At 67.3% G+C, this 56,341-nt stretch carries 51 protein-coding genes (1 of these 51 only partly in view); 19 read left to right on the top strand and 32 right to left on the bottom strand.

Translation table 11 applies throughout. The features are described 5' to 3' along the window. Window positions 1-2,277, top strand: the 3' portion of a protein-coding gene (locus IEY28_RS00600; RefSeq protein WP_188993584.1) for a DUF5059 domain-containing protein. The gene continues 153 nt to the left of window position 1, outside the view; the window shows 2,277 of its 2,430 coding nt (coding positions 154-2,430); its start codon lies beyond the left edge, outside the window; the stop codon is at window positions 2,275-2,277. A 180-nt stretch (window positions 2,278-2,457) separates the two neighbouring features. Here IEY28_RS00600 and IEY28_RS00595 read toward each other — a convergent pair whose 3' ends face one another. Both IEY28_RS00595 and thsA read right to left on the bottom strand, forming a co-directional pair. Beyond that, entirely contained in the window at window positions 2,458-2,697 is a 240-nt protein-coding gene (locus tag IEY28_RS00595) for a hypothetical protein (protein WP_188993582.1), read from the bottom strand. 123 nt (window positions 2,698-2,820) lie between these two features. Then, complete coding sequence (gene thsA, locus IEY28_RS00590) at window positions 2,821-4,380, bottom strand: thermosome subunit alpha (RefSeq protein ID WP_188995651.1); 1,560 nt, start codon at window positions 4,378-4,380, stop codon at window positions 2,821-2,823. A gap of 198 nt (window positions 4,381-4,578) precedes the next feature. On the opposite strand from thsA, the gene IEY28_RS00585 reads away from it, so the two are divergent. Further along, a complete protein-coding gene (locus IEY28_RS00585; RefSeq protein ID WP_188993580.1) occupies window positions 4,579-5,388 on the top strand; it encodes an amidohydrolase family protein in 810 nt (269 codons plus the stop codon). On the opposite strand, the gene IEY28_RS00580 is transcribed toward IEY28_RS00585, so the two are convergent. Then, on the bottom strand, window positions 5,389-6,291 hold the full coding sequence (locus IEY28_RS00580; RefSeq protein ID WP_188993577.1) for a glycosyltransferase family 2 protein: 903 nt from the start codon (window positions 6,289-6,291) through the stop codon (window positions 5,389-5,391). It lies immediately after the preceding gene. Window positions 6,292-6,446: 155 nt separating this feature from the next. Then, window positions 6,447-7,151, bottom strand: coding sequence for a class I SAM-dependent methyltransferase (locus tag IEY28_RS00575; protein WP_188993575.1), 705 nt, complete (start codon window positions 7,149-7,151; stop codon window positions 6,447-6,449). 241 nt (window positions 7,152-7,392) lie between these two features. On the opposite strand from IEY28_RS00575, the gene IEY28_RS00570 reads away from it, so the two are divergent. The 3 genes from IEY28_RS00570 to IEY28_RS00560 are packed head-to-tail and all read left to right on the top strand — an operon-like array spanning window position 7,393 to window position 9,263. Further along, a complete protein-coding gene (locus IEY28_RS00570; RefSeq protein WP_188993573.1) occupies window positions 7,393-7,665 on the top strand; it encodes a winged helix-turn-helix domain-containing protein in 273 nt (90 codons plus the stop codon). Between the two features lie 47 nt (window positions 7,666-7,712). Beyond that, window positions 7,713-8,489 carry an MBL fold metallo-hydrolase gene (locus tag IEY28_RS00565; protein WP_188993571.1) on the top strand — a complete coding sequence of 259 codons (777 nt, stop codon included), beginning with the start codon at window positions 7,713-7,715 and terminating at the stop codon, window positions 8,487-8,489. A gap of 33 nt (window positions 8,490-8,522) precedes the next feature. Beyond that, window positions 8,523-9,263, top strand: coding sequence for a YkgJ family cysteine cluster protein (locus IEY28_RS00560; protein ID WP_188993569.1), 741 nt, complete (start codon window positions 8,523-8,525; stop codon window positions 9,261-9,263). Window positions 9,264-9,341: 78 nt separating this feature from the next. Here the strand turns inward: IEY28_RS00560 and IEY28_RS00555 are convergent, their stop codons facing one another. Further along, window positions 9,342-9,746, bottom strand: coding sequence for a TRAM domain-containing protein (locus IEY28_RS00555; protein WP_166968549.1), 405 nt, complete (start codon window positions 9,744-9,746; stop codon window positions 9,342-9,344). A gap of 231 nt (window positions 9,747-9,977) precedes the next feature. Between IEY28_RS00555 and IEY28_RS00550 the strand changes: the two genes are divergently transcribed. Next, complete coding sequence (locus tag IEY28_RS00550) at window positions 9,978-10,220, top strand: DUF7123 family protein (RefSeq protein ID WP_166968547.1); 243 nt, start codon at window positions 9,978-9,980, stop codon at window positions 10,218-10,220. Between the two features lie 57 nt (window positions 10,221-10,277). On the opposite strand, the gene IEY28_RS00545 is transcribed toward IEY28_RS00550, so the two are convergent. The 14 genes from IEY28_RS00545 to IEY28_RS00480 form a co-directional block, all read right to left on the bottom strand. Then, the gene (locus IEY28_RS00545; protein ID WP_188993566.1) at window positions 10,278-10,883 is read right to left on the bottom strand and encodes a winged helix-turn-helix transcriptional regulator; all 606 of its coding nucleotides are present in this window, start codon (window positions 10,881-10,883) and stop codon (window positions 10,278-10,280) included. Window positions 10,884-10,927: 44 nt separating this feature from the next. Further along, window positions 10,928-12,094, bottom strand: coding sequence for an SPFH domain-containing protein (locus IEY28_RS00540; RefSeq protein WP_188993564.1), 1,167 nt, complete (start codon window positions 12,092-12,094; stop codon window positions 10,928-10,930). Window positions 12,095-12,165: 71 nt separating this feature from the next. After that, window positions 12,166-12,759: an NfeD family protein gene (locus IEY28_RS00535; protein ID WP_188993562.1), complete on the bottom strand. Its 594-nt coding sequence runs from the start codon at window positions 12,757-12,759 to the stop codon at window positions 12,166-12,168. A 25-nt stretch (window positions 12,760-12,784) separates the two neighbouring features. Further along, window positions 12,785-13,132 carry a DUF7312 domain-containing protein gene (locus tag IEY28_RS00530; RefSeq protein ID WP_188993560.1) on the bottom strand — a complete coding sequence of 116 codons (348 nt, stop codon included), beginning with the start codon at window positions 13,130-13,132 and terminating at the stop codon, window positions 12,785-12,787. A 47-nt stretch (window positions 13,133-13,179) separates the two neighbouring features. Then, window positions 13,180-15,318: a methionine--tRNA ligase gene (metG, locus tag IEY28_RS00525; RefSeq protein WP_188993558.1), complete on the bottom strand. Its 2,139-nt coding sequence runs from the start codon at window positions 15,316-15,318 to the stop codon at window positions 13,180-13,182. Window positions 15,319-15,383: 65 nt separating this feature from the next. Then, window positions 15,384-16,064 (bottom strand): LiaF transmembrane domain-containing protein, encoded by a 681-nt coding sequence (locus IEY28_RS00520; RefSeq protein ID WP_188993556.1) that lies wholly within the window; start codon window positions 16,062-16,064, stop codon window positions 15,384-15,386. A 65-nt stretch (window positions 16,065-16,129) separates the two neighbouring features. Continuing rightward, window positions 16,130-16,711, bottom strand: a complete 582-nt coding sequence (locus tag IEY28_RS00515; protein ID WP_188993554.1) for a YqaA family protein — start codon at window positions 16,709-16,711, stop codon at window positions 16,130-16,132. Window positions 16,712-16,818: 107 nt separating this feature from the next. Beyond that, window positions 16,819-17,871, bottom strand: coding sequence for a tyrosine decarboxylase MfnA (mfnA, locus tag IEY28_RS00510; protein WP_188993552.1), 1,053 nt, complete (start codon window positions 17,869-17,871; stop codon window positions 16,819-16,821). 69 nt (window positions 17,872-17,940) lie between these two features. Next, window positions 17,941-18,798: an ABC transporter permease gene (locus IEY28_RS00505; protein ID WP_420842323.1), complete on the bottom strand. Its 858-nt coding sequence runs from the start codon at window positions 18,796-18,798 to the stop codon at window positions 17,941-17,943. 41 nt (window positions 18,799-18,839) lie between these two features. Continuing rightward, the gene (locus IEY28_RS00500; RefSeq protein ID WP_188993547.1) at window positions 18,840-19,808 is read right to left on the bottom strand and encodes an ABC transporter ATP-binding protein; all 969 of its coding nucleotides are present in this window, start codon (window positions 19,806-19,808) and stop codon (window positions 18,840-18,842) included. Then, a complete protein-coding gene (gene nosD, locus IEY28_RS00495) occupies window positions 19,795-21,171 on the bottom strand; it encodes a nitrous oxide reductase family maturation protein NosD (protein ID WP_188993546.1) in 1,377 nt (458 codons plus the stop codon). The genes IEY28_RS00500 and nosD overlap by 14 nt, the downstream gene beginning before the upstream one ends. A gap of 2 nt (window positions 21,172-21,173) precedes the next feature. Beyond that, on the bottom strand, window positions 21,174-21,926 hold the full coding sequence (locus IEY28_RS00490) for a hypothetical protein (protein WP_229783056.1): 753 nt from the start codon (window positions 21,924-21,926) through the stop codon (window positions 21,174-21,176). Window positions 21,927-21,954: 28 nt separating this feature from the next. After that, the gene (gene nosZ, locus IEY28_RS00485) at window positions 21,955-23,928 is read right to left on the bottom strand and encodes a TAT-dependent nitrous-oxide reductase (RefSeq protein ID WP_188993544.1); all 1,974 of its coding nucleotides are present in this window, start codon (window positions 23,926-23,928) and stop codon (window positions 21,955-21,957) included. A gap of 3 nt (window positions 23,929-23,931) precedes the next feature. Continuing rightward, window positions 23,932-24,432, bottom strand: coding sequence for a plastocyanin/azurin family copper-binding protein (locus IEY28_RS00480; RefSeq protein ID WP_188993542.1), 501 nt, complete (start codon window positions 24,430-24,432; stop codon window positions 23,932-23,934). Window positions 24,433-24,619: 187 nt separating this feature from the next. On the opposite strand from IEY28_RS00480, the gene hisS reads away from it, so the two are divergent. Next, window positions 24,620-25,930 carry a histidine--tRNA ligase gene (gene hisS / locus IEY28_RS00475; protein ID WP_188993539.1) on the top strand — a complete coding sequence of 437 codons (1,311 nt, stop codon included), beginning with the start codon at window positions 24,620-24,622 and terminating at the stop codon, window positions 25,928-25,930. Between the two features lie 241 nt (window positions 25,931-26,171). Here the strand turns inward: hisS and ppsA are convergent, their stop codons facing one another. Both ppsA and IEY28_RS00460 read right to left on the bottom strand, forming a co-directional pair. Continuing rightward, window positions 26,172-28,472, bottom strand: a complete 2,301-nt coding sequence (gene ppsA / locus IEY28_RS00465; RefSeq protein ID WP_188993537.1) for a phosphoenolpyruvate synthase — start codon at window positions 28,470-28,472, stop codon at window positions 26,172-26,174. Between the two features lie 86 nt (window positions 28,473-28,558). Next, complete coding sequence (locus tag IEY28_RS00460) at window positions 28,559-29,464, bottom strand: PhzF family phenazine biosynthesis protein (RefSeq protein ID WP_188993535.1); 906 nt, start codon at window positions 29,462-29,464, stop codon at window positions 28,559-28,561. A gap of 118 nt (window positions 29,465-29,582) precedes the next feature. Here IEY28_RS00460 and IEY28_RS00455 point away from each other — a divergent pair, with 118 nt between their 5' ends. Together IEY28_RS00455 and IEY28_RS00450 are read left to right on the top strand one after the other, a co-directional pair. Then, window positions 29,583-30,314, top strand: coding sequence for a GNAT family N-acetyltransferase (locus IEY28_RS00455; protein WP_188993533.1), 732 nt, complete (start codon window positions 29,583-29,585; stop codon window positions 30,312-30,314). A 33-nt stretch (window positions 30,315-30,347) separates the two neighbouring features. Next, window positions 30,348-31,043: a phosphoribosyltransferase gene (locus IEY28_RS00450; RefSeq protein WP_188993531.1), complete on the top strand. Its 696-nt coding sequence runs from the start codon at window positions 30,348-30,350 to the stop codon at window positions 31,041-31,043. A gap of 216 nt (window positions 31,044-31,259) precedes the next feature. On the opposite strand, the gene IEY28_RS00445 is transcribed toward IEY28_RS00450, so the two are convergent. After that, on the bottom strand, window positions 31,260-31,499 hold the full coding sequence (locus IEY28_RS00445) for a hypothetical protein (RefSeq protein ID WP_188993529.1): 240 nt from the start codon (window positions 31,497-31,499) through the stop codon (window positions 31,260-31,262). A gap of 78 nt (window positions 31,500-31,577) precedes the next feature. On the opposite strand from IEY28_RS00445, the gene IEY28_RS00440 reads away from it, so the two are divergent. Next, entirely contained in the window at window positions 31,578-32,273 is a 696-nt protein-coding gene (locus IEY28_RS00440) for an SDR family NAD(P)-dependent oxidoreductase (RefSeq protein WP_188993526.1), read from the top strand. Here IEY28_RS00440 and IEY28_RS00435 read toward each other — a convergent pair. Beyond that, complete coding sequence (locus IEY28_RS00435) at window positions 32,270-32,548, bottom strand: hypothetical protein (protein WP_188993524.1); 279 nt, start codon at window positions 32,546-32,548, stop codon at window positions 32,270-32,272. The two genes, IEY28_RS00440 and IEY28_RS00435, sit on opposite strands and share 4 nt — an antisense overlap. 304 nt (window positions 32,549-32,852) lie before the next feature. On the opposite strand from IEY28_RS00435, the gene IEY28_RS00430 reads away from it, so the two are divergent. Beyond that, window positions 32,853-33,503 (top strand): hypothetical protein, encoded by a 651-nt coding sequence (locus IEY28_RS00430; protein ID WP_188993522.1) that lies wholly within the window; start codon window positions 32,853-32,855, stop codon window positions 33,501-33,503. A gap of 6 nt (window positions 33,504-33,509) precedes the next feature. On the opposite strand, the gene IEY28_RS00425 is transcribed toward IEY28_RS00430, so the two are convergent. The 4 genes from IEY28_RS00425 to IEY28_RS00410 form a co-directional block, all read right to left on the bottom strand. After that, window positions 33,510-34,616 (bottom strand): site-2 protease family protein, encoded by a 1,107-nt coding sequence (locus tag IEY28_RS00425; protein WP_188993520.1) that lies wholly within the window; start codon window positions 34,614-34,616, stop codon window positions 33,510-33,512. Between the two features lie 76 nt (window positions 34,617-34,692). After that, window positions 34,693-35,703, bottom strand: a complete 1,011-nt coding sequence (locus tag IEY28_RS00420) for a segregation and condensation protein A (RefSeq protein WP_188993518.1) — start codon at window positions 35,701-35,703, stop codon at window positions 34,693-34,695. Window positions 35,704-35,888: 185 nt separating this feature from the next. Next, on the bottom strand, window positions 35,889-39,479 hold the full coding sequence (gene smc, locus IEY28_RS00415; RefSeq protein WP_188993516.1) for a chromosome segregation protein SMC: 3,591 nt from the start codon (window positions 39,477-39,479) through the stop codon (window positions 35,889-35,891). 18 nt (window positions 39,480-39,497) lie between these two features. Next, entirely contained in the window at window positions 39,498-39,836 is a 339-nt protein-coding gene (locus IEY28_RS00410) for a DUF7518 family protein (protein ID WP_188993514.1), read from the bottom strand. 329 nt (window positions 39,837-40,165) lie between these two features. On the opposite strand from IEY28_RS00410, the gene IEY28_RS00405 reads away from it, so the two are divergent. Genes IEY28_RS00405 through IEY28_RS00390 form a run of 4 tightly spaced genes read left to right on the top strand, consistent with a single transcriptional unit; the run spans window position 40,166 to window position 43,175 of the window. Next, window positions 40,166-41,179 (top strand): thiamine pyrophosphate-dependent dehydrogenase E1 component subunit alpha, encoded by a 1,014-nt coding sequence (locus IEY28_RS00405; RefSeq protein WP_188995649.1) that lies wholly within the window; start codon window positions 40,166-40,168, stop codon window positions 41,177-41,179. Continuing rightward, window positions 41,179-42,204, top strand: coding sequence for an alpha-ketoacid dehydrogenase subunit beta (locus IEY28_RS00400; protein ID WP_188993512.1), 1,026 nt, complete (start codon window positions 41,179-41,181; stop codon window positions 42,202-42,204). The genes IEY28_RS00405 and IEY28_RS00400 overlap by 1 nt, the downstream gene beginning before the upstream one ends. Window positions 42,205-42,207: 3 nt before the next feature. Then, a complete protein-coding gene (locus IEY28_RS00395; RefSeq protein ID WP_188993510.1) occupies window positions 42,208-42,468 on the top strand; it encodes a lipoyl domain-containing protein in 261 nt (86 codons plus the stop codon). Beyond that, complete coding sequence (locus IEY28_RS00390) at window positions 42,465-43,175, top strand: 2-oxo acid dehydrogenase subunit E2 (protein WP_188993508.1); 711 nt, start codon at window positions 42,465-42,467, stop codon at window positions 43,173-43,175. Before IEY28_RS00395 ends, IEY28_RS00390 begins: the two co-directional genes overlap by 4 nt. 56 nt (window positions 43,176-43,231) lie before the next feature. Here IEY28_RS00390 and IEY28_RS00385 read toward each other — a convergent pair whose 3' ends face one another. Further along, window positions 43,232-44,251: a sugar phosphate isomerase/epimerase family protein gene (locus IEY28_RS00385; RefSeq protein WP_188993506.1), complete on the bottom strand. Its 1,020-nt coding sequence runs from the start codon at window positions 44,249-44,251 to the stop codon at window positions 43,232-43,234. 312 nt (window positions 44,252-44,563) lie between these two features. Then, window positions 44,564-44,914, bottom strand: a complete 351-nt coding sequence (locus IEY28_RS00380; RefSeq protein WP_188993504.1) for a nuclear transport factor 2 family protein — start codon at window positions 44,912-44,914, stop codon at window positions 44,564-44,566. Between the two features lie 138 nt (window positions 44,915-45,052). On the opposite strand from IEY28_RS00380, the gene gatB reads away from it, so the two are divergent. Together gatB and IEY28_RS00370 are read left to right on the top strand one after the other, a co-directional pair. Continuing rightward, entirely contained in the window at window positions 45,053-46,570 is a 1,518-nt protein-coding gene (gene gatB / locus IEY28_RS00375; RefSeq protein ID WP_188993501.1) for an Asp-tRNA(Asn)/Glu-tRNA(Gln) amidotransferase subunit GatB, read from the top strand. 281 nt (window positions 46,571-46,851) lie between these two features. Beyond that, window positions 46,852-47,712: a hypothetical protein gene (locus IEY28_RS00370; protein ID WP_188993499.1), complete on the top strand. Its 861-nt coding sequence runs from the start codon at window positions 46,852-46,854 to the stop codon at window positions 47,710-47,712. Here IEY28_RS00370 and IEY28_RS00365 read toward each other — a convergent pair. Beyond that, window positions 47,709-48,260, bottom strand: coding sequence for a hypothetical protein (locus IEY28_RS00365; RefSeq protein ID WP_188993497.1), 552 nt, complete (start codon window positions 48,258-48,260; stop codon window positions 47,709-47,711). The genes IEY28_RS00370 and IEY28_RS00365 overlap by 4 nt on opposite strands. 144 nt (window positions 48,261-48,404) lie before the next feature. Between IEY28_RS00365 and IEY28_RS00360 the strand changes: the two genes are divergently transcribed. Both IEY28_RS00360 and IEY28_RS00355 read left to right on the top strand, forming a co-directional pair. Beyond that, complete coding sequence (locus IEY28_RS00360) at window positions 48,405-49,808, top strand: aryl-sulfate sulfotransferase (RefSeq protein ID WP_188993495.1); 1,404 nt, start codon at window positions 48,405-48,407, stop codon at window positions 49,806-49,808. Window positions 49,809-49,865: 57 nt separating this feature from the next. Further along, on the top strand, window positions 49,866-50,330 hold the full coding sequence (locus tag IEY28_RS00355) for a GNAT family N-acetyltransferase (RefSeq protein ID WP_188993493.1): 465 nt from the start codon (window positions 49,866-49,868) through the stop codon (window positions 50,328-50,330). Here IEY28_RS00355 and IEY28_RS00350 read toward each other — a convergent pair. Together IEY28_RS00350 and gltB are read right to left on the bottom strand one after the other, a co-directional pair. Further along, a complete protein-coding gene (locus IEY28_RS00350) occupies window positions 50,327-51,799 on the bottom strand; it encodes a glutamate synthase subunit beta (RefSeq protein ID WP_188993491.1) in 1,473 nt (490 codons plus the stop codon). The genes IEY28_RS00355 and IEY28_RS00350 overlap by 4 nt on opposite strands. Next, a complete protein-coding gene (gene gltB, locus IEY28_RS00345) occupies window positions 51,792-56,312 on the bottom strand; it encodes a glutamate synthase large subunit (protein WP_229783054.1) in 4,521 nt (1,506 codons plus the stop codon). The genes IEY28_RS00350 and gltB overlap by 8 nt, the downstream gene beginning before the upstream one ends. Window positions 56,313-56,341 lie beyond the last annotated feature (29 nt).

Genomic DNA, 56,341 nt, shown 5'->3' with positions numbered 1-56,341 from the left:
GCCGTCGCGGCGGAGTGGAACGTCTACCGGTCGCGCCTGTTCGACGCCGTGGCGCTCGGCCGCGCCGGTTTCCCCGGTGCCGGCGCCAGCGTCGCACAGTCGGTGTTCGCCCGGTTCGAGGGGGCCAACGGCGAGTACGGCGCGCACGAACGTCTCGAATCGACGTCCGAATCGGCCTACGGCGGCTTCGAGGACCGACTCGGCGCTGTCCAGTCGGCGCTCGCCGAGGGCGACGTCGAGGGCGCGACCGACGCCGCAAGCGACGCCGCCGACAGCCTCCAGACGGCCCAGCAGGCCACGGCCGGTCAGGGGGGCGCTCGCGCACTCGACATCCTGTGGCTCGGGTCGCGCGCGGCGAACGCCGAACTCGCTGCCCGCGTCGGCGCCTTCGGGGCGGCCAGCAGTATCGCCGAGTCGACGATGATCGCCTTCGAGGACGGACTGGTCTACGGGGCACTCGAATCGAGCGACAGCGAGGCCTACGAGGCCTTCGAGGGCGCACTCGACGGCATCGGTGCGGCCGCAGGTAGCGAGGACGCCGGTGGAGTCACGGAGCAGGCCCGCGCTGCGCTCGACGCCGCGGTACAGGGCGCGTACTCGCTCGCGCCCGACGAGCGAATCGCCCACGCCGGGCATCTCGCGGCGATGCAAGCCCGCGGCTGGGACGCGGCGGCGCTTACGGCCGCCGGCGGGCCGGGCACGGACTACGCCCACGCGGCGACGCTCAACACCTACCGCACCCGCGTGTACGACGCGGCGTGGCTGGCCCGCCGCGGCGAGACGGACACTGCCGCGACGATGGCCGAAGACGTCTTCGCACACTTCGAGGGCGCGGCCGCCCACGACGCCTTCGAGGCGGCCGACGGCGAGGCCTACGAAGGGTTCGAGTCGGGGCTCTCCGACCTCACTACGGCCATCGAGAACGGGGACTCGGAGGGCATCGAGCGCGCCGTCGAGACGGTGGACTCGAACCTCGTGACCGGCGTCGAGGCGCTCGCCGGCGAGTCCGCCCCCGTGCTCCAGTCGGGCTTCTTCAAGGCCCGCTTCGCGGACGCGCGCGAACTGTACCGACAGGACGAGAACGCGCAGGCCGCGGCCGTCGCCGAGGCCCTGTTCGCCCGGTTCGAGAACGACGAACTCGGCCTCCACGAGACGCTCGAAGGCGCGAGCGAAGACCTCTATCACGCCTTCGAGGAGGAGCATCTCGCCGGCCTCCAGACCGCCTACGAGGAAGGGGACGACGACGCCGTCGCGACCCACCACGAGGGCGTCCGCTCGGCGCTCCTGTCCTTCGAGGAGACCACCAGTCCCGCGCTCGCGAGCGGGTCCGGCGCGACGTACATGCAGGCGCTCGCATTCGACGCCGCCGCCGTCGATGCGCTCGGGGCCGACAGTCGGGCCGCCGACCTCGGCCGGCAGGCACTCTCCTTCTTCGAATCGGGCGCCGCCGGCTACCACGAAGCCCTCGAAGACGCCGACGAGGCGCTGTACGGCCGCTTCGAGGACGAGGCGCTGGCCGGCGTCGTCTCCGCCGCGGAGAACGACGGCGACGTGTACGCGGCCGCGAAGACGTTCTACGCGGCCGCGCTGGACTCCGTCTCGACAATCGTCGCCGCCAGCGGCGGGAGCGACACCGGCGCACCGGCCGTGGCGAGCGACGTGTTCGCCACGTTCGAGGAAGCGGCGGTCCACGACGCACTGGAGAGCGCTGACGCAGCGGCGTACGAGAACTTCGAGAGCGCGCTGAACAGCTACATCGAGGGACTGGAGGCCGGCGAGGCGAACCCCGCGGCGTTCGCAGCCGCGACGCGGACCGCGCAGTTCGCCGTCGTCGGCGCGAGCGACGCCGCATCCAGCGGTGCCGCTGGCGGCACGAGCGAGGGTAAACCCGAGACCGAGACGTCGCTCTCCGGCGGCCCGAACGTGGTCGAGGGCGTCCCCGAGGACGCCGACCACGTGGTCGACATGACGGCCGTCGCCTACGACCCCGAGAACCTGACCGTCAGCGTCGGCGACAAAGTGGCGTGGACGCACGTCGGCGGGGAGCCCCACTCCGTCACGGCCTACGAGGAGGAACTGCCCGACGGTGCGATCTACTGGGCCTCCGGCGGCTTCGAGAGCGAGTCGGCCGCCCGCGAGGGCTGGGAGAACGGCGAGGGGGCCGTCCAGTCCGGCCAGAGCTACGTCCACACCTTCGAGACGGTCGGCGAACACGGCTACGTCTGCATCCCCCACGAGGCCGCCGGGATGGAGGGGACCGTCGTCGTCGAGGAGTGAGCGACCGCGTGTCGGTGTGCCGGCCGACCGATACGTTTTAGTGTTTTAGGCCCACCTAAACAAACACATGGTGAACCTGCCGGCACGGTGGCAGTCGAACAGGCGCCGCCCGAGCGACGAGAGGGTCGCCACCTGCCAGCCGACGGTCCCAGACCGAGCGATGGGAGGTGTTCGCTGAACTCATCGGAGTACCCCGTTCCGATCCTCGCGGCGACGGCTACCGTGGGCACGGTTCGTCGGTCCGACCGGACCGGCGGCGTCGCCGCACCACGAGTTCCGACTCGTGTCTGTCCCATTTTCATTCGCTGTCCCAGCGATTTCGGGCGTCGACTCGACGCCCAGTACTCGTTCCACGACTTCCTCGACGGTCAGTTCTTCGAGCAACACGTGCCTGCAAAAAATCGGCCGGTCTGTCGTCACGAACGACCGCGTTACGGCCGTCGGGTCGACTCGAAGTCTCGTCGACGTAGGCCCTCGGGCCAGAACCCTCGGGTGTCTAACTCGCGGCGATGCCGCTCGTGATCGAGGTCGCGAGCGACCTCGCTAGCTCGACGAGATGACGTCGTCGATGCGGACGATCATCGTCGACGCCTCGGTCGCGGAGTCGATGGCCTCGCGCTTGACCGCGGCGGGGTCTAAGATGCCGTACTCGACGGGGTCGCCGATGACGCCCGTCTGGCCCTCGCTGATGACGCCGGCGATGCCCTCGCTCTCGTGTTCCGAGCGGAGGTCGACGAGCGCGTCGATGGCGTCGAGACCCGTGTTCTCCGCGAGCGTGCGGGGGAGGACGTCGACGGCGTCGGCGAACGCTTCGACGGCGAGCTGTTTGCGGCCCTCGATGGACGCCGCCGTCGAACGGATGTGGTCCGCGATGGCGATTTCCGTGGCGCCGGCGCCGGGGACGACGCCACCGGCGTCGAGCGCGGCGACGACGACGTCGAGCGCGTCGTTGAGCGCGCGCTCGATCTCGTCGACGACGTGGTCGGTCGAACCGCGGGCGAAGACGGTCACCGACTCGGCGGCCGCCCCGCCCTGGATGAAGGTGACTTCCTCGTCACCGTGCTTCTGGACGCTGATGCTGTCGGCGTGGCCCAGTGCGTCCTCGTCGAGTGCGTCGACGGAGCCGAGTCGCTTCGCACCGGTCGTCTCGACGACGTCCTTCGCGGTCGAGGAGCTGACGCTCTCGACGGCGAGGACGCCGGCCTTCGCGAGCTGGGAGGCGACGCGGTCCGCGACGTCGTCCGTGACGAAGACGACGTCGGCACCGGAGTCGACGACGGCCTGCGCGTAGCCGCGGAGTTCCTCCTCCTCGGCGTCGAGCGCGGCGTTGAGCTGGTCGACGTTGGTGACGTTGTACTCGGCGTCGACGTTGCTCTCGCGGACGTCGAGTTCGGCGTCGATGACGGCGACGCTCGCGTCTTCGACCGAGGTGGGCATGTTGTCGTGGACAGGGGTGTCGTCGATGATGACGCCCTCGACGAGCTCCGTCGCGGACGTGGCCGCGCCCGTCTGGGTGTGGACCTCGATGCTGTCGCGGACGACGCCGTTGTCGGTCTTGGCGTGGCGGACGGCCTCGACGACGACCTCGGCGAGGCGGTGGGCGTCGACGTCGCCGGTGCCCTTCCCGGTCATCGAGGACTCGGCGACTTCGACGAGCGTGTCGTCGTCGAGGTCGACGTCGAGCACTTCCTCGTCGATGGCTTCCTGCGCCAGCTGGGAGGCCTCGTGGTACCCCTCGACGATGGTCGTCGGGTGGACGTCGTCGTCGAGCAGGTCCTCGGCCTTCGCGAGCAGTTCGCCGGCCAGTACGGACGCCGTCGTCGTGCCGTCGCCGACCTCGTCCTCTTGGGTCTCGGCGACTTCGACGATCATCTGTGCGGCCGGGTGCTCGATGTCCATCTCCGAGAGGATGGTGGCGCCGTCGTTCGTGATGACGACGTCGCCGCTGTCGGAGACGAGCATCTTGTCCATGCCGCGGGGGCCGAGCGTGGTACGTACCGATTCGCTGACGGCCTTTCCGGCGGAGATGTTCGACGACTGTGCGTCCTTTCCGTGTGTGCGCTGGGCGTCCTCGTCGAGAATGAAGAGGGGCTGGCCGCCCATGCGTCGCTGGCCAGATGACATAGCTGTGTAACCTCACCTAAATCATCGTAAGCGGTTCTATATAAAGCTTTTGAAGGTGCGCCCCATCGAGACCGCACGCGACCCGCAGACGAGACACCGATACACCGGTCTTCTCGGCGTCTGTTGGCCGCGAACGGCCCGATGATTTAATACGAGGTTCCGCACACAGTGGGGTAGATGCTGGAGTTGGAACACGGGTTCCGGGTGGTCGACGTCCATACGCGGGTGGAGCCGGACGAACAGCGCCGGCCCCGGCCCGGACTGGGCGACCCCGAACAGCTCGAACGAGAGATGCACCAGGCGGGGGTGGTCCGGAGCGTCGTCCACCCGGACGCCCGCGAGGAGGGGTATCTGAAAGCGAACAACGCCGTCGCTCGCATGACCGTCGAGCGACCACTGATAGCGTTCGCCAGAGTGAACGGTGCCAGAGACGCCGGGAGCGGACCCGGCTCGACCCTACGGAACCTCACCAGCAGTCGGGGAGAAGACCACACCTCCCCGGAGGACGTCGAACAGTACGCCTACGACGACCGCTTTGCCGGGTTCAAACTCCACCCGCCGAAAGACGGGCTTCCCGACGAGGACGTACTCGCGCGACTGGCCGACGTCTCCCTGCCCGTCCTCGTCCACGGGGGCGAAGCCTTCCCACCGAGCGCCGTGGCGAGCGAGTTACTCGAGTACGATTTCCCGGTCATCCTGTCACACTTCGGTGCCCACCCGCTCCGACGAGACCTGATGGACGAAACCATCGACCTGCTTAGTCGATACGACGACCTCTATCTGGACACGAGCGTCGTCCGCTACCGGGACCCGCTCGAACGAGCCATCATGGAACACCCCGACCGAGTCCTGTTCGGGAGCGGCGCACCGAACGCGCACCCGAACGTCGCGGTGATGGAGATACTCACACTCGACGTGCCCGAGGACGCGATGAAGAAGGTGTTCTCGAACAACCCGGGTCGCGTCGTCGAGGAACTCGCGCCCTGATCACCGCCGGTCGTAGACCGTGACCGCTCGGTCCGCACGGATGGACCGTCCGTTGGGGTTTCTGGCGTCGCTCCGGTCCCGGTACCGCGCGACCAGTCCGTCTTTGCTCCCCAATCCGAGCCCTCGAAGTACGTCTCGGCCGGTGCCGAGCCACTTCGACGGGGGCGTCTCGCCGCGAGCGACGTCTTTCAGCGCCTCGGCGGCGTCGATGCCGGCGTGACTGAGCATCCGGCGTGCGACCGTCGGGCGGACCCCGTAGTTCTTCAGCAGGCGGTAGGCCAGCGAGCGGTACTTCCAGTTCCAGTCCGTCTCGCGGATGCCGCCGTCGGCCTCGAACTCACGGCTGACGCACATCTCGGCGTCCCAGCCGACGGTGTAGCCACGCGCGGCCAACCTGTGGGCCACGTCGCGTGACCCGCCGATCTGCAGGTACTCGTCGAACCCGTCGAGCGCGTCGATGGCCGTCCGGCGGAACGCGACGTTACCGGGATTGAAGTACGTCACGTCCCGGCCGGCGATGGTCCGCGTCTCCTTCGACTCGGTCGTCATCCCCGCGACGAGTTGCTCGTGGGTCGGGCCGGTGACCGCCACGCTCGAGTCGACACCCGACCGAACCGCCTCGGCCCACCCCGATTCGACGGAGAGTCCCTGACTCACGATGGCGACAGCGTCGCCCGTCGCCCGGTCCAGTCCCGCGTTCCGCGCGACGTTGACCGAGCGGTCGGCCACCTCGACCAACACGTCGACGTCGTCCCTGTCACGGACCATCCCCGTCGTCCCGTCGGCGGACGGGCCGTTGACCACGATGGTTTCGGCGTCGGGCACCTCCTCGGCGAGTGCGTCCAGACTCCCGGCCAACTCCTCGCGGCCGTTCAGCGTCGGGACCACCACCGATAGCTCCATACGTCTCGATACCGCTCTGGAAGCGCTTAAAAGTCGCGGGCCGGAGCGCCCGTCTCGCGTAAAATACGGTGTCGAACGGCTGTTCGTGGGTAACTGCGTCGTACTCGACAGGTCAGAACCGCGTGCAGCCCTGAGAGTGCAAGCCGTGAGCGCGATTAGACGTGGGTGTTCCAGTAGGACACCGAGGCCAGCTTGTCGCCGAGTGGCGTCCCACCGATGGCAGTGTCGATAGAGCGGAACGAGGCGGCCAGTTCGTTCGGTATCTTGCGGTAGAACCCGTAGGGAAGCACCCAGTCGTGAGACTCCTCGGTGAGTTCCAGTCCCGCGCCGTCCAGCAAGCGGTCTATCTCCCACCGGGAGTAGAGCCGCGACCCCATCGGGAGCGCCCAGTTGTACAGCGACCGCGTCGAGAAGCGGTTGAACGTGTCGAAAAACACCTGTTCTTTGGCGACCCGGCGCATCTCGGCCAGAAACGCCGCAGGCGTATCCGCGAGGTGGAAAAAGCGCATCGCCAGCACCGTATCGAAGTAGTCGTCGGGGTACGGAAGGCGGGCGGCGTCGCCGCGCATGAACTCGACGTGGTCGGCGACGTCGGCGGCCCTTGCTTTCTGGCGGCCCTGCTGAAGCATCGGCCCGGAGATGTCGAGGCCGGTGATGTCGGCCCCGCGTTCGGCCAACATCACGGTAAATCGGCCGGTGCCACAGGCGACTTCGAGAACCTTCTTGTCGTCGACGGGACCGATGGCGTCGAGCACCGCCCGTTTCTCTCGGCGGTCGATGAGACGGCCACCACGAGAGAACCGTTTGGCCTCGTACTCTTCGGCCACGGTGTCGGCCTGGTACCACTCCTGCCCTTTCACGCTACAATCGTCGCCGCCGGGGGGATAAAACGATACTGGAATCGGAGTTCAGTGTGGCCGTCACCGCCCGCGAGGTGGCAGTCACGGGCACCGAACTGTGTGCTCAGCCATCACTGCATCGACAGGACGGACCGGAGGACGGCGCGTCTGTATAAGGCCCCATTATACACATTTCACAATCCGTATTGTTTGGTCATACATATAGCCAAGTTTTACCAGTGTAGTTGGACCAGCGTTCAGTATGAGCACGACTACCACCGAAGACGTAACTGCCTCCCCGTTCAGCGAAGACGAGTTCCGCGAGCGCCTGCGCGAACTCCCACCCAGCGCGAAACTCGTCGCGAAAGTACTCGAAGACGACGCACCGCTCTCGCAGGGCCAACTCGCGGAGTCGTCGCTCCTGCCAGACCGGACAGTCCGATACGCCCTGAACCGGCTAGAAGAGTCCGAACTCGTCGGTTCTCGATACAGCTTCACCGACGCCCGAAAGCAGGTCTACTTCCTCACCGCGTAACCGCCGACCCGCCGGAGTTTTCCTCGCGCGCGGTCACGCACTACCAGATGACGTGGACACGGCTCGACGTTCCAGTAGCGACGCGCGCCCCGACAGGCCAGACGGCCGCGTACCTCGGTGCCGGGCCGGACGCGCTGCTCGTCGACCCCGCCGGCCGGACCGATGCACTGAGCGACGCCGTCAGCGACGCCTCGGTCGGCCACGTCGCGGTCACGCACCACCACCCCGACCACGTGGGCGGGGTCGCCCACTATGCCCGCGAGACGGGGGCGACCGTCTGGGCGCGTCGCGGGCGCAAAGCGGCGTTCGAGGCTGCGACCGGTGTCGCTCCGGACCGAACCTTCGTCGAAGGGACGACGATACCGGCCGGCGACGGCGTCGACGTCGTGGACCTGCCGGGCCACGCGCCGGAACACGTCGGGTTCGCTACCCGACCGGGCGTCGTCAGTGGCGACGTCGCCGTCGCCGAGAGGAGCGTCGTCGTCGGCGCGCCCGAAGGGGACGTTCGGGCGTATCTGACCTCGCTCCGCCGCCTCCACGCCCGGAATCCGGCCCGGTTGTTCCCCGGGCACGGACCCACCATCGCGGACCCGCGACGGGCCTGCGCGCGACTGCTCCGCCACCGTCTGGACCGCGAGCGTCGCGTCCGGGCGGCCGTCGAGGCCGGTGTGACGACTGTAGGCGACGTGCTCGACCGCGCCTACGAGAAGGACCTGACCGGCGTCCGTGACCTCGCTCGGGCCACCGTCGTCGCCCATCTGGAGAAGTTGGCCGTCGAAGGGACGGTACGCTGGGACGGCCAGCGGGCACGGCCGGCCGACTGACGCCTTTTTGGGCGTCGACACCAACGGGGAACCATGGAGTCTCTCGAATCCGAACTCGAACGCGCCCGTGACCTCGACGTCGCGGCGCTCGCCGACGCCATCGAGACTATCGGGTTCGAGTGTACGCGCTGTGGGGCCTGCTGTAAGGCCGGCGAGACGGCCTGTGGCGACGGCGACAGCGACACGGCCGGGGAACCCGGACCACACACGGCGACCGTGTTCCCCGACGAGATACGACAGTTGCAGTCGACGGGGGACTACGACTTCCGGGATATCGCCCGGCCGATGCCCTACGGCATCGAGGAGTCACCCGACGGGCCGCAAGGCGAGACGTTCGAGTGGGCGCTCCAGACCGACGACTGCGGCGACTGTACGTTCTACGCCGAGGACGACGACGGCGTGGGCGCGTGCACGGTCCACGAGGACCGACCGCTCATCTGCCGGACCTATCCGTTTAGCGTCGCGCTGGGTGGGACGAGCCAGCCGATGGGCGAGGCCGTCGACAGCGTCGCGCTGGAAGGCCAACGGGAAGCCGGTGACACCGACGACGAAGGTGGGATGGTTCGAGCGCACGAGTGTGAGGGGTTGGGGCGTGACATCTCGCGGGCGGACGCGGAGGAACTGGCCGCTGCGCTGAAAGAGCGGGCCATCAGAGAACTCGAAGAAGCCGTCGGCGTCCGCGACAACTACGAACCCACGGACGTGGACGGCGTTGTAGTCCACGACTCGGAAGGGCAGAAACGGCCCGACGGGACGCCGCTCGAGGACGCCTGAGGCCCCACGACACCCGAAAGAGAGAGAGAGAGACGACGCAGTCGCTGTGGGTCGGCGGTCGCGGAAGGGAGCCGTGACCTACACGTCCTCGTCGAGAATCTCGCCGACTGCGAAGTTCGATTTGACCTCGGTCACCTCTATCTTTACGCGCTCGCCGATGTCGGCGCCCGGGACGATGATGACGTAGCCGCGTTCGACGCGAGCGATGCCGTCGCCCTGCTTGCCGATGTCCTCGATTTCGACGTAGCGGGTCTCGCCCGGTTCGACCGGCGGCTGTGGCTGGTCCGGCGGCGTCTCCGTCTCGGTACTCTCGGCAGTCTCGTCGCTCTCGGCGTCCGCGGAGATAAGTGCGACTCGATACGTGCCACCGGCGTCGACGGCCCCCGTCTCGACTTCGCGGCGTGGCACTTCGACGACGTACCGGTCGCCGTCGTCGCTGACCTCAGCACTGAACAGACACAGGAGTTCGTCGGAGATTTCCAATGTAATAGACCTCCGTTCGGCATACTGACCGCCCACTATTAAAGAACTGCCGGACAGACTGAGATGCGTGGCTCGGTGCGTGTGTTTCCCCGACGTACCAACCGGGACGGTATCGACACTACAGCCGTCACCGTCGGCCGGACCTTAGCGCAAAAACCGCAAGACGGCGAGGCGTTAACCGACTGTACCAAACCCACTAAGGGTGCACCTACCGAACGAACGAGTGTAGCAATGAGCGCGACTGCACAGGCGGCCGACACCCCGCTCTCGGAGAAACAGCGACGTATCCTGGAGTACCTCCAATCGAACGCCGACGAACAGACGTACTTCAAGTCCCGCCTCATCGGTGACGAACTGGAACTCTCGGCGAAGGAAGTCGGGACGAACATGACGGCGATCGCCAGCGGCGACTACGACATCGACGTCGAGAAGTGGGGGTACTCCTCCTCGACGACGTGGATGGTCGAGGCCTGATTCCTGCCGGTTGCACCACCGTTTCTCGCCTCGCGTTCTCGGACTCGCGAGCGACCGCTACGGGTCGTAGCGGAACAGCGAGTCGGCCTCACTCGCCAGTTCGGCCGCGTCGCCGCCAAAGGAGTCCGCGTACCGAACGAGCAGTGTCAGAATCGTCTCCGGTTCGGTGATGGCGTACCCGTCCTCGCGTGAGAGGAGGCCCGCCGATTCGAGGTCGGCAGCGTAGTTGCTGATGGTCGGACGGGAGACGTCCAGCGCCGACGCCAGTTCGGAGGCGGTCACCGTCGGGTCCCGGAGCATGGTGACGAGCATCCCGCGGGGCGTCGCCCGCCGAAGGTAGCCCAGCGTCGTCTGCTCGAACTCGGTGAACTGGTCCGCCGGGAAGTACCGGCGGTAGTCGCCGTCCTTCTGCGAGGCGACGACGCCGTCGTTTTCGAGGCGGTGGAGGTGGTGTTGGGCCTCGCCCGTCCCCAGTTGCAGGTCGTCGCGAAGTTTCGAGAAGTGAGTGCCGGGGTGGGCGGAGACGTAGCCAGCGATGGCATCCGGCGCGTCGCTATCGCTCCCGTCGTCGGTAAAGCGGACGAAGGGGCTGGCGGCACCGAGGGCGGCGAAACGGCGGAGCGTCGCACGCTTGTCCTCGTCGACGCCGCCGTCCCGTGTCATAGTGGAGCAGAAGTGATTCTGCTACAAAACGTCTTCGGCTACGCTTATTCGTCGTCGCCCGTGGTGTCGTCGGGGCCACCGGCGATGTCCGTCTTCTCGCCGTCGATCTCCGCGTCCATCTGCTCGATCATCTCGTCGGCGCTGTCGAGGCCCGAATCCTCGCCGTGTTTTATCTTCTGGGCTTCCTGCTCCATGGCCTCGACGTCGACTTCGGCCTCCTCGTCTATCTGGCCGAGAATCTCCTCGATGTCGTCGAGTCCCAACATCTCGCGGGTCTCCTCGTCGAAGTCCAGCGCGTCGAGGACGTGGCCGTCCGCCTTGACGTCAGAGCCCGAGAGGTGCTTGCCGTAGCGGCCAACCAGCGACGTGAGTTCCTGCGGAAGCACGAACGTCGTCGACTCGGATTTGCCCATCTCGCCGAGCGTCTCCATCCCCTTGTCGATGACGGCGCGTTCGCCCATCGACTCGGCGGACTTCGCGCGCAGCACCGTCGAGATAGCGTCACCTTGCGCTTCCAGAATCTGGCTCTGTTTCTCACCTTGCGCGCGGATGATGTTGGACTGCTTGTCACCCTCCGCCGTCTCGATGGCGGAGCGGCGTTCACCCTGCGCTTCCAGAATCATAGCACGGCGTTTCCGCTCGGCGGAAGTCTGTTGCTCCATGGCCTGCTGGACGTCCTTCGAGGGGTTGACCTCGCGGACCTCCACGCTCTCGACCCGGACACCCCACTCGTCGGTGGGTTCGTCCAGTTCCTTCCGGATGCGGGCGTTGATCTCTTGGCGTTTGTTCAGCGTGTCGTCCAGTTCCATGTCGCCCAGCACGGCACGGAGCGTGGTCTGGGCGAGATTCGAGACGGCGCGCTCGTAGTTGTCGACTTCGAGGAACGCCTTCTTCGGGTCCATCACCTTGATGTAGACGACGGCGTCGGCGGTCACCGGCGAGTTGTCACGGGTGATTGCCTCCTGTCGCGGCACGTCGAGCGTCTGGGTCCGCATGTCGAATCGGGTGACGTCCGAGACGAAGGGATAGATGAAGTGAATCCCCTGATCGAGGATGCCACGGTACGTCCCGAGGACGGTGTAAGCACCTTTCTGATACGGGCGGATGATGACGACGCTGGAGTACACCAGCGCGATGGCCAAGAGGAGGAAGATCACCGTGACGAAGCCGATGATCCCACCAATCTGTAGCGGCACTATCGCGGGGAACATAACGGTTGAGACTCCGGGACGCTGAAAGAAAAGCCTTCGGTGCGTCTGTCACATACTGACTGTTCGCACGGTCACGCCCGCTCGGATTCGGTGTCTCGCTCCGGCTCGCTCGCCCGGTCACGTTCCAGCGCTCTGTCGATGTCGTCGTCGGTCGCGTTCACCGCCTCGACGGTGATGACGTTCCCGCCGCCGGGGTCGACGACCATCACCTCGGTGCCGACTTCGATGACGCCGTCGACGCTTCGGGCCTGATAGTAGGGGTTGAAGCCGCCGTCCTCCAGTTTCACCTCGCCGGCACTCTTCGTGACTCGTTCGGTGACGGTTCCAAATTGGCCCTGCAGCGAACTCGAACTCAGGGTTTGGCCGCGGTCGCCGCCGGCGAAGTCCAGTTGCCGGTACCCCCAGAGGGTCGCCGCCGTCGTCGCGAGGACGACGACCGCGAGGATGATGGGCGCGAAGATGCCGAGACTCGCCGGGATGAACAGGCCGACGAGACCGGCAGTCAACAGCGCGATACCGAGGACGAAAAAGTGCGTCCCCGGTGCGAGCGCCTCCGCGACGACCAGTCCGGCCCCGGCGAGAAACAGCAACAGCGAGAGCGACATACTGAACAGTGGGTCGACCTGGGCGGGGGCGAGAGAGAGCGAGACCAGGGGAACTACCATACGCTATCGTAGGGCGGGCGCAGGATTAAGTGTCGGGGTCGCTCCGAGCGAAGAGCGCGTAACAGACGGCCGCACCGACCGCGACGACGGCGGTAATCGTCGCGAGCGTCGTCGGCGCGTAGACGGCCGACCCGACGACCATCTGTCCGAGGACGAGCGTCGAGAGGTACACCCCGAGTGCGACGAACAGGACGTTCTCCAGCGACGGCGATCCGGGCGTTACCTCGGCGTCCGGCGCGAGTGCGCCCGCGACGGAGCCCTCTGTCTCGCCCTCGACGTCGATGACGTCGGCCTCCGTCGCGAACTCGTACTCCTCGACGAAGCCGTCGTCCGATTCGGCGACCCGGTCGTCGTCAGACCCGTCAGCAGCCATGTGCGACGGTCTACGGACGACAGCTACAAAAAGGGACGGAGAGCGCGTTACTGAACGCGCGTGCCGAGCGGCGCGTCCTCGTGGGTGGTCAGCAGGTCGGCCTCCTCGCCCGCGGCGAGTACCATCCCGTTGGACTCGATGCCGAACAGTTCGGCCTTCTCCATGTTGGCGAGCAGGATGACCCGGGTGCCCGGTAACTCCTCGACGTCGTGGAGCTTGGCGAGGCCGGCGACGACCTGTCGAACCTCGTGGCCGATGTCGACCTCGAGTTTGAGGAGTTTGTCCGCACCGTCGACCGGTTCGGCGCTGACGATCTCGCCGACGCGCATGTCGACCCCCTCGAAGTCCTCGAAGCCGATGCGCTCTTCGACGAGCGGTTCGAGGTCGGCGGCCGCAGCCTCGTCGTCCTCGCCCGCGTCGTCCGCGTCCTCACTCTCGTCGTCCTCGCTGGCTTCCTCGATGCGGGCCTGCAGTTCGTCGTTCAACTCCTCGATGTGGTCGTCCTCGACCTGTTCAAACAGTTCGTCGGGAGCGTCGAACTCGGCCGGCGGGGCCTCCAGCGCGGTGTCGAGCGAGACGTCCGCGACGGATCCCTCCTCGCCCAACTGCCCCCAGAGGCGTTCGGCCTTGCCCGGCAGGACCGGTTGCATGACGACGGCGACGGCCTTCGTCAACTGCACGCAGTCGCGGATGACCTGCTGTGCGCGGTCGGGGTCGTCGTCCACGAGGTTCCACGGTTCGTTGCGCTGGATGTACTCGTTGCCGTAGTTCGAGAGGTCGATAGCCACGTCGGCGAGCGTCCGCACGTCGTAGTCGCGCACGGTGGCCGCGAAGTCGTCCAGCGCGTCCTCGATACGGTCGCGCACGTCGTCGCTGACGCTGACGTCGGGCGTGCCGTCGTAGTTGCGCTCGGCGAACAGCAGCGAGCGGTAGATGAAGTTGCCGACGTTGCCGACGAGTTCGCCGTTGACCCGCTCTTGGAAGCGGTCCCACGAGAAGTCCACGTCGGTCTCTAAGCCCGCGCCGGTGGCGATGTAGTACCGGAACAGGTCGGGGTGGAAGCCGGCGTCTAAGTACTCGTCGGCCCACACCGCGCGGTTCCGGGACGTCGAGAGCGCGTTGCCGTCGATGCCGACGAACCCGGTGGCGAGGATGGTTCGTGGCTCGTTGTAGCCCGCGCCCCGCAGCATGGCGGGCCAGAAGACGGCGTGGTGCTGGATGATGTCGCGCCCGATGACGTGGATTATCTCCCCGCTGTCCTCGCTCCACTCGTCGTCCCACTGGGTGCCGTGCTGGGCCTCGCCGTCGACCTTCCAGACCTGCTCCCAGTCGTACGCCTCTTTGCCGACGCGCTCGGAGTACTGCTTCGTCGAGGCGACGTACTCGATGGGGGCGTCGACCCAGACGTACAGCACGAGGTCCTCGGGGTCGTCAGCGTCTTTGGCAGGATAATCGATGCCCCAGTCCATGTCCCGCGTGATACAGAGGTCCTGCAGTTCGCCCTCGATCCACTCGCGGGGCTGGTTCTGCGCGTTGTCCGTGCCCTCGACACGGTCGAGGAAGCCCTGTAAGTACTCCTGGAAGTCCGCCAGACGGAGGAACTTGTGTTCGCGGGCGCGGTACTCGGCGGGGTTGCCGGTGATGGTGCTGACCGGGTCCTCGATTTCGCCGGGTTCGAGGTGGCGCTGACACCCCTCGTCGCACTCGTCGCCGCGGGCCTGTTCGCCGCAGTACGGACAGGTGCCCTCGACGAAGCGGTCGGGGAGCGGTTGGTCCTCCTCGGTGTCCCACGCGACCTGAATCTCCTTCTCGTGGACGTGGTCGTTGGCTATCCACGAGCGGACGAACTCCTGGGTGAGTTCGGTGTTGGTCTCGTCGTCCGTGTGGCCGTAGTTGTCGAACTCGACGTTGAACTGGGGGAACGTCTCGGCGTACGTCTCGTGATACTGCAGGGCGAACTCGCGGGGTTCGACGCCCTCCTCGGCGGCGTTGACGGCGACGGGCGTGCCGTGCATGTCCGACCCGCAGACGAAGGCGGTCTGCTGGCCGAGACGTCGCAGGGCGCGCGAGAGCGCGTCCCCGTCGACGTAGGTCCGCAGGTGACCGACGTGCAGGTCGCCGTTCGCGTACGGCAGCCCACAGGTCACCACCGCTGGCTGGTCCGTCGGGAACTCGTCGTGGCTCATACCTGTCGTGTACCGCCCGCGGGTCAAAAGGGGGTTGGTTTGGCGCGCCGGAACGGCCCGCCGAGTCAGCTAGTCACGCTGACGCCACCGAAACTCGCGAGGCCGGTGACCACGAGGTCCACCGCCTCGTGTTCCTCCGGCGACCGGGTCCGCTCGTCGGCGGCGGCCCCGAGAATCGGCAGGACGTCCATCCGGACGTTCCACTCCCGTGGGACGACGACTTCGACGCCGCCGAAGATGGCCGTGGCGTTGATTGTCGCCGTCTCGCCCTCGGGAATCGCGGCGTCGCGGAGGTCCAGTTCGGCGCCCCCGAAGATGGCCGTGAGGTCCGCGCCCCGGAACGCCTGCGAGGCCGACCGCTGTTCGCTCCCGCCAAAGACGGCGAGGCCAGTCACCGTCCCCGCCGTCGTCTCGCGCGCTCGGGTTCTGAACTGACCGAGCAAGAGAGACACGCCGAAGAGGACGACCACGAGCGGCCAGAACTGCCAAACGTCACCCCACACGAGGTAGCCGAGCGCGACCGCCTGCCACGCTCCGGCGAGGAGGACGACCACGAGAGGGCCCGTAACGTTGCGGAGTCCGCTCGTCACCAGCGCGTACAGGCCGACGAAGACGAACAGGGAGGGGACGAACCGCAGGAGGTTCACCGACGGGTAGAGGCCGGTGGTCTGGCCCAGCAGGACCGCCCCGACGAGGACGACGAGTACCCCGACGAGGGTCTGAGGGGAGGGGGTTCTGTACTCCATGCTAGAGATTCGACCCCGGAGGCGATAAAGGGAGAGTGACGGGTCGTGACACGGAACCGCGACACTCAGAGCAACGCGAGCGTCCCGCCGGCCAGCCCCAGCGTGACGAGCAGGCGGCCGGCGCTGCCGGCGAACGTCGCCGCACCGAAGCGGAGGTAATCCTCCTCTAACACGGTGAAGGCGTAGATAGAGAGCGTATCGGGGAAAAACGGCACACACAGTGCCAGCGCGAGGCCGACGTAGCCGTAGCGCTGTGCGAGTTTGATGGTGTTCTTCTCCGACCACGCGATGATGTCGAACCGCGAGCGCTGAATCCACCGGACGAGCGGCCCGTACTCCTTGGCCTCCTGTCCGATGTGGAAGGCAAAGAGGCTCCCGACGGCCTTGCCGAACGCGCTGACGACGATGATGGCCGCGAGGTTCCCCGTCGTCGAGAAGCCGAGCCGGAGCGTCTCGGCCGGGACGAGGACCACCTCGCTCGGCAGTGGGAGCACGAAGGCGATGAGGAACGAGTAGACGGCGATGATGCCGAGCCCCGTCGGGCCGGTGGCGGTGCAGACGGCCCCCTCTAGAGGAGAAAGGGCAGAGCTTGTCGAACACTCGCCGACTAACGCAATCAGCATCGGAAGCGGGACTACCGAATCCACACTCGCCGATTACCCATACGGGGTCCTAAAGCTTGGTATGTGCGCTCCGGAGACATGGGTAGTGAGATTGCGACACCGATAGAAGGCGGTCCCGACGAGTGACACTCTCAGTACCAGTCTAAGTCCGCCACGAACGAGCGAAGCATCGACCGGGTGACGTGGGGCATACAGACGACCCGCATCTCGCCAGCGCCCGTCTTCGAGACGCGCCAGCCGCGCTCACGGAGTTCGTCGGTCATCGGCACCGAGAGGTCGGCGGCGACGAGGGGGAGTTCCACGTCGACGACGTCGTGGCCCCGGGCGCGCAACTGGTCGGCGAGCCAGCGAGCGTTCTCCATCGAGCGCTCGTACTGCTCGCGGTAGCCCACGGGCCACAGCGACTCCATCGCCGCGACGGCCGAGGCGACGCCGGCACCCGAACGCGTCCCCGTCAACGTCAACTGACTCGTCGATTCGAGGTAGGGCGTCTCGACGGCCAACTCGTCCAGTAGTGCCTCGTCTCGGGCGAGCAACCCGCCGGCGGGCACCGCCGCCTGCCCGACCTTGTGTGGGTCGATTGTCATCGTGTCCACGTCGGCGTGCCCGAAGTGCCAGTCGTGGTCGGTAAACGGGAGGTAGAACCCGCCCCACGCGGCGTCGACGTGACACAGCGCATCGGCGTCGTGGGCCAACTCGGCGATAGTGGGGATGGCGTCGACGTAGCCGTACTCCGTCGACCCGGCGACCCCCACCACGCAGACGGTGTCCTCGTCTATCAGTTCGGCCATCGCCGCCAGATTCACGCGGTAGTCCTCGGCCGGTGCCGTCCGCAACTCCACGTCGAGGACGTCCGCGGCTTTGGTGAACGAAAAGTGCGCGTGGACGGGGGCAACGACGTTCGGGTCGTCGGTGTCGGCGCGGTTGCGGGCGATGCGAACGGCCTGAACGTTGGCCTCCGTCCCGCCGGAGGCGACGTAGCCTGACGGGTCGTCGAGTCCCGTTACCTCGCCGAGGTAGTCGACGGCCTCGGTTTCGAGTCCGGAGACCGTCTCGTAGGTGCCGGGGTCGCCGGGGTTGGTCGCGAGAAAGCGCTCGGCCGCGTCGCGGGCCGCGGGGTGTGGGACGGTACACATCGAAGAGAGGACCCGGTCGAACTCCTGTGGCTCGGCCCGCTGAAGCATTCTATCGGTAGGCATGGGGGCGAGCGATTTAGCCGTTTTGCTCGGCCGTGTCCCGCCTCCCCTGTCGCCCTACAGCCGACGGCGACGGACGAGTCGGGCCGCGACGCCGACGGGAACGGCCACCCACGCCACCAGCGCGACGGCGACGGTCGGCGTCGAGAGGCCGGCCGCCGCCAGCACGCTCCCGAACCCGCCGGCGACGACGTCGACCTGTGCCAGCGCCAGCACGCGGAAGCAGTCGACGGGGTTGAGCAGGACCGCGGCGGCGACGGCCCGCCCGCCGAGGTCCAGCCCGGCGACGGCACCGAGCGCGACGAGGTCGTGCAACAGCGCCACCCAGAGCCAGACCGCCAGCGCGGCCCCGAGCGCGTGGGTCTTCTCGGTGGCGACCGTCGACAGCAACACGGCGACCCCGAGCATCGCCCACGCGGTCAGAACGGCCGCAAGCGCGGTGGCCGCGTAGGTGCCGATGCCGGCGACGCCGACGTACCACAGCGTGAGCAGAGCGCCCGGGAGAAAGCCCAGCAGCATCGCACCGGATAGCACGCCCGCACGGCCGAGGTAGACGCCCGCGACGACGCGAGCCTTCGACACCGGGAGCGCGAACAGCAGTTCGAGCGACCCCCGCTCGTGGGCGCCGACGACGGCGTCGTACCCCATCGCCAGCGCCGCGAGCGGGACCAGATAGACCCCGAGTTCGGCGATGGTCGCGACCACGGCGCCGAACCGGCCCGGCCCCACAGCAGTCGCCCCGAACTGGACCACCGCCCCGGAGAACAGGGCAAAGAGTAGCGCCACCCCGGCGGCCCAGCGGCTCCTGACGGCCAGTCGGTACTCGCGACTCGCGATGGCGAGGACGGGGCTGTCGGCCAGTCCGGCCCCCGAAACGGACCCGGCAGCGACCCCCGAGGCCGGTGCCGTGGCCACGCCGCCGTCCGCCGACGTGTCCGGGCCGTCCTCGGCGGGGGTCACGCGGTCTCACCGTCCGACTGGCCGCTGTCGTCGAGCGACGCCGGCGGCGCCGCGTCGACGGCCTCGTGAAAGGCCGCCTCCAGCCCCGGCTCGCGGACCGCGAACCGCTCGACGTCGTAGTCCGGCCCCAATCCGCAGACGAGGTCGTAGGCGGCGGCTGGCAGACAGTCGGCCTCGACGACCGTACCGGCCCGGGTGACCGACCCCGTCGCGTCCTGCCGCCGGAGATGACTGGCCGCGTCCTCGGCGGCCGTCGGGGTCGACAGCGTCAACCGGACGGTCACCGCGTCGCCGGCGGCACAGCGGAGCGACTCGACCGGCCCCGCGACTGCCACGTCGCCGTCGACGACGACGGCGGCGTCCGTACAGAGGCGCTCTATCTCCGAGAGCGCGTGGGAGGCGAAGACGATGGTCACGTCCGTCTCGTTCGAGAGGGATTCGATGACCTCGTGGAACGCCCGGATGCCCTCCGGGTCCAGCCCGGCGGTCGGCTCGTCGAGGACGAGTATCTCCGGGCGGCCGACCAGCGCCGTACCGAGTCCGAGCCGGCGGTTCATCCCGTTGGAGTAGCCGCCCACCCGCCGGTCGGCAGCGGCGGTTAGCCCCACGGTGTCCAGCACCCGTTCGACGTGGTGCTCGCGGCGCTCGGCCGGCGTCGACCGGACCCGCGCGTGAAAGCGGAGTATCTCCCGGCCGGTGAGGTTCGGTGGAAAGCCGGCGTCCTCCGGGAGATACCGGATCCGCCCGCGGACGGCCGTCTCGGTCGGGTCGCCGCCGGCGACCGTCACCTCGCCGGAATCGGGCCGGTTCAGCCCGGCCAGCAGTTTGAACAGCGTCGTCTTGCCGGCACCGTTGGTGCCGAACACGCCGAGGGTGGTGCCCCGGTCGACGGACAGCGAGAGCCCGTCGAGGGCCTGTACCTCCCCGTAGGCCTTCGATACGTCGTCGATGTCAATCACGCTCATAGTACGTCCTCCAGTTCTCGTGTGGCGGCTCGGTTAGCGGGCGGGCGTCGACGACCCCGGGCGACTCGACGACCGGGACCGACGACTGGGCCAGCCTGACGGCGTCAAAGGCCGGGCTGCTGGCGAACACCCGCGTCGCGGGCTGTCTCGCGGTCAGTTGCTGGACGGCGCCGGCGGGCTGGTACCGGGTGTCGCTGACGCCGTCGTCGTCGACGTCGGTCGGGGTCGCGCCCGACCAGTAGTTGCCCTGACTCTCGTTCCAGTACACCTGCTCGGACAGCACCGCCAGGACGGCCCGGTCGTTCCTGACGAAACTGTTGCCGTAGACGGTCTCTTCGGTGCTGCCGGCGGAGATGTGGACGCCCACGTCGTTGCCCACGACGAGGTTGTCCGCTATCTCGTTGCTGACGGAGTTGTAGACGAACAGCCCGTTCTCGTTGCCGACGAGGTGGTTCCCGCGTATCTCCGTCGCGTCGATGCTCTTGACGAGGATGCCGTGGCCGGACTGACCGGTGTTGTTGACCGCGACGTTGCCGACGATTTCGAGGTGCTTCGAGACCATCAGCGCGTAGCCCGCGTCGTTGTCGAAGGCGGTGTTGTTCCGCAGCACGCAGTCGTCGGAGTACATGTAGTGGACCCCGTAGCGGAGGTCCCACATCGTGTTGTTCGCCGCGACGACGTCTTTCGCCCAGTTGTAGTAGATGCCGTCCCGGACCGTCGTGATGTGGTTGCCCCGGACGACGACGTCCTCGGACTTCCATATCTGGACGCCGTTGCCTCGGGCGGTGAGTGGCGTCACCGCCTCGCGGCCGACGACGGTGTTGTCGAGGATGCGAGCGTCGCTGGCGTCGTTGAGCCAGATGCCGAAGGTCATCGCCGTCACGCGACTGTCCCGAACCGTCACCCCGCTTGCGTTGACGTAGATGGCGGCGTCGTTGTCGGCGGCGCTGTAGCCGCTGTTGCGCACCCAGAGGTCCCGCACGGTCACGCCGGACGCTTCGACGGCCAGCACCGTCCCCTCGCCACGGCCGTCTAGCAGCGCCGTGCCGGCACCGCTGCCCGCGAGCGTGACGTTCGGCGTGTCGACGACGACCGTCTCGTCGAACCGCCCGTCGAGGCGGACGGTCTCGCCCCGGTCGGCGGCGTCGACCGCGGCCTGCAGGCTCTCGTAGGTCTCCCCGTCGACCGTCGCCGTCCCGTCGGTCGTCGGCGCGGTGAACCCGTCGGTGTCGGGCACCTCGGGGTCGAACGCGAGGTCCCCGGCCGGCTGCTTGCTCCCGCTCGCGGCGACGGTGAGCACCGACAGGACCACCAGTACGGCCGTCGCGAGCGCGAAGGCCCGTTCGAGACGCTCCCGTGGCATCGTCAGCGGTCCCCCGTGTCGGCGTCGGTCGTCGGTCCGGTCGGCTCCTCGGCCCCGGTCCCCCGGTCGAGGAGTCGCTCGACGCGTCTACGGATCCGGCCCGGCAGTTCACGGACCGTCACCGGTTCGTCGCGGTAGAACAACGCCACGGCCAACAGGAAAACGGCGACCATCGCCATGTACGCGCCCGGCCCGAACCGGGAGACGCTGGTGATGTTGGCGACGCTGTAACGACCCCACAGCGGCGGCGTGAACCCGCTGACGCCCATCACGGGCGCGTCGGGGTCGAGCGTGTGGCCGGCCTGCCAGAGGCGGTACTGGATGTCCGCGACCAGCACGCCGAAGACGGCGACGGTACCGACGAACTGGTAGGTAAGCCCCCGCTTTAGCTTCTCGGTCGTGGGGGCGACGGCGACGAACACCGACAGCAGCGAGACGGCCACGAAGGCGACCGGCCCCAGCGACCACTCCGGCACGTCGATGGCCCGCTCCTGAACCGGGAAGTTCGGCTCGACGAACACCGGGTCGGGGTAGTAGAACCCGATGTAGTGGTTCAGCCGGGCCATCTCGGTGAAGTCGCCGGTGAGATGCGGGTAGGCGTAGAGCTGAACGTGCAACACCGTGTTGGGGTACTGGACCGCCTGGACGCTGATGCGCCACATCGGGAACGCCAGCGCGGCGACGAACAGCACCGCCGCTACGACCGGCAGGCCGCGCCGGACCTCACGAAAGTCGTCGAGGGTGGGTCGTTGCATGGCTAGTCACCTCCGTGATCGGGGTCGCTCACCCCTCGGCCGGTTCGACGAGCATCCTGCTGCGCATCTCCAGGTGCAGGGCGCTACAGAAGAACGTACAGTAGATCCAGTACACCCCGGGTTCGTCAGCGGTGAACGTGACCTCGCGCGTGTCCTGTGGCGCCACGGCGTAGTTGATGTCGTGTTCGGGGATGGCGACGCCGTGGATGATGTCCTGGATGCCCTCGATGTTGGTCGTCGTCAGGCGGACCTCGTCGCCCTCCTGAACGGTGAAGTCGGGGAGGCCGTACTCCGAGCGCTTGGTCGTCATCTTGACGTGGACGCTGTTCTCGCCGGTGCGTTCGACGCCGGAGGCCTCCTCGGTGATGTACGTCTCCTCGTAGTCCTCGGGGTCGTACACCTTCTTGGCGTCTATCTTGTCCTTGTGAGCGAAGACGCAGTCGTGGGGTTCGGGGTAGGCCGGGTGGTCGGCGACCAGTTCCATCTCCTTTTCGCCCTGCCCGATGTGGATGAGCTGGTCGTTGTCGGGCATGATGGGGCCGACCGGGAGGAAGCGGTCCTTCGAGAGCTTGTTCAAGCTCACGAGCCACTCCCCGTCGGGGTCGGTCGTCATCGCCTCGAGCGCCTGAATGTGGCCGGGGTTGTAGTGGACGTCCTGTCGCTCGATGATCGGCTCCTCGGAGCCCTCCTCGGCCTCGACGGCCGCCTCGATGTCCCACTTGACCGCCTGAGAGTCGATGAACAGCGACGTGTAGGCGTGGCCGTTGCCGTCGAAGGTCGTATGCAGCGGCCCGAGGCCCACGCGGGGTCGGCCGACGACCGCGTCGGCGGGATCCTCGACCTCCGGCAGTTTGTTGAGGTCGATGATGGTGACCGTCGGCGAGAGCTTCCCGGCGACCATCGCGTAGTCGCCGTTCGGTTCGACCTCGACGCAGTGGGGGCTCTTCGGCGTCGGGATGTACTTCACTATCGGCCGGTCGCCCTGATTGAGCGGGCTCTCCTTCGTGCCGTCGACGATGGGGATGCCGTTGACCTCCTCGTAGTTGCCGTTCTCGACGGCCTGCTCGATGGCGGGGATGTCGAAGGCCTTCACGTCGTCGCGGTCGTCGCGGGTCATCCCCTGGATGGAGGTGGCCTCCTCGCTGTTGTACGCGGAGGCGATGACCCACCGCCCCTCCTTACCCGAGTCGTTGATGTCGAGGTTGCCGTCGACCTTGACCTGCCACTGGGTCTCCATCGACTCGGGGTCGACGGCGGCAAACAGCGCCGTGTAGCTATCGGGATCGTCGAGGTCGCGCCCGTCGTTCGGGAGCGGCGCGCGGAACTCCCCGTTGCCGAAGACGTACTTCGTGTCCGGCGACAGCACCGTACAGCCGTGGATGGCCTGCATGTTCGGGACGTCCGTGATGGCGTCCGTCTCGAAGTACGTCAGGTTCACCCGGGCGATGCGCCCGTTGGCCTTGTCGTTGACGTAGAGGTACTCGCCGTCGTAGTCGCCGTCGGTCTCCGAGAGGTTCGGGTGGTGGTTGTCACCCCACGAGTAGCCACCGCTGTCCTCGAGCAGTTGCTTCGTATCGTCGGTGTAGCCGTAGCCGCTCGCACAGTCGGTGTTGAACACCGGGATGCGGGTCAGTTCCCGCATCGAGGGGATACCGATGACCCGGAGTTCCCCGGAGTGACCGCCCGACCAGAAGCCGTAGTACTCGTCGTGTTCGCCGGGCGCGACGGAGTGGTCGACCCCGCCACCGCCGGACTCGGTCGCCTGCCCGCCACCGCCGCCGTTGAGGCTGGAACAGCCGGCGACGGCTCCCATCGCGCCGGCCGCCACGCCAGCCTTCACGAAGTCCCGGCGGTTGAGCGAGAGGCCGGGGAGGCCAAGCGAGACGCCCCCGTCATCGTCCGGTTCGGGCGCGTCGACGTCCGAGAGGACGCTGTCGAGGGCCTCCTCGTACTCGTCGACGACGTCCGTCGGGTCGCGGACCTCGGCAGTGTCGTCGTGCATAGCTCACACCACCTTGATGGACCCGACCATCCCGTTCATCTCGTGGGGGATGCAGTAGTACTCGTAGGTGCCGGTCGTCTCCAGCGTGACCTCGTAGCTCTCGCCCGCAGGGACGTTGCCGCCCTGACTCTCACCGTAGCCGTCTTTCGCCGCCTGCTCGGAGTCGAACTCGCCCGAAGCGAAGTAGTCGGCCCCGTCGGGAATCTTGTCCTCGTAGGCCGTCACCGTGTGCCCGATGCTGCCGACGTTCTCGAAGGTGATCGTCGTCCCGGCTTCGACCTGTATCTGCTTGGGTTCGTAGGCCAGTTCGTCGGTCATCTCCACGGTGCTGGTCTGGGTCCACTCGTCGCCGCTACCGCCGTCGCCGCTGCCGCCGTCGTCGCCGGCCGACTCCGTGGTGTCGGAGTCGCCGCCGCTGGACCCGCCGCCGGAAGAGCACCCGGCGAGCGACGCGCCGACGGCCGTCACCGCAAGTCCACGCACGAACGTTCTACGCGAAGTCATGGTAGCTCACACCACTACCTCCCGGCAGGAATCACATATAAGGAAAACCGCGTTCCCGAGCGTCGGGGCCGTCCCCGAACACGTTCGTTGCGGTCACCACCCCCCGACTTGCCACGTCGTCCAGAGACCGTCGGTCCCCTCGTCAGGAACGGACAGGTTCAAACGCGCCCTGCCTGTACGCGGGTGTATGTACGACCGCGTCAAGGGTTTTCGCGACTTCTATCCCGAGGAGATGCAGGCGCGCCGGTGGGCCATGGACACCATCGAGGACGTGGCAACGCGCTACGGCTTCCGGGAGATCGGGACGCCCGCGCTCGAACCCACCCAGATGTACACGGACAAGAGCGGCGAGGAGATCGTCGAGGAACTGTACAGCTTCGAGGACAAGGGCGGCCGCAGCGTCGCCCTGACCCCGGAGTTGACTCCGACCGTCGCCCGGATGTTCGTCCAGAAGCAACAGGCCCTCTCGAAACCGGTCAAGTGGGTCTCGACACGGCCGTTCTGGCGCTACGAACAGGTCCAGCAGGGCCGCTTCCGCGAGTTCTACCAGACCAACGTCGACATCTTCGGCTCCTCTGACCCCGCCGCCGACGCCGAGGTGCTGGCCGTCGCCGTCGACATGCTCACCGACCTCGGCCTCACGGACGAGGACTTCCAGATTCGCGTCTCCCACCGCGACATCCTCGCCGGCCTGCTCGACTCCTTCGACGCCGAGGTGGACACCCGCGAGGCCATCCGCGCCGTCGACAAGCGCGCGAAAGTCGACCGCGAGGCGTACCTCGATGCGCTCGTCGAGGCCGGTCTGAGCTACGGACAGGCCGACTCCTTCGACGAGATGCTCCAGAGCGGCGAGGACGAACTGGACTCGCTGGCCGACATCACCGGCTCCGAGGCCGTCGCCGAGGCCACCCAGAACCTCCGGGCGGTCCTCGACGCGACCGAGGACTTCGGGGTGAGAGACCACCTCACGCTGTCGCTGACGACCGCTCGCGGACTGGACTACTACACGGGCGTCGTCTTCGAGTGCTTCGACTCGACCGGCGAGGTCTCCCGGTCGGTGTTCGGCGGCGGCCGCTACGACGACCTCATCGAAGGGTTCGGCGGCCAACCGACCCCAGCCGTCGGGTTCGCGCCGGGTCACGCGACGCTACAACTGCTGTGTCAGCGGGCCGGTGTCTGGCCCGAGGAAGGGCTGTCGACGGACTACTACGTCCTGCAGGTGGGCGAGACGCGGGCGACGGCCGCCCGGATCACGCGCGACCTGCGCGAGAAGGGCCACGTCGTCGAGACGGACGTCGCCGACCGCTCGTTCGGCGCGCAGATGGGCTACGCCGACGAGATAAACGCCGAGACGGTGGTCATCGTCGGCGAACAGGACCTCGCGAACGACGAGGTGACGCTCAAAGAGATGGACGAGGGCGAGCAGATTTCGGTCCCCGTCGACGCGTTCCCCGGCGAGTACGACCGCCCCACCTTCCAGGACTTCGCGGACGAGTGAGCCACCGCACCAGCGAACAACACCGTACTGCCCGTCGGAATCCCGCGGACGTGCCCGTCGAACGCGAGGTCGGTGTCACCGACCTCGTCTAACGTGGCGGCGAAGCCGCCACGCGCCCCGGGATGCCGAACGGGATGTAAGAGACGCCCTCGCTGATGCTCTTGGCCTCCGCCGTGGATGGCCGTGACATACCCGTCGGATGACGCGAACCGCAAAAATCTGGTGTCCGTCGACGCTGCTGTCAGCGAACCGATTCGAGCAGGAGGCGCTGTTCGACCCGCTTGACTTCGTGCTGGACGTCGCGAACGGCGTCGATGTTCGCGGAGATGGAGGTGACGCCCTCGTCGACGAGGAACTGGACCATCTCCGGTTTCGAGGCGGCCTGCCCGCAGATGCTCGTGGCCACGTCGTAGTCGCGGCAGGTACCGATGACTTGTCCCATCAGGTCCAGCACGGCGGGGTGGAGTTCGTCGAAGCGGTCGGCGACGTTGCCGTTGTTGCGGTCGACGGCGAGCGTGTACTGGGTGAGGTCGTTCGTCCCGAACGAGACGAAGTCAAGTCCCGTCTCACACAGGTCCTCGATGCACAGCGCGCTGGCGGGCGTCTCGACCATCACGCCCCAGTCGCGCTTCTCGGGGTCGATACCAACCTCCCGCATCAGCGACTTCGCCCGGAGGACGTCCTCGGCGTCGGTGACCAGTGGCAGCATCAACTCGACGTTGTCGTAGCCGAGTTCGTAGAGGCGCTCGAACGCCCGGAGTTCGAGTTTGAACTCGCCGGGGCGGTCCAGCGAGCGCCGGATACCGCGGTAGCCGAGCATCGGGTTGTGCTCGCTGGGTTCGTCCTCGCCGCCCTGTAACTGCCGGAACTCGTCGGAGGGGGCATCGAGCGTGCGTACGCGTACCGGCCGCGGGTAGAACGCCTCGGCGACGCTGCGGACGCCCTCGACGATCTCCTCGATGTAGGCCCGTTCGCCGTGGTCCTCGACGTAGCGGGCCGGCGTCTTGTCCGTCGAGAGGATCATGTGCTCGATGCGGAGCAACCCGACGCCGTCGGCACCCGTCGCGGCGGCCCGCTCCGCGGCCTCCGGAATCGAGACGTTGACCTTCACCTCGGTACCGGTCATGGGCTTGACCGGCGAGTGTTGCTGGTCGACCTCGGGCGTGGCCAGTTCCGACTGCTCGTCGTCGGCCTCGTCTATCTCGGTCCCCTGTTCGACGGTCCCCATGTCGCCGTCGATGGTGACTATCTGGCCGTCTCGGAGTCGTTCGGTGGCGTCGTCGGCCCCGACGACGGCGGGGACGCCGAGTTCGCGGGAGACGATGGCCGCGTGGCTCGTCATCCCCCCTTGGTCCGTGACGATGCCGGCGGCGCGTTTCATCGCGGGCACCATGTCCGGCGTGGTCATCTCCGTGACGATGATGTCGCCCTCCTCGACCTTATCGAGGTTGTCCAGTTTCGTCACGATGCGGACCTCGCCGGTCACCTTTCCGGGGCTGGACCCGATACCGGATAGCCGCACGTCGTCGGACTGGCTCTGCATCGACCCGCCGTCGGCGACGCCGGTGCTCTCGGAACTCTCGCCGGACGTTCCGGCGTCGACGCCCTCGTCGATGGTCGTTATCGGCCGGGACTGGAGGACGTACACCTCGCCCTCGTAGATGGCCCACTCCACGTCCTGTGGGGTGCCGTAGTGGTCCTCGACGCGGTCGCCGACCTCGACGAGGCGGTGGATCTCCTCGGGCGAGAGGACGCGTTCGTTTCGCTTCTCCTCGGGAACCGACCGCTCGACCGTCTCGCCGTCCTCGCCGCGGACGCACATCACCTTCTTGTCGGCGACGGTGACCTCCTCTATCTCCTCGGTCGCGCGGTCGACGACGTAGTTGTCCGGCGAGACGGCGCCGGAGACGACCGCTTCGCCGAGGCCCCACGCGGCTTCGAGGATGGCCGTGTCCGCGCCGGTCGAGGGGTGACTCGTGAACATGACGCCGGACTTCTCGGCGTCGACCATCTGCTGGACGACGACGGCGATGTCCACCACGTCGTGGTCGAACCCCTGCTCGTTGCGGTAGTAGATCGCCCGCTGGGTGAACAGCGACGCCCAGCACTCCTTGACGCGCCGGAGGAGGTCCGCCCGGGAGACGTTGAGGTAGGTGTCCTGTTGGCCGGCAAAGGAGGCGTCGGGGAGGTCCTCGGCCGTCGCCGAGGACCGCACCGCCACGTCCTCGTCACCCATCTCGTCGTAGGCCGCGAGCAGGTCCTCCCGAACCGATTCCGGCGCGTCGGTTTCGAGGATGAGTTCCTGTGCTTGCTCGGCCGCCTCCGCGAGGGCGTGCGAGTCGTCACTGTCGACGTCGACCACCGAGAACAACTCGTCGTCGATACCGGTTGCTTCGATGAACGACCGGTACGTGTCGGCGGTGACGACGAACGCCGACGGGACGGGTAGTCCCGCCGCGGTCAGTTCTCCGAGAGACGCCGCCTTGCCGCCGACCCGCGCTAGGTCGTCGGCACCGATTTCGTCGAGCCACAATGTAGGCATTGACTCATGTGCTGGTTCATGAACGACTGTTATGGACTTTCCGGTGCCGGCATCAACCGGGGGTCGTTCACTCGAATCCGAGCGAACTACACTTCGAGAATCTCGTCGTCCACGTCGACCACAGGCACCGTCAGTGACCCGTCGAGCGTCGTTACGGCCCGCCCACCGACCCACACTTCGAGTCCGTCCGTGTCGACTTTTACCGTGCCCGGCCGGTCGAGAAAGTGCCCCTGTTCGACGACCACCTGTTCGACGGTGCTGTCGATAGCACCGTACCGGCGGATGTACGCCCCGCAGGCCCCGGCGGCGGTGCCGGTCACCGGGTCCTCGGTGATACCCGCTCGCGGCGCGAACGCCCGTCCGTGGAGCGTCGACTGACCGCCGATAGTGTCGAACGTGAAGGCGTACACCCCCATCGCGTCGACCGATTCACAGAGCGACTCGATGGCCGACGGGTTCGGGTCGGCGCCGCTGAGATGCTGGAAGTAGTTGACCGGCACCAGTAGCCACGGGAACCCCGTGTCGCCGACGGCCAGTGGGAGGTCCGCGCCGACGTCCTGTAACGTCGCCACGTCGACGCCGAGAGCGTCGGCCACCTCGTCGAGCGCGCAGTCGACCTCACGAATGTCGGCCTCGCCTTGCTCCATCCACACCGTCCCGTCCGCCTTCGTCTCGACGTCGAGGACGCCGCGTTCGGTCGCCATCGTGTGTTGGCCGGCCTCGACGGCGCCGCGTTCGAAGAGGGCGGCGTGAGCCGCGATAGTCGCGTGCCCGCAGAGGTCGACCTCCTGTTCGGGCGTGAAATAGCGGAGTCGGCGGTCGGCGTCCTCGCTGTCGAGGACGAACGCCGTCTCGCTAGCGCCCAGTTCGCCGGCGATAGCCCGCATCTGGTCGTCGGTCAGTCCGTTCGCGTCCGGCACCACCCCGGCCGGGTTGCCCGCCATCGGTTCCGCGGCGAACGCGTCGACGAGCAAGGCCTGTCGCGTCTCCATGGCACCGTGTTGTGGGACCCCGCGGATAACAGTTCGTGCTACCCGACGCGATTACAGCTACGTCACATGGTAACAAACGACTAACGGTTAAGCGGTTCCTCCGTGAAGTGTAGCACGTATGACGGTACTGGAACCGCTCGCGTTCGAAACCGAGTCGGACAGGCGCATCTACCAGTTCGTCGACCGACACGGCGCTCCCGCGCTGGACGAGGTGCGAGACGCCGTCGACGTCCCCGACGACGAGTTCGACGAGCGTCTCGACTACCTCCAAGACCGGGGGTACGTCGAACGGCAAGACGGGACGGTGGAACTCGGGGTGGACGCCGGGGCCGAGAGGGAGTACGAGACGCCGGACGTCACGTACGTCGTCCGGCCGGCCCGCGAGGAGGACTTCGAGTCGCTCGTCGACACGATCCGGACCGTCACCGACCGGCAGACGTACGTCATCGGCGAGAACCTCGTCGAGGAGTTACAGTACGAGAACACCGTCACGCGCCACAACACCGTCTGGTCGCGATTGTTCTTCGTGGCTACCGTCGACGACTACATCGTCGGGTGGTCACACCTCACCCTGCCACAGACGGAGAAACTGCAGGGGACCGCCGAACTGACGCTCGGCGTGCGCAGGGACTACCGCGGCTACGGCATCGGCGAGCGCCTGCTGAACCGGGCGCTGGACTGGGCGGAAGCCCACGGCTACTGGAAGGTGTACAACAGCCTCGCGCGCACCAACGGCAACGCCATCACGTTCCTCGAACGGCACGGCTGGGAGCGCGAGGCGGTCCGGAAGAAACACTACCTGCTCGGCGAGAAGCGCGTCGACGAGGTGATGCTGGCGTACACGTTCTGAAACCGTTAAGGCCGCCCGTCCACGCCCTCCTGTATGGGCGAGCTACCGGAGGAGTTCCCGTGTACCATCACCAACTGGGAGTACATCTACGGGTTGTGCCGCGACGTGGCCGACGACGTGAAGGCCGCCGACTTCGAGCCAGACGTAGTCGTCGCGCTCGCGCGTGGCGGCTGGTTCGCCGGCCGCTGTCTGTGTGACTTCCTCGGGCTGGACGACCTCGCGAGCCTGAAAGTCGAACACTACGTCGGCACCGCCCAGCAGGGCGACGAACCCGAAGTCCGGTACCCGCTTGCCGACGGCGCCGTCGAGGGCAAGGACGTCCTCGTCGTCGACGACATCGCCGACACCGGCCAGTCCATCGAGACGGCCGCCGAGTGCGTGCGCGACCGGAACCCAAACAGCGTGCGGACGGCGACGCTCCAGTTGCTCCAGACCAGTGAGCACGAACCGGCGTTCGTCGGCGAACGGTTAGACGAGTGGGCGTGGGTCGTCTACCCGTGGAACTTCGTCGAGGACATGATAGAACTCCTCGCCGGCGTCATGAGAAAGAGCGACCAGCAGGTCCACACCGAAGACGACGTACGCAGACTCCTCCGGAAGTACCACGACGTGAGCCACACCGAGATGGAGATAGCCCAGCCCGACCGGTTCGACGAGGTGATGGCCGAGATGGTGCGCCGGGACGTGGCCGTCGCTACCGACGACGGCTGGCGACTCAGCGACGGCTAAAACGGGCCGTTCTGCGACGGGAATCGGTCTCAGTGACGGCGGCGGCCGTCGTCACGCACGTACTCCAGCGCGGAGACGAGTTTCTCGGTGTCGACGCGGCCCTCCGACTCTTCGAGGCGCTCGCGTATCTTCGTCGGAGTCATGTTCAGTGTTACCATACGCCCCGGCCCGGCATAGTTCTTTCTCTTTCCCCAACACGTCTGCGCCAAACCGGTTTCAGGGGCTCTCGGAATCTTCCTCGACCGGGATACTGACCGACTCGTAGTCGTCTTCGTGTGCCATCTCGGCCAGCGTGTATCCGACCGCGTACCCCGTCGACCCACCGACGAGACCGCCGATACCGGCCCCGACCGGCCCGCCGCCGGCCCCGACCACCGCGCCGAGGAACCCGCCGACCGTCGCCGACCGTTCGGCCGCACGCTCCGGGTCGTCAGTCACACAGGTGTCGTGAGACATACGCGGTCGTTCGGCCGGGGCGACCGAAATAGTTTCGTGCCCAACAGTTTCTTCGACGCGGAGTGTGTCCGGGACCGTATGCCACGAACTGCCGTCGTCGCTGGAGTCGGCCCCGGCCTCGGCGCATCGCTCGCCCGTCGGTTCGTCTCTGAGGGCTGTACCGTCGGCCTGTTCGCACGCTCTGAGGACTACGTCACCGACCTCGCCGACGACATCGGGGAGCGAGCCATCGCCGTCCCGACGGACGTCACGGACCCCGAGGCCGTCGCCGAAGGGTTCGAGCGCGTTCGGGAGGCGTTCGGCCCCGTCGACGTCCTCGTCAACCACGCCAGCGGCGGCGCGTGGAAGGGCCTGCAAGACATCTCCGACGACGAGTTCGCCCACGCACTCGACGTGGGGCCGACGGGCGGCCTCCACTGTTCGCGGGAGGCCGTCGCCGACATGCTCGACACCGACGGCGGGACGGTCATCTTCACCGGCGCGACCTCCGCGGTCCGCGGCCGCGGGGGTGCCATCGGCTTCAGCGCCGCGAAGTTCGCCGTCCGCGGGATGGCCGAGTCGATGGCCCGCGAACTCGGCCCGGAGGGTATCCACGTCGCACACGTCGTCGTCGACGGCCAGATTCTCGGCCCGGACGCCCCCGCCGCCGACCGCGACGCCGAGGAGTACCTCGACCCCGACGAGATAGCGGCGTCCTACTGGCATCTGGTCGAGCAGGACCGCTCGGCGTGGACGCTCGAACTCGACTTGCTGCCCCACGTCGAGTCGTTCTAGTCGTCGCTGGGCCGTTCGACGGTCCGCTCCTCGTGGAGTTCTATCCACTCCCGGAGTGGCTGTCGGATGCCGTCGACAGTGATGGTCACGTCGCCGTCGAACCGCCACCGCGCGCGCGGTGCGTCGTCGCCGAAGCGTATCGGCACGTCCACCTCCAGATTCTCGACTGACACCGCAAGCGCGTCCTCCCGGTCGACCGTCTCGTCGAGGAGGCGCTCTACCGCCGCACGGAGTTCCTCGAAGTCGGGTTCGGGAACTCCCGCTGACTCGCTCATATCACCGTGTTCACGCCCCCGCCTATTTCGTGTTTCCCCGGCCTCGGGGGTGCCACCCAACAGGCATACCTGCCCGGCCCCTCCCGGAGCCAACGACAGAGTTTCCGACGCCGTACCACATCGGCGGCCGCTACTACGTCGAGGACATCACCGTCGGTCGGTACCCCGACGGGGGGACGGTCCGGGACTGTGCTGGCTGTCAGGGCTACGTCTACGACGGCCCGTGGCACGTCGCCACCCGTGTGGCTCCGACCGGTCACGGCGGAACCCGCGGAGTCTTACCGACCCAGCCGATAGTGACCCCATGGAGCAGCGCACGGGTCGGTTCCGGGTCTATCGGGTCGTCGAGTCCGTCCCGCACAGCAACTTCTTCGATACTGACGCCACGCGCCTGTACACGGTGTACCAGTCGGGCTACGGCGAGCGGCAGGCACGCATCGACTCGCTGCGGACTGGCGACCTCGTCGAAGCGACGCTGGCCGGCAACCCGGACGACTCCGAGGAGGCGTGGTCCATCCAGTCCGTAGAGCGGGTCGGTGGCGTCCGGATGTCCTTCGCCGTCGACGCCGAGATGCCCGCCCTCGCCGAAGAACTCTGGTCCGAGGGACAGCGCCACCCGAGCAGTATCGTCATCGAGGAAGACGGGACGCCGGTCGCGGAACTGCACGTCCAACCCCGCGACCCGCTCCCCGGTGGGTCGTTCGTCCCGAGCGTCCTCACCGGCCTCGTCCCGATGGAGGGGACGCTCTCGGTCCTCCCGTCTATCGGTGGCCCCGCGACCCACGCCCTCTTTCTGGACCCCGACCCACCCGACGCCGACCGCTACTCGCGCCCGTTCGGCGTCGTCGTCCTGTTCGGCGAGGACGCCGACGCGGTGCTGACAGAGTGGCACGACCGCTACGACGTCGACCCCGAGGGAGACTCTCGGCCGACGTACGACCCGTACGGCATCTGAGCGCAGTCACAGCGAGATGGCGATCGGGACCGGGACGAAACACAGCAGGCCGAGGACGAGCGTCAGCACGCCGATGGCCTGCCGCTTCGGCCCGACGGCCGTCTCGTCAAGCGGCGTCACCGAGCCGACGCGGCCGAAGACCAGCGTCAGCACGCCCCAAAATCCCCACAGCGCCGCCGCGTCGCCGTTCTCGAAGACGAACAGGTAGCCCGCCAGTCCGAACAGCACCACCGGCACGGCCGTCTGGACGGCCGACATCCGCTCGCCGAGCAGCGACCGGGTGACGTGTGCGCCGTCGAGTTGCCCGACCGGGAGCAGGTTCAGGAACGTGACGAACGCGCCGACCCACGCCCCGATGACGACGGGGTTCGGGATGACCGCGGGGTTCGAGTAGACGACCTGTTCGCCCATGAGCGCCGCGATACCGCGAATCAACAGCGGGTAGCCGAGTTCTATCTGGGTTGCGACGCCGCCGGTGACCCGAATCGGGTCCATCGTCACGCCGACGGCCGTGACCACGACTGTGGCGGCGAGACCGGCGAGCGGTCCGGCGACGCCGATGTCGAACAGCGCGTCCCTGTCCGGCATGTTGTCGTTCATCCGGATGACGGCGCCGAGCGTCCCGATGACGTTGAACGGCAACGGGATGAAGTACGGCAGACTGGCCTGCACCTCGTGGTACCGGGAGAGCGCGTAGTGGCCGAACTCGTGGACGGCGAGAATGCCAAGCACCGCGGCCGCGAACGGCCACGCCTGCACGATGGCGGTCGGGTCGTCGGCGAGAGAGAGCCCGTACCACCGGCTCCCCGCGTACAGCGTCGAGAGCAGCGTCGCCACCGCCAGCACGACGTTCAGCCACGGGACGCCGTCGACCCCCAGCGACCGCTCGCTCGCCACGAGGACGTGTTCGCCCGTCTCGCGCTGGAGTCGGACGCGGTAGCCGCGCTTGCGGAACGTCGGACCCACCCGACGGAGTACCTGCTCGGACTCGGTCTGTGGCTCGCCGTAGTAGCGCACGCCGTCCTCCGCGTCGGGGTCTATCTCGTAGACGCGAAAGGCGTCGGCCAGTCGCTCGGGGTCCGGAAGCTCCGTCGGCGACGACTGCTGTGCCATTGTACACAGTAGGGACTCGACCCGTTTGAACCTGTTTGCCAGCCGGACGGATGCGAACGGACGGCCGGCGCGCCAGTTAGTCCGCCAGTGCTTCCTCGGACCCGCTGACCGCGTTGGGGTCTCGAATCCAGAGGTCGCCGAACACGTCGTCCTGCTGGAGGACGACCTGTCCACGGTGGGCCAGAAACAGCAGGCCGAGGAACGTCTCGACGCGCGACCCGCCCGCGTGTTCGACCTCCTTGTACAGCACCTCGTCGCGGCCCTGGTCGTACTGCTCGCGGACCGCCGCGTACACGTCGTCGATGATGTCGTCTATCTGCTCGGCGTGGGCGGTGCCGGTCACGTCGGCGGCCGACGGCTCGTCGTCCATCCGCATGTCGTCGGCGCTCCGGTAGTCCAGTTCCTGGGTCCCGCGCTGGAACCCGCTGGGCGACCCGCTGGTGTCGTACTCGCGGGACTCCTTCCACCACGAGTCCCGCTCGGCGTCCCGCAGGTCCCGGACGAGTTCGTCGAGCGTCTGGGGCATCCCGCGGGCCCGGCGGCGTTCGAGTCGCCGGTCCATCTCCGACTCCAGCGCCGAGAACGGGTCCGGTTCCTCGATGGGAGCGTCCTCGGTCATCGCCTGCTCCCACGGCTCCGCCGGCGGGTCCTCCGGCTCGTCCTCGCCGAGCATCGCGTCGCTTTTCATCCGAACGAGGACGGAGGCGTAGAACAGCGCCCGCCCGCCGGTTCGCAGGTCACTCTCGTCGATACGGGCGAGGAACTTGTCGGTGACCTCGACCACGTCGATGTCCCACGGGTCGATTTCGCCGTCGTCGGCCAGTTGGACGAGCACCTCGACCGGTTCCGCGACGTCCTCGTCAGCGTCGCCGTCCGAATCGCCCGCCTCGTTCAGTAACTCGACGTCAGCCGGTTGCTCCTCCTGTTCCTCGGCTTCCTCGTCGTCCCCGAACAGCGACGACCCCGAGTCGCCGGGGCGTTCGCGGTCTTGCGGGTCGGTCCCCTCCCCGCGCGACTGTTTCGAGCCGCGTGGCGGCTCGCGGTCTTCGTGACCCGTGATGTCCAGCGGGATGTCGTCGTCGGTCATCGTCCGGACCCCCCGTAGCGGTGCGCCGTCGACGAATCGACCCGCTCGCTCGCGGGTCTCACCGCTCGCGTTCCCGAGGGCCCTCCCTCGCTAGTCATCGCTCACCACCGCCTCGCTCGCGGGTCACTTCGTTCACCGCTCGCGCTTCCGAGGGCCCTCCCTCGCGTTGCTCGGTCGGCCCCTCGCTAGTCATCCGCCACCGCCTCCTCTTCGTCGTCCGGCCCCTCGCCCGAGAGGTCGATACCGGTCACGGCGCTCACGTTGTCGCCCTGCATCATCACGCCGATGGCGCGTTCCGAGCGTTCCAGCAGGGCCGAGCGGTGCGAGACGACGACGAACTGGGCGTCACCGGCGAGTTCGTCGACCATCTCGCCGACGAGGTCGGCGTTGGCCGCATCGAGGAAGGCGTCCACCTCGTCCAGCGCGTAGAACGGCGCGGGGTTGTGCCGCTGGATGGCGAAGATGAACGCCAGCGCCGTCAGGGACTTCTCGCCCCCGGACATCGCCGCCAGCCGCTGGATGGGCTTGTCGCCGGGTTGGGCCTTCATCGTCAGGCCGCCCTCGAAGGGGTCGTCCTCGTTCTCCAGATGGAGGTGTCCCGTCCCGCTGGAGAGGCGCTCGAAGATGTCCTGGAACTGCTCGTTTATCTCGTCGAACGACTCCATGAACGTCTCCTTCTTGCGGGCCTCGTAGCTGTCGATGCGGTCGCGGATGCCCTCGGCCTCCTCGACTAACGTCTCCTTCTGGTCCTCTAAGTCCGCGAGATCGTCGGCCACGCGGTCGTACTCCTCGATGGCGCGCATGTTGACCGGTTCCAGCGCCTCCATCTCGCCGGTGAGCCGGTCGATTTCGGCCTCGACGGTGTCGTGGTCGGGGACGTCCTCGGGGTCGTAGTCGTCGACCTGCGCTTCGAGTTCGTCTATCTCCCACTCCAGCCGTTCGCGTTCCTCCGTCTCGTCCTCTAGGTCACGTTCGACATCGGTGACCTTCGACTGCTGTTCGTCGCGGGCCTCCTTCGCGTCCTGGAGGTCCTCACGCAGGTCCTCGCGCTCGCCTTTCAGGTCGGCGAGTTCGTCCTCTAAGTCCGCGACTTCCTGCTCTTTCTCGGCTTTCAGTTCCCGCTTCGCCTCGACCTGTGCTTCCAGGTCGGCGATGCGCTCTTCCTTCTCGGCCTTGCGGTTCTGGGCGGTCTCGATGTCGTCGTGGAGGTCCTCGATGGCGTCCTCGGCGTACTGCTTTTCGAGTTGCAGTTCGTTGAGTTGGGCGTCCAAGTCGTCGAGTCGGTCCTCCAGCGCGTCTATCTCGCCCTCGATGGCCTCGCGTTCGTCGGTGAGGTCGGGCAGGTCCGAATCCTGTACCTCGGCCTCTAGCTCCTCGATGTCGGCCTCGATATCGGTGATCGCCTCGTTCTTGGCCTCGATGTCGGCCTCCAGTTCGTCCATCTCGTCGGCGACCGACTCGCGGTCGGCAGCGATGTCTTCGAGGGCAGATTCGAGCGTCTCGATTCGCTCGCGAGTCTCTTCGAGTTGGGTCTCCTTGCGATCGATGCTCGTCTCGATGTCCCGGACCTGTTCGGTCGCGTCGGATTCACGGTCGCGGGCGTCGTCGAGTCGGTCCTCGACGTCCCGCAAGTCGTCGCGCACGTCCGCGCGTTCGTCCTCCAGTTCGTTGATGCGCTTGGCGACGCGTTCGAGTTTCCCGGCGCCGCCGGAGAACGAATACCGGGTCCCCGAGGAGGACCCGCCGGTCATGGCGCCCGATTTCTCGACGAGGTCGCCGTCCAGCGTCACCATGCGGTACTCGCCCATCAGGTCGCGGGCGGTGTCCATGCTGTCGACGACCACGGTGTCGCCCAGCACGTACGAGAAGATGCCCGCGTACTCGGGGTCGAAGTCCACGAGGTTGTACGCGAAGTCGACCACGCCGTCGGCGCTGGGCAGCGACGGGAGCGAGCGGTTCTGCATCTGCGTGATTGGCAGGAACGTCGCTCGCCCGGCGTTGCGCGCCTTGAGGTACTCGATGCAGGACTGCCCGACGCCGTCGTCGTCCACGACGACGTGGGCGAGTCGCCCCCCGGCGGCCGTCTCACAGGCCGTCGCGTACTCGGGGTCGACGCCACCCAACTGCCCGACGGTGCCGTGGACGCCGCTTCGATCGGCGTTCAGGATGGCCGTCACCGCTCGGCCGTACGAGGAGTCCCCGTCCTCGCCGGCCTTCGCTTCGAGTTGAGCGTACTCCTGCTGTTTGGCGCTGATCTCGTCTTCGAGGTCGTCTAAGTCCGACTGGAGTTCCCGCTTCTCGGCACGCAGGTCGTCGACCACCTCACCGATGGTGGCCTTGTTCTTCTCGGCTTTCTCCAGTTCCGTCTCTAAGTCCTCGATGTCGGCTTCGAGGTCGGGAATCTCCGCCTCGGCCTCCTCGATGGCGGCCCGCTTCTCGTCTTCCTCGTTGGAGCGGCGGCGGGCCTCGTCCAGCAAGCGGTCCTGCTCTCGCTGGAGGTCGTTCCGTTCGCTCTTCAGTTGCTCTAGCGTGTCGCGTTTCGCTTCGAGTTCGTCCTTTATCTCCTCGAACTCCTCGCCGATGTCGTCGATGCGCTGCTGGACGTCGGCGAGCGAGGCCTCCTTCTCGGCGATCTCGGCCTTGACGTTCGACTTCTCGACTTTCGTCTCGCGGACGTCCGACTCGAGGTCGTCGATGGTTTCCTGCTTGCGGTCTATCTGGACGAACGCCTGTCTGCGCTCGTTCTCGGCGTCCTCGACGGCCTCCTCTGCGGTCGCTATCTTGTCTTCCAGCCGCGAGATGTCGCCCTTGATCTCCTCGATGTCGCGCTTGATCGCGAGTTGTTCGTCCTCGCCTTTGCGCTCTATCTCCTGATTGAGTTCGTGGAGTTCGTCTTCGAGGCGAACGACCTTCCCCTGTCGCGAGTCCAGTTCTGCCTGAAGCTCCGCGAGTTCGGCCTCCAACTCGGCGATGCGGTCCTCGACGGCGTCGAGTTCCTCGCGCTTGTCTTCGAGTTCTGCGGCCTTGCGGTACCCCTCGTACTCCTCCTTTTCTTCGCGGAGCGACTGGTACTCCAGTGCCGTCTCGCGTTCGTCCTCCAGTTGGTCGAGACGGGTCTGTTTCTCCTCGATTCGCAGTTCCGCCTCGTCGATGCGCTCTTCGACGACGTCCAGTTCCTCGAAGGCGTCGGCCTTCTTCTGGTCGAACTGGGCGACGCCGGCTATCTCGTCGATAATCTCTCGACGAGACCCGGGCGTCATGTTGATTATCTCGGTGACGTCGCCCTGCATCACGACGTTGTACCCTTCGGGCGTGACGCCCGCTTGGGCGAGCAAGTCCTGAATGTCCGAGAGGTTGACCGAGCGGCCGTTGATGTAGTAGTACGAGTAGTAGTTGTCCTCGGTCTCTTTCACCCGGCGCTTGATCGAGATCTCGTCGACGTCACCGACGTCTTCGGTGCCGGCGGCGTTGACGACCTGTGCGCGTTCGAGGGTCCGGTCCTCGTTGGCGAGGATGACCTCGACGCTGGCCTGCCGGTCGCCAGAGACGTCGACGTCCTCGTCCGCGTGGCCGGGGTTGTAGATGAGGTCGGTGAGTTTCTCGGCGCGGATGCCCGAGGTGCGGGCGAGTCCGAGCGCAAAGAGGACGGCGTCGATGATGTTCGACTTCCCGGAGCCGTTCGGGCCGCTGATGGTAGTGAAATCTTCGTAGAACGGGATGCGAGTCTTCCGCCCGAAGCTCTTGAAGTTGTCGAGGACGAGCTCTTTGATATGCATGCGGTAGTTGGCCGTCTCCTACGCGACGATGATGTCGGACCCGGAGTCCTCCTCGGACTCCGACTCGGACGCGGCCTCGGCCTCCTTGTCGGTGTCGTCGGTGGCCTCCGTGTTAGGTGTGTCGGCCTCCGGCGTCAGAATCTCCTCCTCGTTGGTCGTGGTCTCCTCGGACGCTACGGCTTCGTTCCGGGCGCTGCCGTTGTGGGCGTCGGCCCCGAAGCCGCTGTCCTCGTCGACTGTGTTCTCCAGTTCGCGGAGGCGGACCTTACACTCGACGAGTTCGTCGGTCAGCCCCTCGACCGAAGCCTGCAGTTCCTGAACCTGCTCTTCTAGTTCCTCGACGCGGTTGCCGCACATATCACAATCCCAGCCACGCTATCGTCATAAACTTACGTCAGACATTGGCAGTGGATCTGATACGTCGGACCGAACGCCCAACGCTGCCGTAGGGCCCTCGGTAGCGGTGTCGACGGGGGACTGTCGCCTCGGTCGGAGTCCAATGTTCGAACGGCTGATAGTGACCGACGAGAGAGGTGGCCGCGGAGACAGTTGCTCGAATCGGTCCGTCGCCCGAGCGGTGCGCGGCCCGTCCGCGACGCCGTCCGGTCGAACCCCCTATCGTTATATGTAGCTCAGTCTAAACTTCACGTTGGGCTACCATGGTATCAGTTAGCGAATTACAAGAGATGTACGTCGACATGGTGACGGCCCGCCATTACGAAGAGCGGTTGCAGGAGGAGTATCTGGAGGGGAAACAGCCAGCGTTCGACATCTCGGCCGGACCGATTCCCGGCGAGTTACACCTCGCCGCCGGTCACGAGGCGGCGGCCGCCGGCGTCTGTCAACACCTTCGGGACGACGACGCGGTGACGGCGACGCACAGACCGCACCACGTCGCCATCGCGAAGGGCGTCGACCTAGAGCGGATGACCGCCGAGATATTCGGCCGCGAGACGGGCCTCGGCAAGGGGAAGGGCGGCCACATGCACCTGTTCGACCCCGACGTCAACTTCGCGTGTAGTGGCATCATCGCGGAGGGGTGCCCACCGGCGGCCGGTGCGGGACTCGCCGCGAAGAAACGCAACACCGACAGCGTCGCCGTCGCCTACCTCGGCGAGGGGGCCATCGACCAGGGGGCGTTCCTGGAGTCGCTGAACTTCGCGGCGGTCCACGACCTGCCGGTCGTCTTCGTCATCGAGGACAACGACTGGGCCATCAGCATGCCCAAGGACCGCGTCACGGACGTCGAGAACGGAGCCCAGCGGGCCGGTGGGTTCGACATGCCGGGCGTCCGCGTCGACCACGACGACGCCGTCGCTATCTACGACGCCGCAAAAGAGGCCATCGGCCGCGCCCGCGACCGGAACGGGCCGACGCTCATAGAGGTGCAGGTCCACCGGCGGATGGGCCACTTCATGGGCGACCCCGAGAGCTACCGCCCGGAGGAAGACCAAGAGGCGGCCGCCGAGCGAGACAGCATCGCCCGACTGGAGGCCGACCTGCAGTCTCACGGCGTCGACGAGGAGACTATCGAGGAACTGCGGGACGACGCCCACGAACGCGTCGAGGACGCAATTGACTTCGCGAAAGACCAGCCGGAACCGGACCCGAGCGCGGCACACGAAGATATGTTCGTCAATCCACCGAGCGGCGTGACAGACACGGAACCGGAGTACGACCTCGCGGGGGGTGACGACTGATGGCACAGAAAGAACACTCGAAGGTAATCGAACGCGAACTGACCATGAGCAGGGCGATGGTCGAGGCCATCGCCCACGAGATGCGCGAGAACGAGGAGGTGTTCTACATGGGCGAGGACGTCGCCGACTACGGCGGCATCTTCGACTCCACGCAGGGCCTCTTAGACGAGTTCGGCTACGACCGCATCATGGACGTTCCCATCAGCGAGACGGCCTACCTCGGTGCCGCCGTCGGCGCCGCACAGGAGGGGATGCGGCCCATCGCCGAACTGATGTTCGTCGACTTCTTCGGCGTCGCGATGGACCAGATATACAACCAGATGGCGAAGAACACGTACATGAGCGGCGGCAACGTGAGCGTTCCGCTCGTGTTGACCGCCGCCGTCGGCGGCACCTACAACGACGCCGCCCAGCACTCCCAGACGCTGTACGGGACCTTCGCGCACGTGCCCGGGCTGAAAGTCGTCGTGCCGTCGACGGCCTACGACGCGAAGGGGCTGATGCACAACGCCATCCGGGACGACGACCCGGTGATGTACATGTTCCACAAGCGCCTGATGGGCATCGGGTGGCTCCCGGCCCCCGACGGGCCGAAGACCCCCGTCCCCGAGGAGGACTACACCATCCCCTTCGGGAGTGCGGACGTGAAACGCGAGGGCGACGACGTGACCATCGTCACCCTCGGCCTGCACGTCCACCGGGCGCTGGAGGCGGCCGAGTCGCTGGCCGACGACGGCGTCAGCGCGGAGGTGGTCGACCTGCGGTCGCTGGTCCCACTCGACACCGACACCGTCGTCGAGTCCGTCGAGAAGACCGGGAACCTCGTCGTCGTCGACGAGGACTACCGCTCGTTCGGCGTCACGGGCGAGATCGTGGCCAGCGTCGCCGAGGAGAACCTCGGCGCGCTCGACAACGTCGAGCGACTCGCCATCCCGGACGTGCCGATTCCGTACTCGCGGCCCCTAGAGAACGAGGTCGTCCCGGACGTGGCCGACATCGAAGCGGCGGTCGAACGGACACAGTGACCGATGAGCGGGGACACAGACCGGGTCGAGGTGACGGTCGGAGAGTGGCCCGACGACGCCGACAGCGACGAGGGCGTCGTCGTCAACTGGTTCACGCGGGAGGGCGCGAGCGTCACCGAAGGCGAGAGCCTGTGTGAGGTCCAGATAGAGAAGGTGAGTCTCGACGTCCTCGCGCCGGCCGACGGCACGCTCGTCGAGGTCGTCTGCGGCGAGGACGACGAGTTCGCACGCGGCGACACCCTCGCGTGGGTGAGTCCAGCATGAGCGACGACGAAGCCGCGGAACGAACCGTCCGCGAGGAGCGGTCGCTGAGTCCGATGCGCAAGACCATCGCCAGTCGGTTACAGGAGAGCTATCGGGAGGCCGTCCACGTGACCGTCAATCGCAGTGTCGACGCGGAGGGGCTGTTGAGCGCCGTCGCCGCCGCAGACCCGACCGAGGACGGCGTCAGCCCCTCGATGGTCGACGTGCTCCTCTGTGCGCTCTCGGACACGCTCGACGAACACCCCGCGTTCAACGCCACGTTCGAGGACGAGACGCACGTGCTGTACGAGGAACACAACGTCGGCGTCGCCGTGGCCATCGACGACGGCCTCGTCACGCCCGTCGTCGCCGACGTCGGGTCGAAGTCGCTGGGCGAACTCGCGAGCGAGCGTCGCGAGTTGACCGAGCGCGTCGGAGACGGCGACTACACGATGAGCACGTTCCGCGGCGGGACGTTCACGGTGTCGAACCTCGGGCCACTCGGGGTCGACTCGTTCGACCCCATCATCAACCCGCCCGAAATCGCCATCCTCGGCGTCGGGCGCATCACCGAGCGGGCCACCCAGAACGGCGACGGCGACGTCGTCTTCCGGCGACAGATGCCGCTGGACCTGAGCTTCGACCACCGGGTCGTCGACGGGGCGGACGCCGCCCGGTTCCTCGGGACGCTCGCAGAGCACCTCGACGCGGCCGAACAGTACGTCTGAGACGCCGCGTCGAGGCCGCACCGACATCGAAGAAGCGGCGAAAAGAGAGAGAGCGGTTACTGTACGTACTGTGCGCCGGCCTCGAACGCCCGCGGATAAGCGTCGACCATCTCGAAGCGCCGGAACTCCTCGGAGAGGATTTCCAGACCCCACGGCCCGTCGAATCCGCCGGCGCGGACGGCGCTCACCCAGTCGGAGATAGGGAACTCGCCCTCGCCGGGAAGCTTTCGCAGGTTGATGGTCTCTTCGAGGAAGGACATCGTGGTCTCGACGTAGCCGTCGTTGAACTCCACGGCCACGATGTCGCCGCCGGAGAGCGAGCGGATGTTCTCGAAGTCGACGCCGAGTTTCATGTTGTGCCACAGATCCAGATAGAGGCCGCCGTTGTCGGTCTGTGAGGTGGCTTCGAGCGCCTGCGGGATGGTCTGGACGTTGGGGTCCACCGGGAAGAACTCCAGTCCGACCTCCGCGTCGACCTGTGCGAACTGGTCGCTCACCTGTGCGAACCGCTGCTGGAGGTCCTCCATCGCCACCGGATAGCCGTTGATGTTCCCTATCTTGATGTGGTTCGCGCCGAGGACGTCGGCCGCTTCGAGCAGTAACTGCCGCGTCTCCTGTTCGGCCTGTCGGCGCGGGTCGTTCATCGCTAAGGGCCACTCGGTGAGGAACTCCAGCTCGACGAAGTCGATGTTGTTCTGCTGAAGTACGCTGTTCAGTTGTTGGAGGCCCTGCGTCCTGTTCTCGGCCGCGAACTCGAAGTCGAGGATGTGCTGGATGTCGGGTGCGATGAGGCCGATAGCGTTGAACCCGACTTCGTTGAGCATCTCCGCTCGTCGGGCGATGGGCCACGGACTCCAGTTCCGGTGGCCGTGTGCCCCCCTGAACGGCGTCGTCCCGCCAGAGTGCATCCACGTGTTCGCCAGCAGATCCGCGTCGCCTTGCTGTCCGCCGTCATCCTGCTGTCCGTCGTCCGCCTGTCCGCCGTCGTCTTGCTGTGCGTGGACACCGCCGATACCGCCAGCGGCCGTCAGCGTCCCGCCTGTCGCCTTGAGTACGTCCCGTCTGTATGGTTCCATTGGTGTGAATCGCTCGAAAGGTCGGTCGTCGCGCTGTCCAGTGCCCGTCCGAAAAATCGTCGTCCGTCGTCGGCGTCGGCGTAGTGGGCAACGCTGGAGTTACGCCGGAATTGTAAAATAGCTAACTTATTATTGCGCATCTGTCTGTCGTTGATTGTGTGATTCCTCGCGAGGAAGGGGTCCGGTCGGCCGATTCTGTGGAAGCCGGTCGCAGAGCCGGGACTCGGACGTGTCGGGACGTGCGAAGGCACTCTGAAGACCGGTGAGAGAGCAGGGAACGAAAACTGGCGGAATCGTCGGGTAGTGGCCTCGTCAGTCTTTCGGCGAGACGTCGGCGGCGAGCGTCTGAGCGACGATTTCGCCGTCACGAATCACGAACGTGTCAGAGGCGTACTCGTAGACGTTCTCGGGCGTCTCCGCGTGCCAGACGATGTAGGCGTACTCGTCCCTGACGACCTGTTCGTCGAGCGAGAACGACACCGACGGGTCGTCGAACTCCGGGAGGAGTTCTTCGTACATCGACCGGATGTCGTCGTGGCCCACCAGCATCCCGTCCGCGGAGATGAAGACGGCGTCGTCCGCGTAGTCGCTCATCAGGCCGTCTACGTCGCCTTCGCCGAACATTTCGAGATGGTGCTCCAGCACAGATTGGGTCGCGCTCATGTTATACAACTAACCATTTGTGACAAATATTTCTACCGGTTGAAACGACCGGGCGGTGGCGGTCGGGGGGCAGCGGTCCGGCGAACCGCGCCGGCGGGGGTCGTTACCCTTTAGCCAGCCGACACCGAACGACGGGTAATGACTGCGCAAGCCGCCGAGTCCCGCGAACTCGCGGCCGTCATCGGGCTGGAGGTCCACGTCCAGCTAGAGACGGAGACGAAGATATTCTGCGGGTGCTCGACAGAGCCAACCGACGAGCCGAACACCCACACCTGTCCGGTCTGTCTGGGCCTGCCGGGCGCCCTGCCGGTCGTCAACGAGGGTGCCGTCGAAGCCGCCGTGAAGGTGGGCAAGGCCATCGACGCCGACATCCCCGAGGAGACGACCTTCCACCGGAAGAACTACTACTACCCAGACCTCCCGAAGAACTTCCAGATAACGCAGTACGACGCCCCCATCTGTCAGGACGGGGAACTGGAGTTCAGCGTCGAGAGCGAGCGACGGGCCGTCGACATCCGACGCGCCCATCTGGAGGAGGACCCCGGGTCCATCAAGCACGTCCGCGAGGGGACCGGCCCGCTCGAATCGCGGACCTGCTCTATCGAGCGTGCGGACTACACGCTCATCGACTACAACCGCGCCGGGACGCCGCTGATGGAGATCGTCACGGAACCGGACTTCCGCGACCCGGGTGAGGTGCGGGCCTTCCTCGAAAAGCTCGAGGAGGTCCTCGAATATCTGGGCGTCTTCGACGCCACCCGCGACGGCAGTCTGCGCATCGACGCGAACCTCTCGATGGTCGACGCCGACGAGGTGCGCGAGGACGGCCACATCGACGAGTCTGTCCTCGAAGACGCCAACCGCACCGAGGTCAAGAACATCTCCAGCCACAAGGGCGCCGAACAGGCCCTCTCCTTCGAGGCCTCCCGGCAGCGGAAACTCATCCAGTCGGGTCGCGCCGTCGAACAGGAGACCCGTCACTTCAACGAGACCCACGGCAACACCGTCTCCATGCGCTCGAAGGAGGAGGAGAAGGACTACCGCTACTTCCGCGAGGCCGACATCCCGCCGCTCCGCGTGTCGAGTTGGAAAGCGGAGATCGCCATCCCGGAACTGCCCGACGCCCGCCGCGAGCGCTTCGTCGCCGAGTACGGCCTCTCCGAGGAGGCCGCCTCGAAACTCACGAGCACGAAGCAGGTCGCGGACTTCTTCGAGAGCGTCGCCGAGCGATTCGACGCCGGCCTCGCCGCGACGTGGGTGGCCGACAACCTCCTCGGTGAACTGAACTACCGTGACATGGAGATTACAGACGTCGACGACCGCTTCGACGAGGTCACCCGCCTCGTGGAACTCGTCGCCGAGGACGAGATTACCGCGAAGAACGCCCGCGAGACGGTCCTCCGGGACATGCTGGACGAGGGCGAGGACCCGGACACCGTCGTCGAGCGGGAAGGACTGGGCAAGACCTCCGGCGACGAGGTCCAGCAGGCCGTCGAGGCGGCCATCGAGGAGAACCCCGACGCCGTCGCCGACTACCACAGCGGCGAGGGCGGCGCCCTGAACTTCCTCGTCGGTCAGGTGATGCAGAAGACCGGCGGGAGTGCGGACCCCGGCGAAGTCAACGGGATGTTGCGCGAGGAACTGGACGAAGAGTAGCGTACTGCTCGCCACCAGCGAGCAGTTTCACGCGAATCGTCGTGCGATTCGCGCCTTTTTCGCCCACGTTTTGCAAGGAGGGGTTCGCGAGCGGAGCGCGAACCCGACGCCGCAAAAGGTGGGGCGGCAGCGCGGACCCCGGCGAAGTCAACGGGATGTTGCGCGAAGAACTGGGCGAAGAGTAGCGTACTGCTCGCCACCAGCGAGCGGTTCTTCGCGGACGAGGCGAAGTCGGACGTCCGGTAGAAGATATTTACCACCGCCCTCGGTAGCCGCCGCGTATGCCCTCCCAGCGCTCTCGTCGCTCGGTCCTCGCGGCCTGTACCGGCTTGCTCGCCGCCGGTGGCTGTCTCGGAACCGGAAGCGACTCGCCAGCGACCAGCACGACTACCGCGGAACGGACCGAACCCACGACGACCGCAGAACAGACCGAGGCCGTGACGCCCGACCTCGGCGGCGTCTGGGTGACCGACAGCGTCGTCCACACTGCGATGGTGGACAGTCGGATGGTCTCGGGGTCACCCGACGGGACGCAGTTGGTGTTCGCGAGGTACGTCGACGAGAGTCGCGTCGACCCGGAGGCGTTCTCGCTGGTCGTCGACGGCGAGCGATACGCCCCGAAACCACCCCGGGACACCTACGCGGACTTCGAGACCATCGCGAACTCGACCGACCGGGTCGCCGACGACGAGACTGTCACCGGGTTCGTCGTGGACGTACGCGACACCGTAGACAGTGCGACGCTCGAATACGGCGAGGCATGGTCACACGACCTGTCGAACCCACAGCGTGAACGACTGACTGGCGACCCGTCCTTCGAGGTACGCGAGTTCACGCTCCCCGATACCGTTTCGCCCGGCGACTCGTTGGTCGCCGACGTTACCGTCGCCAACGTCGGGACGGGACCGGGAACGTTCCGGGCGACTGTCCCGCGGGCGACGGTGTGGCCGACGCTGCTAGAACGCGACGTGGCGGCCGGTGAGACTGCGAGCTTCACCGGACGGATAACGTGGGGCGCAAGCGACGGCGCACCGCTAGGCCGGTTGACGGGCGAGGAGTACGAACTCGTGTTGTCGTGGCCCGACGGCCAGCGGTCGGCGACGATTACCGTCACCGAGCAGTCGACGACCACCGACGACTAACTCTCGCTGGCGCTGTCGGCCTCGGCCCGTTCTGCGCGCTCGTTCGGGACGATAGCCGGGTCCTTCCACAGCAGCGTCACGAAGATGGCGACGCCGAGGAACTCGATGGTCTTGATGGCCGTCTCCAGCGGTTCCGTGTCGAAGTGGTCGAGGATGAGGAACACAGTGCTCTGACTCCCGTGGCTGTGACCGCTCGCAGCCGTGGATGCGGCTTGGGCCCCGTCGGCGAGGAAGGCCCCGTGACCGGTGGCGTGCCAGAACACCCACGCGGCGATAGAGCCGAGGAGCAGAAGGGTCCCCCCGATGTAGGCGTTGCGGAGGCTGACGACCCGGCGAGTCACGAGATAGGGGCCGGACAGCAGGAGCACCGCGAAGACGACGAAGAGGTACGGCCGCGGGTCCGGGACGATACCGCCAGATGGGAACAGCCCGTAGGCCTGAAAGTAGACGATGCTCCGCGGCAGGCCCCACCGGAGGTGAAACGCCGCCGTCGCGAAGACGAGGGCGGCGGCGACAGCCCGGAGTATCCTGACAGTCCGTCGCTCCATGCATCGGCGTTCGGGTGAGCGCGATAAGAGGGCATCGGAGTTCGGACCGGCCGTGTGCGGGTGGTGAACACCCGACGACGAACCGACGCCAACTGATCCGAAAAGTCTCGAAGCGTTTAATCCCGGGACCCTCTGAAGGCGAGTGTGCTCTCCAGTCGCCCCCCGCGACGTCTGCTCATCCGTGGCGTCGTCCTGTTGGTCGTCGTGGCGTTGCTCACGCCGTCGGTCGTCAGCGCCCTGACCTACGAGCCAAGTGACAGCGAAGCGCTCCAGCGTGGGACGGTCACGGACGCGGCCGAGGGCCAGACAGTCGTCAGTACGCAGGGGTACACCTTCCGCGGGAACACGAACCCGAAGAAGCCCGCCCGACTCGTGGCGCTGGACGAACGCGGCGGGTTGAACTGGACCTACCAGAGTCGGCAGGGGGCCGACGCGTGGTTCTTCGACGTGGACCCGCTTCCGAACGGGAACTTGCTGGTCGTCTCCCCGCGTTCGGGCAACACCCTCGTCTACGAACTGGACCCCGAGACGAACGAGCGCGAGTGGGAGCAGTTGCTGCCCTACGAGGACACCCACGACGTGGACAAACTCAACGACACCGCGCTGGTCGTCTCGCACATGCGGGCGTGGAACGAGAGTCAGCAAGTGTCCAACGACGAAATTGTCGTCTACAACCTGACGACGGAGTCGGTCACGTGGCGCTGGCGCTACCGCAACCACTTCCCGAACAGTACCGACGGCGGGATGAACGACGACTGGACCCACAGCAACGACGTCGATCCGGTCGGCGACGACCAGTTCCTCGTCTCGCCGCGAAACTTCGACCAAGTGCTTCTCATCAACCGGACGACCAAAGACATCGATAGGCGACTCGGCGAAGACGACAACTACAGCGTCATGCGCGAACAGCACAACCCCGACTACCTCGAAGGCGAGGACGGGACGCCGACGATTCTCGTGGCCGACAGCGGCAACAACCGCGTCGTCGAGTACGCCTACACGAACGGGACGTGGACCCGGACGTGGTCCGTCGGGTCGGACTCGCTCAACTGGCCGCGCGACGCCGACCGCCTCCCGAACGGCAACACGCTCATCACGGACACGCTGAACCACCGCGTCATCGAGGTGACGCCGACCGGCGAAATCGTCTGGGAGTACTACGCGACGTGGGGGCCCTACGACGCCGAGCGAGTAGCTCACGGAGACGGCTCGAACGGCCCGACCATCCGCGAGCAGAACGCGACCGGGACCTACGAGATAACCGGCAGCGCGGGACTGGTCGCCGGGAGCGGCCAGCAGACGAGCGTCGGGACGTTCATCACCGCGACGGCCGCCGGGACGCCGCTGTCGGGCGTCGGCGAGGAACTCGGGACGCTGTGGGGCCACTACGCGCCGTGGCTCCGCCCGGTGTGGATGAGCGGGTGGGACCTCTTCTACGCCGCGCTGGCCGGTCTGTTGCTGGTCGGGTGGCTTCTCACCGAGGTTGGCGTGTACGGCTATCGGTGGGCCAGTGCGCGGTCGACGGCCGGCCGAGCGACCGGACGGTAGAGTCAACCCGCAGGCGGCCGATATTCCGACGACGGACGCCACGCCGTCCGACCACGCATGAACGTCCGCGAAGCCACCGCCGCCGACGTCCCCGCACTCGACGTGATTCGCCGACAGGCAATCGAAGCCGCGTTCACCGGCGAGTACGACCGCGCGGTGTTCGCGGACCTCGTGGCGTCGCCGGACGACCGCCTGCCCGAGTGGGTAGCCGACCCGGCGTGGGTCGTCCTCGTCGTAGAGAGCGAGGTCACGGCCGTCGGCTACGGCGCGGTGAACACCGAGACGGGCGAACTCGGCGCGCTCTACACCGCGCCGGACCACGAGGGCAGCGGGTGCGGGAGTACGCTTCTGGAGCAGCTCGAACGGCGGGCGTGCGAGGCGGGTCGCGACCGCCTCCGCGCCGCCACGCCGCGAACCGCCGTCGGCTTCTTCGAACGACACGGGTTCGAGCGAGGCGAGACTGTCGAGCGAGACGGCGACGTGCGACGTGTCCGCGTGGCGAAACCGCTCACCCCGGACTAGAGCAGCGGCGGGTTGTCCGTCGCCAGACTCGGCGGGAGGTCCGTCTCACCGGTGAGGTACGCGTCGACGTGTCGGGCGGCGTCGCGCCCCTCGCCGATGGCCCAGACGACGAGGGACTGCCCACGGGTCGCGTCGCCGGCGGCGAACACCCCTTCGACGGCCGTCATCTTCCGCTCGTCCGTCTGGAAGGTGCCGTCTGCGGCCCGTTCGACCCCGAGGTCTTCGAACGGGTTGTTCGTGGGACCGGTGAACCCGATAGCGACGAACACGACGTCGGCGGAGATCTCCAGCGAGGGGTCGACGACGGTCTTTTCGGCGCGCGCACCGTCCTCGTCGTAGCTCCACTCGACCCGCTCGGCGTCGAGACAGTCGACGTGGCCGTCGCCGTCGGTGTCGACGAACGCCTGCGTGTCGACGCCGAACGCCTCGCTCCCGTCTTCCTCCTGTGCGTAGGTCTCGTGGTAGGTCTTCGGTTGCTCGGGCCACGGGTTGTTCGGCGGCCGTTCCTCGGGCGGTCGCTCCCGGATGCCTATCTGGACGACCTGTGACGCCCCGTGCCGGTGGGCCGTCGCCACGCAGTCGGCCCCGGTGTCGCCGCCGCCCAGCACGACGACGTCGCGCCCCTCGACCGGAATCCGTTCGGCGTCGTCGCCCGCCTGTTCGCGGTTCGTCTGGCGGAGGTACTCCATCGCGAAGTGGACGCCGTCGAGGTCACGCCCCGGGAGGTCGATGTCCCGCTGGCGCTGTGCGCCGACGGCGAGGCAGACGGCGTCGTGGTCCGCGACGAGGGTGTCGGCCGCGACGTCGCTCCCGACTTCGGTATTCGTCTGGAAGGTGACGCCCTCGGCCCGTAGCTGGTCGGTTCGGCGGTCGATGCGGGACTTCCGGAACTTGAAGTCGGGGATGCCGTAGCGCATGAGGCCGCCGACCGCGTCGTCTCGCTCGTACACCGTGACGCGGTGGCCCACGCGGGCGAGTTGCTGGGCGGCGGCCAGTCCCGCCGGACCGCTCCCGACGACGCCGACGTGGTACTCGGTCCGCTCGGCCGGCGGTTCGGGCGTAATCCACCCCTCCGCCCACCCCACGTCGACGATGGCGCGCTCGATGCTCTTGATGGTCACCGGGTCGTCGTTGTACGCGAGGACGCAGGCGCTCTCGCAGGGGGCCGGGCAGGTGTAGCCCGTGAACTCCGGGAAGTTGTTGGTCTCGTGGAGACGGTCCAGCGCCCGCTTCCAGTCGTCGCGGTAGACGAGGTCGTTCCATTCGGGAACGACGTTGCCGATGGGGCACCCGCTCATGCAGGTGGGGACGCCACAGTCCATGCACCGTTTCCCCTGCTCGCGGAGCGTCTCGGCGTCCCACGTCTCCTGCCAGATTTCGTCGAAGTCGTCGGCCCGCTCCGCCGGGTCGCGCTTCTCGATGTCCGCTCGGTCGTGGTCGCGCCAGCCGTTCGGATGTGGCTCAGTCATCTGTGGTCACCCGTTCTGCGGCGGCCGCTGGTTCCGGCGGGAGCGACGCCCGCGGGTCCTCCCCCTCGGCGAGTCGGTCGTCCAGCACGGCGGCGAAGGCGTCCGGCATCACCTTCACGAACTGCGCGACGGCCGTCTCCCAGTCGTCCAGCACCTCGCGGGCGCGGTCACTGCCGGTGTAGCGGTAGTGGTTCTCGACCATCCGTCTGACGAGGCGGCGGTCCCGGTCGTCCAGTGGGTCGAAGTGGACCATCCCGGTGTTGACCCGGTCGCGGAACCGGCCGTCCCTGTCGAGGACGTACACCTCGCCGCCGGACATCCCCGCGGCGAAGTTCCGGCCGGTGTCGCCCAGCACGACGACGACGCCGCCGGTCATGTACTCACAGCCGTGGTCGCCGACGCCCTCGACGACCGCCGTCACGCCGGAGTTGCGGACGGCGAACCGCTCGCCCGCGACGCCGTTGACGTAGGCCTCGCCGTCGGTCGCGCCGTACAGCGCGACGTTGCCGATCACGACGTTGTCGGTCGCGTCGTAGGCCGCCTCGTCTGGCGTCCGCACGACGAGTTTCCCGCCGGAGAGTCCCTTCCCGACGTAGTCGTTCGCGTCGCCGGCCAGCGAGAGCGTGACCCCCGACGCGAGGAACGCCCCGAAGCTCTGACCGGCCGACCCTTCGAACTCGACGGTGACGGTGTCGTCGGGGAGGCCCGCCTCGCCGTAGCGGTCGGCGACTTCGGAACTCAGCATCGCTCCGACCGTCCGGCCCCGGTTGCGAATCGGGAGCGAGACGTCGACGGACTCGCCGCGTTCCAGCGCCGGTCTGGCGCGGTCGAGGAGTTCGTGGTCGAGTTTCTCGTCCAGTCCGTGGTCCTGTGTCCGGGTCTGTCGGCGGCCGCCGCCCTCGGGGACGGTCAGGAGCGCCGAGAGGTCCACCGACGCGGCGCGGTCGTGGCTCACCTCGCGTTGGGAGAGCAGGTCCACCCGGCCGACGAGGTCGTCCATCGACCGGACGCCCAGTTCGGCCATGTACTCCCGGACCTCCTGTGCGATGCAGGTCACGTAGTTCACGACGTACGCGGGTCGGCCGGGGAACTTCTCCCGGAGGTCCGGGTCCTGCGTGGCGACGCCGACCGAGCAGGTGTTGCAGTGGCACTTCCGGAGCATGATACAGCCACAGGTCACGAGCGGTGCGGTCCCGAAGCCGTACTCCTCGGCACCCAACAGCGCCGCCACGACGACGTCCCGGCCGGTCTTCATGCCGCCGTCGACGCGGACCCGGATGCGCGAGCGCAGGTCGTTCGCCCGGAGAATTTGGTTCGCCTCTGCGATGCCGAGTTCCCACGGCAACCCGGCGGACTTGATGCTCGTCTTCGGCGACGCGCCGGTGCCGCCCGACTGGCCGCTTATCAGGACGGCGTCGGCCTTCGCCTTCGCGACGCCGGCGGCGATGATGCCCACGCCGGCCTCGGAGACGAGTTTGACGTGGACGTCGGCGTCGGCGTTCGCACACTTCAGGTCGTGGACGAGTTGCGCGAGGTCCTCGATGGAGTAGATGTCGTGGTGGGGCGGTGGCGAGATGAGCGGGACGCCGGGGGTCGTGTTGCGCGTCTCGGCGATTATCTCGTTGACCTTCTCGCCGGGGAGGTGACCGCCCTCGCCGGGTTTCGACCCCTGCGCCATCTTGATGCCGAGGTGGTCGGCGTTGGCCAGATACGTCGCGGTGACGCCGAACCGGCCCGAGGCGACCTGCTTGTTCCCGCACTCGCGTTCGGTGCCGAACCGCTCGACGGGTTCGCCGCCCTCGCCGGAGCAGGCGGTCCCGCCGATGCGGTTCATCGCGACGGCCAGCGTCTCGTGGGCCTCCTTGCTGAGCGACCCGAACGACATCGAGGCGGTGAAGAACCGCTCGACGATGCTGTGGACGGGTTCCACCGCTTCGAGCGGGACCGACTCACGGCTCTCGGTGTCGAGTTCGAGGAGGCCCCGGAGCGTCTGGAGTCGTTCCTGCTGGTCGTTCACCATCTCGGCGAACTCCCGATAGGCCGCGAAGTCGCCGGCCTGTGCGGCGTACTGGAGTTTGCCGATGGTGTTGGGGTTCCACTGGTGGAACTCGCCGTCGCGCCGCCAGTAGAGTTCGCCGCCGGGGTCGAGGGTCGTGCCGGCGTCGGCCTCGAAGGCGTGGTGGTGGCGTTCGAGCACGTCGGCCTCCAAGTCGTCGACGTCGATGCCCTCCGTGCGGGCCGTCGTCCCCGCGAAGTACTCCGCGACGAACCCGGAGTCCAGGCCGACGGCCTCGAACACCTGCGCGCCCTTGTAACTCGACAGCGTCGAGATGCCCATCTTCGCCATCACCTTCTGGAGGCCGTCGTCGAGGGCGTGCCGGTAGGCCGCCAGCGCCTCCTCACGGTCGCACTCCAGCACGCCGTCCGCGACCATCGCGTCGATGCTCTCGTAGGCGAGGGACGGACAGAGCGCGTCGGCCCCGTAGCCGACGAGCGTGCAGACGTGGTGGACCGCACACGGCTGGCCGGAGTCGAGGACCACCCCGACGTGCGTGCGACGGCCGGTGCGGACGAGGTGGTGGTGGACCGCGCCGACGGCGAGCAACGACGGAATCGGCACGCGGTCGGGGCCGACGGCCCGGTCCGAGAGGACGAGCACCTCGCACCCGTCGTCGATGGCCGCGTCGGCGGCCTCGCGGACGCGTTCGACGGCGGGTGCGAGGGTCGTCGCTCCCTTCTCGTAGGTGAGGTCTATCGTGGCGGCGCGGATGCCGTTCTCGTCGACGTTCTCGACGGCGGCGAGTTCCTCGCGGGTGAGTATCGGCGACTCGCAGAACAGGCGTCGGGCGTGGGCCGGCGTCTCGCCGAGCAGGTTCCGCTGGCGGCCGACGTGGGTGTACAGGGAGGTGACGACGTCCTCGCGGATGTAGTCCAACGGCGGGTTCGACACCTGCGCGAACAGTTGTTTGAAGTACGTAAAGAGGGTCTTGTTGCGCTCCGAGAGCACGGACAGCGGCGTGTCGTTGCCCATCGCGCCGATGGGGTCACTGCCCGCCTCGGCCATCGGTTCGACGAGGCGGTCCAGATGCTCGCGCGTGTAGCCGAAGGCTCGCTGCCGAGCGCGGACGTCGGCGTCCGCTGGCGGCGACGGTGGCGGGTCGCTCCCGTCCACGAGGTCCGAGAGGTCGACTCGCTCGCGGGACACCCACGCGCCGTAGTCCTCGTCGGTGAGGCGGTCGAACACCTCCTCGTCGGGGACGATGCGACCCTCGTCGGGGTCGGCGTAGAACATCTGCCCGGGCTGGAGGCGGTCTTTCGTGACCACTTCCGAGGGGTCCGCATCGAGGACGCCCGTCTCGCTGGCCATCACCAGTCGGTCGTCGGTCGTGACGTAGTACCGACAGGGGCGCAGACCGTTACGGTCCAGCACCGCGCCGACGCGGTCACCGTCGGTCGCCGCGACGAGGAGGGGGCCGTCCCACGGTTCGCTGACGGTCGCGTGGTAGCGGTACCAGTCCCGCCGGTCGTCGTCCATGGCGTCGTCGCCGTGCCACGCCTCGGGGACCAGCATCCGGAGGGCATGCGGAAGGGGGCGGCCGCCCTCGACGAGGAGTTCGAGGACGTTGTCGACGACGGCCGTGTCGCTCTGGTCGGCGTGGGTGACGGGCGTCAGTTTCTCGACGGCCTCGCCCAGCACGGGGCTGTCGAGGTCGGACTCGCGGGCGGCCATCCAGTTGAGGTTGCCCCGGAGGGTGTTGACCTCGCCGTTGTGGACGACCTTCCGGTAGGGGTGGGCCAGTTCCCACGCGCCGAGCGTGTTCGTCGAGAACCGCGCGTGGACGAAGACGAGCCTCGTTCGGACCCGCTCGTCCGAGAGGTCGGGGTAGTACGACCGGAGTTGGCCGTTCGTCAGCAGGCCCTTGTAGACGACGGTCCGGCGGTCCAGCGAGCATACGTAGAAGCGGTCCGCGCCGGGCGGGTTCCGCTCGTCGACCCGCCGTTCTACGACCCGGCGCAGGACGTACAGACGCGTGTCGAGGTCATCGGGGGCGAGCGAGTCCGTCGGTTCGACGAACACCTGCCAGACGGCGGGTTCGCTGTCCAGCGCCGTCTTCCCGAGGCCGGTGTTGTCCGTCGGTACCTCGCGCCACGCGACCACCTCGAAGCCCTCGTCGGCGGCCGCGCTCTCCAGTAGGTCACGGAACCGGTCGCGCTCGTCGGGGTCCTGTGGGAGGAACACCATTCCGACGCCGTACTCGTCGTAGCCGCCGAGGTCGGGGACGACGTCGGCGAAGAAGGCGTGGGGCTTCTGGACGAGCATCCCCGCCCCGTCGCCGGTGTTCGCCTCCGCGCCGCGTGCGCCGCGGTGGTCGAGGTTCTCCAGCACCTCGAACCCGTCCTCGACGACGGCGTGCGTTCGCCGCCCGTCGAGGTTGACGAGGACGCCCACGCCACAGTTCGCACGCTGGTCGTGGGGGTCGGACAGCGGTGCGTCGGTGCCGGTCCTTCTCACGGTCGCTATCGGAACGTCGTGGACTGGTG

It is taken from the genome of Haloarcula pellucida, assembly GCF_014647235.1.
Classification (GTDB): domain Archaea; phylum Halobacteriota; class Halobacteria; order Halobacteriales; family Haloarculaceae; genus Haloarcula; species Haloarcula pellucida.
This window is presented reverse-complemented; position numbering and strand designations above follow the sequence as displayed.

What these genes read in the sequence shown, in the direction of transcription:
- thsA (WP_188995651.1), bottom strand. Translation starts at nt 4,380, where the DNA reads ATGGGCGGCCAGCCCCTCTTCATTCTCGACGAGGACGCCCAGCGCACA.
- IEY28_RS00585 (WP_188993580.1), top strand. Translation starts at nt 4,579, where the DNA reads ATGCTGGAGTTGGAACACGGGTTCCGGGTGGTCGACGTCCATACGCGG.
- IEY28_RS00580 (WP_188993577.1), bottom strand. Translation starts at nt 6,291, where the DNA reads ATGGAGCTATCGGTGGTGGTCCCGACGCTGAACGGCCGCGAGGAGTTG.
- IEY28_RS00570 (WP_188993573.1), top strand. Translation starts at nt 7,393, where the DNA reads ATGAGCACGACTACCACCGAAGACGTAACTGCCTCCCCGTTCAGCGAA.
- IEY28_RS00565 (WP_188993571.1), top strand. Translation starts at nt 7,713, where the DNA reads ATGACGTGGACACGGCTCGACGTTCCAGTAGCGACGCGCGCCCCGACA.
- IEY28_RS00560 (WP_188993569.1), top strand. Translation starts at nt 8,523, where the DNA reads ATGGAGTCTCTCGAATCCGAACTCGAACGCGCCCGTGACCTCGACGTC.
- IEY28_RS00550 (WP_166968547.1), top strand. Translation starts at nt 9,978, where the DNA reads ATGAGCGCGACTGCACAGGCGGCCGACACCCCGCTCTCGGAGAAACAG.
- IEY28_RS00545 (WP_188993566.1), bottom strand. Translation starts at nt 10,883, where the DNA reads ATGACACGGGACGGCGGCGTCGACGAGGACAAGCGTGCGACGCTCCGC.
- IEY28_RS00540 (WP_188993564.1), bottom strand. Translation starts at nt 12,094, where the DNA reads ATGTTCCCCGCGATAGTGCCGCTACAGATTGGTGGGATCATCGGCTTC.
- IEY28_RS00535 (WP_188993562.1), bottom strand. Translation starts at nt 12,759, where the DNA reads ATGGTAGTTCCCCTGGTCTCGCTCTCTCTCGCCCCCGCCCAGGTCGAC.
- IEY28_RS00530 (WP_188993560.1), bottom strand. Translation starts at nt 13,132, where the DNA reads ATGGCTGCTGACGGGTCTGACGACGACCGGGTCGCCGAATCGGACGAC.
- metG (WP_188993558.1), bottom strand. Translation starts at nt 15,318, where the DNA reads ATGAGCCACGACGAGTTCCCGACGGACCAGCCAGCGGTGGTGACCTGT.
- IEY28_RS00520 (WP_188993556.1), bottom strand. Translation starts at nt 16,064, where the DNA reads ATGGAGTACAGAACCCCCTCCCCTCAGACCCTCGTCGGGGTACTCGTC.
- mfnA (WP_188993552.1), bottom strand. Translation starts at nt 17,871, where the DNA reads ATGCTTCAGCGGGCCGAGCCACAGGAGTTCGACCGGGTCCTCTCTTCG.
- IEY28_RS00500 (WP_188993547.1), bottom strand. Translation starts at nt 19,808, where the DNA reads ATGAGCGTGATTGACATCGACGACGTATCGAAGGCCTACGGGGAGGTA.
- nosD (WP_188993546.1), bottom strand. Translation starts at nt 21,171, where the DNA reads ATGCCACGGGAGCGTCTCGAACGGGCCTTCGCGCTCGCGACGGCCGTA.
- IEY28_RS00490 (WP_229783056.1), bottom strand. Translation starts at nt 21,926, where the DNA reads ATGCAACGACCCACCCTCGACGACTTTCGTGAGGTCCGGCGCGGCCTG.
- nosZ (WP_188993544.1), bottom strand. Translation starts at nt 23,928, where the DNA reads ATGCACGACGACACTGCCGAGGTCCGCGACCCGACGGACGTCGTCGAC.
- IEY28_RS00480 (WP_188993542.1), bottom strand. Translation starts at nt 24,432, where the DNA reads ATGACTTCGCGTAGAACGTTCGTGCGTGGACTTGCGGTGACGGCCGTC.
- hisS (WP_188993539.1), top strand. Translation starts at nt 24,620, where the DNA reads ATGTACGACCGCGTCAAGGGTTTTCGCGACTTCTATCCCGAGGAGATG.
- ppsA (WP_188993537.1), bottom strand. Translation starts at nt 28,472, where the DNA reads ATGCCTACATTGTGGCTCGACGAAATCGGTGCCGACGACCTAGCGCGG.
- IEY28_RS00460 (WP_188993535.1), bottom strand. Translation starts at nt 29,464, where the DNA reads ATGGAGACGCGACAGGCCTTGCTCGTCGACGCGTTCGCCGCGGAACCG.
- IEY28_RS00455 (WP_188993533.1), top strand. Translation starts at nt 29,583, where the DNA reads ATGACGGTACTGGAACCGCTCGCGTTCGAAACCGAGTCGGACAGGCGC.
- IEY28_RS00450 (WP_188993531.1), top strand. Translation starts at nt 30,348, where the DNA reads ATGGGCGAGCTACCGGAGGAGTTCCCGTGTACCATCACCAACTGGGAG.
- IEY28_RS00445 (WP_188993529.1), bottom strand. Translation starts at nt 31,499, where the DNA reads ATGTCTCACGACACCTGTGTGACTGACGACCCGGAGCGTGCGGCCGAA.
- IEY28_RS00440 (WP_188993526.1), top strand. Translation starts at nt 31,578, where the DNA reads ATGCCACGAACTGCCGTCGTCGCTGGAGTCGGCCCCGGCCTCGGCGCA.
- IEY28_RS00435 (WP_188993524.1), bottom strand. Translation starts at nt 32,548, where the DNA reads ATGAGCGAGTCAGCGGGAGTTCCCGAACCCGACTTCGAGGAACTCCGT.
- IEY28_RS00430 (WP_188993522.1), top strand. Translation starts at nt 32,853, where the DNA reads ATGGAGCAGCGCACGGGTCGGTTCCGGGTCTATCGGGTCGTCGAGTCC.
- IEY28_RS00425 (WP_188993520.1), bottom strand. Translation starts at nt 34,616, where the DNA reads ATGGCACAGCAGTCGTCGCCGACGGAGCTTCCGGACCCCGAGCGACTG.
- IEY28_RS00420 (WP_188993518.1), bottom strand. Translation starts at nt 35,703, where the DNA reads ATGACCGACGACGACATCCCGCTGGACATCACGGGTCACGAAGACCGC.
- smc (WP_188993516.1), bottom strand. Translation starts at nt 39,479, where the DNA reads ATGCATATCAAAGAGCTCGTCCTCGACAACTTCAAGAGCTTCGGGCGG.
- IEY28_RS00410 (WP_188993514.1), bottom strand. Translation starts at nt 39,836, where the DNA reads ATGTGCGGCAACCGCGTCGAGGAACTAGAAGAGCAGGTTCAGGAACTG.
- IEY28_RS00405 (WP_188995649.1), top strand. Translation starts at nt 40,166, where the DNA reads ATGTACGTCGACATGGTGACGGCCCGCCATTACGAAGAGCGGTTGCAG.
- IEY28_RS00400 (WP_188993512.1), top strand. Translation starts at nt 41,179, where the DNA reads ATGGCACAGAAAGAACACTCGAAGGTAATCGAACGCGAACTGACCATG.
- IEY28_RS00395 (WP_188993510.1), top strand. Translation starts at nt 42,208, where the DNA reads ATGAGCGGGGACACAGACCGGGTCGAGGTGACGGTCGGAGAGTGGCCC.
- IEY28_RS00390 (WP_188993508.1), top strand. Translation starts at nt 42,465, where the DNA reads ATGAGCGACGACGAAGCCGCGGAACGAACCGTCCGCGAGGAGCGGTCG.
- IEY28_RS00385 (WP_188993506.1), bottom strand. Translation starts at nt 44,251, where the DNA reads ATGGAACCATACAGACGGGACGTACTCAAGGCGACAGGCGGGACGCTG.
- IEY28_RS00380 (WP_188993504.1), bottom strand. Translation starts at nt 44,914, where the DNA reads ATGAGCGCGACCCAATCTGTGCTGGAGCACCATCTCGAAATGTTCGGC.
- gatB (WP_188993501.1), top strand. Translation starts at nt 45,053, where the DNA reads ATGACTGCGCAAGCCGCCGAGTCCCGCGAACTCGCGGCCGTCATCGGG.
- IEY28_RS00370 (WP_188993499.1), top strand. Translation starts at nt 46,852, where the DNA reads ATGCCCTCCCAGCGCTCTCGTCGCTCGGTCCTCGCGGCCTGTACCGGC.
- IEY28_RS00365 (WP_188993497.1), bottom strand. Translation starts at nt 48,260, where the DNA reads ATGGAGCGACGGACTGTCAGGATACTCCGGGCTGTCGCCGCCGCCCTC.
- IEY28_RS00355 (WP_188993493.1), top strand. Translation starts at nt 49,866, where the DNA reads ATGAACGTCCGCGAAGCCACCGCCGCCGACGTCCCCGCACTCGACGTG.
- IEY28_RS00350 (WP_188993491.1), bottom strand. Translation starts at nt 51,799, where the DNA reads ATGACTGAGCCACATCCGAACGGCTGGCGCGACCACGACCGAGCGGAC.